This is a genomic window from Nonomuraea sp. H19, from assembly GCF_052068215.1.
Lineage (GTDB): Bacteria > Actinomycetota > Actinomycetes > Streptosporangiales > Streptosporangiaceae > Nonomuraea.
Genome location: NZ_JBQHCV010000001.1, coordinates 739243 through 781909, shown reverse-complemented (window position 1 = coordinate 781909; position 42667 = coordinate 739243). Strand labels below are relative to the sequence as shown.

The 42667-nt window shown below is 71.5% G+C and carries 33 protein-coding genes and 1 pseudogene (1 of these 34 cut by a window edge); 19 read left to right on the top strand and 15 right to left on the bottom strand.

What is annotated here, in order from left to right; translation table 11 throughout:
* Positions 1 to 33: 33 nt before the first annotated feature.
* Entirely contained in the window at positions 34 to 501 is a 468-nt protein-coding gene (locus ACTMTI_RS03550) for an enediyne antibiotic chromoprotein (protein ID WP_441118129.1), read from the bottom strand.
* A 149-nt stretch (positions 502 to 650) separates the two neighbouring features.
* On the opposite strand from ACTMTI_RS03550, the gene ACTMTI_RS03545 reads away from it, so the two are divergent.
* Positions 651 to 1946, top strand: a complete 1296-nt coding sequence (locus ACTMTI_RS03545) for a glycosyltransferase (RefSeq protein WP_441118128.1) — start codon at positions 651 to 653, stop codon at positions 1944 to 1946.
* Positions 1947 to 2030: 84 nt separating this feature from the next.
* Here the strand turns inward: ACTMTI_RS03545 and ACTMTI_RS03540 are convergent, their stop codons facing one another.
* Positions 2031 to 3455, bottom strand: coding sequence for an extracellular solute-binding protein (locus ACTMTI_RS03540; protein WP_441118127.1), 1425 nt, complete (start codon positions 3453 to 3455; stop codon positions 2031 to 2033).
* Between the two features lie 133 nt (positions 3456 to 3588).
* Here ACTMTI_RS03540 and ACTMTI_RS03535 point away from each other — a divergent pair, with 133 nt between their 5' ends.
* Together ACTMTI_RS03535 and ACTMTI_RS03530 are read left to right on the top strand one after the other, a co-directional pair.
* A complete protein-coding gene (locus tag ACTMTI_RS03535) occupies positions 3589 to 5133 on the top strand; it encodes a methyltransferase domain-containing protein (RefSeq protein ID WP_441118126.1) in 1545 nt (514 codons plus the stop codon).
* A complete protein-coding gene (locus ACTMTI_RS03530; RefSeq protein WP_441118125.1) occupies positions 5134 to 6615 on the top strand; it encodes an FAD-binding oxidoreductase in 1482 nt (493 codons plus the stop codon). It abuts the gene before it with no gap.
* Between the two features lie 69 nt (positions 6616 to 6684).
* Here ACTMTI_RS03530 and ACTMTI_RS03525 read toward each other — a convergent pair whose 3' ends face one another.
* The 8 genes from ACTMTI_RS03525 to ACTMTI_RS03490 form a co-directional block, all read right to left on the bottom strand.
* Complete coding sequence (locus tag ACTMTI_RS03525; RefSeq protein WP_441118124.1) at positions 6685 to 7896, bottom strand: methyltransferase domain-containing protein; 1212 nt, start codon at positions 7894 to 7896, stop codon at positions 6685 to 6687.
* 330 nt (positions 7897 to 8226) lie between these two features.
* Positions 8227 to 8670, bottom strand: a complete 444-nt coding sequence (locus ACTMTI_RS03520; protein ID WP_441118123.1) for an SRPBCC family protein — start codon at positions 8668 to 8670, stop codon at positions 8227 to 8229.
* An 83-nt stretch (positions 8671 to 8753) separates the two neighbouring features.
* A complete protein-coding gene (locus tag ACTMTI_RS03515) occupies positions 8754 to 9623 on the bottom strand; it encodes a phytanoyl-CoA dioxygenase family protein (RefSeq protein WP_441118122.1) in 870 nt (289 codons plus the stop codon).
* Positions 9624 to 9683: 60 nt separating this feature from the next.
* Positions 9684 to 10928 carry an acyltransferase family protein gene (locus ACTMTI_RS03510; protein WP_441118121.1) on the bottom strand — a complete coding sequence of 415 codons (1245 nt, stop codon included), beginning with the start codon at positions 10926 to 10928 and terminating at the stop codon, positions 9684 to 9686.
* Positions 10925 to 11728 carry a thioesterase II family protein gene (locus ACTMTI_RS03505; RefSeq protein WP_441118120.1) on the bottom strand — a complete coding sequence of 268 codons (804 nt, stop codon included), beginning with the start codon at positions 11726 to 11728 and terminating at the stop codon, positions 10925 to 10927. The genes ACTMTI_RS03510 and ACTMTI_RS03505 overlap by 4 nt, the downstream gene beginning before the upstream one ends.
* Positions 11725 to 12861: an acyl-CoA dehydrogenase family protein gene (locus tag ACTMTI_RS03500; protein WP_441118119.1), complete on the bottom strand. Its 1137-nt coding sequence runs from the start codon at positions 12859 to 12861 to the stop codon at positions 11725 to 11727. The genes ACTMTI_RS03505 and ACTMTI_RS03500 overlap by 4 nt, the downstream gene beginning before the upstream one ends.
* The gene (locus tag ACTMTI_RS03495; protein WP_441118118.1) at positions 12851 to 14755 is read right to left on the bottom strand and encodes a cobalamin-dependent protein; all 1905 of its coding nucleotides are present in this window, start codon (positions 14753 to 14755) and stop codon (positions 12851 to 12853) included. Before ACTMTI_RS03495 ends, ACTMTI_RS03500 begins: the two co-directional genes overlap by 11 nt.
* Before the next feature lie 5 nt (positions 14756 to 14760).
* Complete coding sequence (locus ACTMTI_RS03490; protein WP_441118117.1) at positions 14761 to 16539, bottom strand: non-ribosomal peptide synthetase; 1779 nt, start codon at positions 16537 to 16539, stop codon at positions 14761 to 14763.
* Positions 16540 to 16726: 187 nt separating this feature from the next.
* On the opposite strand from ACTMTI_RS03490, the gene ACTMTI_RS03485 reads away from it, so the two are divergent.
* Entirely contained in the window at positions 16727 to 17533 is an 807-nt protein-coding gene (locus tag ACTMTI_RS03485; protein ID WP_441118116.1) for an arylamine N-acetyltransferase family protein, read from the top strand.
* 94 nt (positions 17534 to 17627) lie between these two features.
* Here ACTMTI_RS03485 and ACTMTI_RS03480 read toward each other — a convergent pair whose 3' ends face one another.
* Positions 17628 to 19154: a benzoate-CoA ligase family protein gene (locus ACTMTI_RS03480; RefSeq protein ID WP_441118115.1), complete on the bottom strand. Its 1527-nt coding sequence runs from the start codon at positions 19152 to 19154 to the stop codon at positions 17628 to 17630.
* 61 nt (positions 19155 to 19215) lie between these two features.
* Between ACTMTI_RS03480 and paaA the strand changes: the two are divergent.
* The 7 genes and pseudogenes from paaA to ACTMTI_RS03445 all read left to right on the top strand — a co-directional run.
* Positions 19216 to 20199: pseudogene (gene paaA, locus ACTMTI_RS03475) on the top strand (1,2-phenylacetyl-CoA epoxidase subunit PaaA); the annotation flags it as partial.
* Between the two features lie 69 nt (positions 20200 to 20268).
* Entirely contained in the window at positions 20269 to 20574 is a 306-nt protein-coding gene (gene paaB, locus ACTMTI_RS03470; protein WP_441118148.1) for a 1,2-phenylacetyl-CoA epoxidase subunit PaaB, read from the top strand.
* Complete coding sequence (paaC, locus tag ACTMTI_RS03465; RefSeq protein ID WP_441118114.1) at positions 20571 to 21302, top strand: 1,2-phenylacetyl-CoA epoxidase subunit PaaC; 732 nt, start codon at positions 20571 to 20573, stop codon at positions 21300 to 21302. Before paaB ends, paaC begins: the two co-directional genes overlap by 4 nt.
* On the top strand, positions 21296 to 21760 hold the full coding sequence (gene paaD, locus ACTMTI_RS03460) for a 1,2-phenylacetyl-CoA epoxidase subunit PaaD (protein WP_441118113.1): 465 nt from the start codon (positions 21296 to 21298) through the stop codon (positions 21758 to 21760). Before paaC ends, paaD begins: the two co-directional genes overlap by 7 nt.
* Positions 21760 to 22854 (top strand): 2Fe-2S iron-sulfur cluster-binding protein, encoded by a 1095-nt coding sequence (locus ACTMTI_RS03455; protein WP_441118112.1) that lies wholly within the window; start codon positions 21760 to 21762, stop codon positions 22852 to 22854. Before paaD ends, ACTMTI_RS03455 begins: the two co-directional genes overlap by 1 nt.
* 22 nt (positions 22855 to 22876) lie before the next feature.
* Positions 22877 to 25012, top strand: a complete 2136-nt coding sequence (locus tag ACTMTI_RS03450) for a molybdopterin-dependent oxidoreductase (protein WP_441118111.1) — start codon at positions 22877 to 22879, stop codon at positions 25010 to 25012.
* 179 nt (positions 25013 to 25191) lie between these two features.
* Positions 25192 to 25326: a hypothetical protein gene (locus ACTMTI_RS03445; protein WP_441118110.1), complete on the top strand. Its 135-nt coding sequence runs from the start codon at positions 25192 to 25194 to the stop codon at positions 25324 to 25326.
* 60 nt (positions 25327 to 25386) lie between these two features.
* Here ACTMTI_RS03445 and ACTMTI_RS03440 read toward each other — a convergent pair whose 3' ends face one another.
* Positions 25387 to 26610: a methyltransferase domain-containing protein gene (locus tag ACTMTI_RS03440; protein WP_441118109.1), complete on the bottom strand. Its 1224-nt coding sequence runs from the start codon at positions 26608 to 26610 to the stop codon at positions 25387 to 25389.
* 126 nt (positions 26611 to 26736) lie between these two features.
* Here ACTMTI_RS03440 and ACTMTI_RS03435 point away from each other — a divergent pair, with 126 nt between their 5' ends.
* From ACTMTI_RS03435 to ACTMTI_RS03420, 4 genes are all read left to right on the top strand, one after another.
* Complete coding sequence (locus ACTMTI_RS03435; protein ID WP_441118108.1) at positions 26737 to 27543, top strand: class I SAM-dependent methyltransferase; 807 nt, start codon at positions 26737 to 26739, stop codon at positions 27541 to 27543.
* A 25-nt stretch (positions 27544 to 27568) separates the two neighbouring features.
* A complete protein-coding gene (locus tag ACTMTI_RS03430; protein WP_441118107.1) occupies positions 27569 to 28717 on the top strand; it encodes a DegT/DnrJ/EryC1/StrS family aminotransferase in 1149 nt (382 codons plus the stop codon).
* A 246-nt stretch (positions 28718 to 28963) separates the two neighbouring features.
* Positions 28964 to 30199, top strand: coding sequence for an acyl-CoA dehydrogenase family protein (locus tag ACTMTI_RS03425; protein WP_441118106.1), 1236 nt, complete (start codon positions 28964 to 28966; stop codon positions 30197 to 30199).
* 34 nt (positions 30200 to 30233) lie between these two features.
* Entirely contained in the window at positions 30234 to 31814 is a 1581-nt protein-coding gene (locus tag ACTMTI_RS03420; protein WP_441118105.1) for a 4-hydroxyphenylacetate 3-hydroxylase family protein, read from the top strand.
* Positions 31815 to 31976: 162 nt separating this feature from the next.
* Here the strand turns inward: ACTMTI_RS03420 and cmdF are convergent, their stop codons facing one another.
* Entirely contained in the window at positions 31977 to 33647 is a 1671-nt protein-coding gene (gene cmdF / locus ACTMTI_RS03415) for a tyrosine 2,3-aminomutase (protein WP_441118104.1), read from the bottom strand.
* A gap of 1 nt (position 33648) precedes the next feature.
* Positions 33649 to 36891, bottom strand: coding sequence for a non-ribosomal peptide synthetase (locus tag ACTMTI_RS03410; RefSeq protein ID WP_441118103.1), 3243 nt, complete (start codon positions 36889 to 36891; stop codon positions 33649 to 33651).
* Between the two features lie 373 nt (positions 36892 to 37264).
* Between ACTMTI_RS03410 and ACTMTI_RS03405 the strand changes: the two genes are divergently transcribed.
* Genes ACTMTI_RS03405 through ACTMTI_RS03390 form a run of 4 tightly spaced genes read left to right on the top strand, consistent with a single transcriptional unit; the run spans position 37265 to position 41256 of the window.
* Positions 37265 to 37933: a thermostable hemolysin gene (locus tag ACTMTI_RS03405; RefSeq protein WP_441118102.1), complete on the top strand. Its 669-nt coding sequence runs from the start codon at positions 37265 to 37267 to the stop codon at positions 37931 to 37933.
* Between the two features lie 57 nt (positions 37934 to 37990).
* A complete protein-coding gene (locus ACTMTI_RS03400) occupies positions 37991 to 39577 on the top strand; it encodes an AMP-binding protein (protein WP_441118101.1) in 1587 nt (528 codons plus the stop codon).
* A 3-nt stretch (positions 39578 to 39580) separates the two neighbouring features.
* Positions 39581 to 40534: a TauD/TfdA family dioxygenase gene (locus ACTMTI_RS03395; protein ID WP_441118100.1), complete on the top strand. Its 954-nt coding sequence runs from the start codon at positions 39581 to 39583 to the stop codon at positions 40532 to 40534.
* A complete protein-coding gene (locus tag ACTMTI_RS03390; protein ID WP_441118099.1) occupies positions 40534 to 41256 on the top strand; it encodes a class I SAM-dependent methyltransferase in 723 nt (240 codons plus the stop codon). Before ACTMTI_RS03395 ends, ACTMTI_RS03390 begins: the two co-directional genes overlap by 1 nt.
* Positions 41257 to 41368: 112 nt before the next feature.
* On the opposite strand, the gene ACTMTI_RS03385 is transcribed toward ACTMTI_RS03390, so the two are convergent.
* Positions 41369 to 42667, bottom strand: partial view of an FAD-binding oxidoreductase gene (locus tag ACTMTI_RS03385; protein ID WP_441118098.1) — the 3' portion only. Its footprint extends 60 nt past the window's final position; 1299 of the gene's 1359 nt are visible here — the last part of the coding sequence; the start codon falls outside the window, past its right edge; it ends in the stop codon at positions 41369 to 41371.

Below are 42667 nucleotides of genomic sequence, written 5' to 3'. Positions count from 1 at the left end.
GCAACCGTCCGGGCTTCCACGCGGAAATCCCCCTCACCGATCGCTCAGCCGTTGACGTACGGGGCGAGCGCCACGGCCAGGAGGCCACCCATGAGCCCGACCAAGAACCCCCTGATCAGCACCGCGCGGACACGGCAGATGACTCCTGGCCCGGCTCCGGGCGCATAACGTGAAAGGCCACTTCCCGGTGGCACAGTTCACCGCGCCCACTGCGGTCCCCTCAGGGCTCACACCTTGGAAGCTCTTCCGGACGGTGAACGGTGAGTTGACCGAACCACTGGCATCCGTGGTGACCATCTTGGCCGACTCCTGGTTGCACGCGAGCGTGTTGTTGACGGTCGCGCACTGGACGACGCCGAACTGCTCGCCCGCTCCCGCGCCGGTGATCGCCACCGTTACGGCGCTACCGTCCGACAGGCCCGTGGACGGCGTTACGGAGAAGCCAGGAGCCGCGGCGGCCAAAGCCGAAGGCTGAGCCGCGAGGGTTAAGCCACCAACCACGACCGCGGCGGCAACACCGAACTTGGCGAGAAGGCCGCATCTCCTGCATTGCCGGAAACCGGCACGTCAAGAGATGCATTGCCAATTCCAGTGATTGATGCTGGTTAAGGGAATTTCACTCCATCGAGGAATTCGCGAGGGAGCGCTAGATGCGAATCATGCTCACTGTGTGGCCACAGACGTGCCACCTCTACCCCGCCGTGCCGTACGCGCAGGCGCTGCAGCTCGCCGGGCACGAGGTCGTCGTGGCCTGCCCGCCCGGCGCGGCCGACGACATCGTGGCGGCGGGCCTGACGGCCGTCACGTGCGGCGAGCCCGACACCGGCGGGTGGGTCCGCGACGACCTGCCGCCCGACCCGGAGGAGATGGAGCGCCTGGCCACGGCCCTGCAGGTGACGCAGGACGAGCGCGACACCTGGGACGTGTTCTTCCAGTACTACCTCATGGGGGTCAGGTTCCAGCTCCCGCCCGTGCCGAGCGCGCAGAACAAGGCGCTGGTCGAGTTCGCCCGCACGTGGCGGCCGGACCTGGTGCTGTGGGACCCGTGGTTCCCCGCCGGCGCCGTGGCGGCCAGGGTGGCGGGCGCCGCGCACGGCCGGGTCCTGATGGCGCCCGACTACAGCGGCTGGGCCGTCGAGCTGTACGCCAGGCAGGCCACGCCGCCCGTGGACCCGCTGGCGAGGGCGGTACGCCCGCTGGCCGAGCACTACGGCGTCGAGGTGGACAGCGAGCTGCTGGTCGGCCAGTTCACCATCGACCCGCTGCCGCGCGAGATGCGCCTGTCGCGCGACCTGACCGCGGTGCCCGTGCGCTGGAGCCCGTACAACGGCGGCGGCGTCAAGCCCTCCTGGCTGTACGACAAGCCGCGCCGCCCGCGCCTGGCCCTGTCGGTCGGGCTGTCCACCAGGTCGTACCACAAGGGCGAGTGGCGCACGCCGAAGGTCTTCGAGGCGGTCGCCGACCTGGACGTCGAGCTGGTCGCCACGCTCAACGCCGACCAGCTCGAAGGCATCTCCTCCATCCCCTCCAACGTCCGCACCGTGGACTACATCCCGCTGCTGCAGCTGCTGCCGACCTGCTCGGCCAGCATCAACCACGGCTCCAGCGGCACGTTCTGGGCCTCGGTCGCCGCCGGGGTGCCGCAGCTCGTCGGCGACACGGACGAGCCGCAGCGCGTCATCGTGGTCGACGGAGAGAACAGCAGGATGGCCGAGCGGAACATCCTGTCCAAGCTCGCGCTCGCCTACCTGGAGGCGCGCAACGCCGGGCTCCGCCTCGACCACCAGAAGCAGTCGGTCGAGGAGATCAGGGCCGCGATCGTCGCGGCGTTGGAGGACCCCCGCTACCGCGACGGCGCCGCCGCCGTGCACCAGGAGTGGCTGGACCGGCCGGGCCCCGCCGAGATCGTGCCCGCCCTGGAGAAGCTCACCGCGATGCACCGCTGACCAGGCCGCGCCGGCAGCCGCATCGACAAAGGGGCCGCGGACCTTCATCAGGTCCGCGGCCCCTTCGCGCTGCTCCGGCGGGTGTCAGCGGTGGAGCTTGACCACGGCCTCCATGTCGGCGGCCGAGTAGTCGCGCCCGGCCCGCATCTCCTTGAAGGCCTCCACGCTGAGGCTGGTCGGCGGGCTGTTCCGCGGGTCGCGGAACCCGGACGACAGGGCGTAGGCGTTGTAGGCGTCGAGGAGCTCCTGCGCCTCCACGGTGGCGAACGCCATGCGCTCGGCCGGGTCTGCGCCGTTGAGCACGTCGCCGATCGCCCTGGTCATCACGTCCTGGTTGCCGGCGAAGTCGCCGAACAGCGCGCCCTCGGAGGCCGGGACGCCGCTCTGGCCCGTCGGGAAGCGCATGACGTGGTCGTAGGCCAGCCGGTGGTGCGGGTTGGCGGCGTACCAGCCCTCCTCCTCCAGCAGGTCGTGCGCGGAGTGGGTGAGCGGCAGGAAGCTGTTGGCCTTGTGGCGCTCGGCCGCGTTGCGCGGGCTGTGCAGGTACATGAGGAACGCCAGCGCGCCCTCCTGCGTCGCCTCGTCCAGCCCCTCGGCCATCCAGAGCGCGGTGCCGGCGATGGCGTTGCCGACGTACGGCACGCTCGCGTCGTACGGGAAGATGCCCGTCTCGATGTCGAAGCCGTTGTCCTCCGCGGCCCTGAACATGTAGTTGACGTCGTTGGAGGAGGAGATCCTGATCGCCACGTCCTGGTCGGCGAAGGCCTTCAGCGTGCCCGCCCAGTCGGGGATCTTGCCGGTGTAGTAGTAGTGGCCGTTCCTGTGCAGCCCGCGCCACCACTCCACCCAGCGCAGCATCTCCGGCGAGGCCAGGTCGGCGACCGTGGCCCGCCCCAGCCGGCCGTTGTGCTCGTTCACGAGCAGGCCGCCCTGCGTGGCCAGCGCCTGCTGGATGAACGTGCCGTGGTTGGACCACGTGATGGCGTGGGAGGGGCCGTCACGCAGCGCCGCCACCCTGGCGCACACCTCCTCCACCTCCTGCCAGGTGCGCGGCAGGCTCTCCACGCCCGCGCGCCGCAGCAGGTCGGTGTTGCCGTACAGCAGGCTCGTGGTGCCCACGGTCGGCATGCACGTCAGGTCGCCGGCGAGGGTGTAGTAGTCGCGCAGCGGAGGGATGATGTCGTCGAGCACGACCGGCTCGCCCAGCACCTCGGTGCGCCCGCCGACGGCCTTCTCCACCGAGGTGAACAGCGGGCGGCCGTCCTGCCGGCGCGAGTCGCGCGCCACCTGCGTCATGTAGAAGTAGTACTCCGACAGAGCCGGGACGTGCCCTTCCGCGGCGGCCTCCGCGACCTGCCTGGGCAGCTGCCAGAAATCCTTGCCGTGCACCACCACCTGGTACTCGGGGTGCAGTCTCTCGAAATCGGCGGCCTGCTGATACCACCGATCCATCCAGCCGGGAAACGTCAGGTCGGGGACCCATACTTCGATCGGAATCCTGTTCTTCATGAACCCATGGTTTATCCGTCTTTTCCCCGCCGCATCTCCGCTATTGCGCTGGGTCCTTTCCCGCACGCACGGAGATGACCGGGTGGCCGGGCCGGTGTGATGCTGAAAGGCGTTTCGCGCGAAGGGAATTAATATGAGCGTTGACACCACGTACGCGCCAGCAATGCTTCTCGAGGAGTTCACGGGCGCGTCGCCCGGCGGGCTCGACGCGGCCTACGCGCGGCTCGTCGGCGCGCTCTGGTCGCCCGGCACCGCGCAGGACCAGACGCTGTGGGACGGCGGCACGCTCACCGAGCGCGCGCCGTCGGCGATCCCCGAGCTCATCGGCGCGCTGGACGGGCTCGACGACGCGCGCGCCGGCCGGCTGCTGATCCTGCTGGGCCTGATCGCCGAGGCGGGGCAGACCGAGGCCGTGCGCGCCGGCCTCGACCGCTACCTGGCCCTGGCCGACGGCGCCGGCCCCGAGCTCGGCCAGGCCCTGGCCTACCTGCTCGCGCATTTCCCGCACGACCGCGACAGGGTGCTCGGCGTCGCCGGCCGGCTCGGCCTGGACTCCGGCGACCGGTCCCGGCTCGACCGGTGCCTGACCCTCATGGACGAGCGGCGGACCGGCCTCGGCCGGGTCTGGCCCGCCCCCGAGATCTGGCGGCTCACCGACGAGGAGCGCGCCTTCGACCAGGCGTGGATCGGCGCGCTCAGCCAGGAGCAGGCCGAGGTCAACTGGCGCAACGACAGCCGGACCGTGTGGGGCTACATGGGGCTGAAGGCGTACTGGTCGATCCGGCGCGGCCCGGTGGTGGACCTGCCCGGCCCGCAGGCGCCGCCCGAGTCGGACGCGACAGGCGCCGACCCGCGCCTCGGCCTGTTCGCGCGGCACCTGTCCGCGCTGGTCTGCCCGTCCTGCCGGGGCCCGCTCGACATCAGCGGCGCCGCCGTGCGCTGCCCGGCCTGCGCGGTCGCCTACCCGGCCTCCCGCGGCATCCTCGACCTCACCAGGGCCGTGCGGGACGACGCCGACGAGGCCACCGCCGACCTGCTCAAGAGCCTGGCCGAGATGCCCAGTATGGGCCTGTACTACGAGGCGCTGCTGCGTCCCGAGTTCGTGCGCGTGGCGGGCGGCAACTGGGGCGGCGCGGTCACGCTCGCCGACGAGGACGCCTACATCGCGCGCAGCGTGCGCCCCGTGGACGGCCCCGTGCTCGACCTCGGGGCCGGCGCCGGCCGCTGGACCTCCGTCGTCGCCGCGACCGTCGGCACCGACCGGCTGCTGGCCCTCGACCTGGGCCTGCCCATGCTGAACGTGCTGCGCCGCCGCGTGCCCGACGTGCCCGCGGTGCGCGCGAGCGCGCTGGACATCCCGCTGGCCGACGCCAGCATGGGCGCCGTGGTCTGCTGGAACGCGCTGCAGGCCTTCCCCGACGAGGCGGCCACCGCCATCGCCGAGGTGGGGCGCGTGCTGCGGCCGGGCGGCACGTTCACGCTGATGACGTTCGTGTGGGACGAGGACCCCGTCTGCCGCCACTTCCAGGCCGCGCACTACTTCCCGAGCCGGCCGGCCGGGATGCTGCTGTTCGAGCGGGAGGAGCTGGACCGCTGGCTCGCGGACGCGGGCATGGTGGTGCTGGAGAGCTCGGGCCCCGAGTCGTTCGCCTTCATCACCGCGCGGCGGGTGAGCTGAATGGCCGTCACGGAGTCGGGAGAGCCCGGCGTGCTCCTGCCCGAGCCGGGAGGGACCGGCACGCCCGTCGCCGGGCCGGGGCAGTCCAGCCTGCTCATCGCCGGGCCAGGACAGCCCGGCTATGAGGCGGCGACCGCGGTGTTCGCGCTGGGCGCGGTGCCGGAGCCGGCCGCCGCCGCCGTGGTGCGCACGGTCGAGGAGGTGCGGGAGGCCGTCGGCTTCGCGCGCCGCTCGGGCCTGCCCGTCCGGGTGCACACCACCGGCCACTGGGCCGAGGCGGCCCGTCCCGTGCGCGGCGGGCTGCTGCTGCGGACGGAGATGAGCGGCCCCGTCGAGATCGACCCCGAACGGCGGGTGGCCCGCGTGCCCGCGGGGACCCGCTGGGGCGCGGTGGTCAAGGCCGCCGCCGAACACGGCCTGTCGGTCGCGCACGGCTCGTCGCCGACGGTCGGCGTGGTCGGGTACCTCCTCGGGGGCGGGCTCAGCTTCTACGGCCGGCGCACGGGGCTCGCGGCCAACAGCGTGCGCGCGGTGGAACTCGTCACGGCGGACGGCGAGCTCCGCAGGGCGTCGGGCACGAACGCGGTCTTCGGCGCGGACACCGGGGCCGGCGGGGACGGCGAGCTGCTGTGGGCGCTGCGCGGCGGCGGGGGCGGCTTCGGGGTCGTCACCGCCGTGGAGGTCGCCCTGTTCCCGGTGGCGAAGGTGGTCACCGGGGCGGCGTGCTGGCCCGCCGTCCACGCGCCCGAGCTGTTGCGGGCCTGGCGCGAGTGGACGCTGACCGCGCCGCGCGAGGCGACGACCAGCGTGCGCATCCTCAACCTGCCCGACCTGCCGGACGTGCCGCCCATGCTGTCGGCGGGCCCCGTCCTGTGCGTGGACGGCGCCGTGCTGGCCGGGACGGACGACGACGTGGCGGCCGCCCAGGCGCGGGCCGGCGAGCTCCTGGGCCCGCTGCGCGGCATCGCGCCGCCGGTGCTCGACACATGGCAGACGACCGGTCCCGCGGGGCTCCTGGACACGCACATGGACCCGTCCGACCCCGTCGAGGTCATCGGCGACCACCTGCTGCTCAACGAACTCGGGGAGGCGGGCATCGACGCGCTGCTGGAGGTCATCGGCGCGGGCGCGCGCTCCCCGCTGATCGCCGCCGGCCTGCGCCAGCTCGGGGGCGCCTACGCCGACCCCGACCCCACCGGCGGCGCCCTGAACCATCTGACGGCCCGCTACGGCTACTCGGGCGGCGGCGTCCCCGGGCTGTCGGGCACGCGGGAGGACATCCTCGCCCGGCTCCCCGTGGTCAGGTCCGCCCTCACCCCCTGGGACGCCGGCACGACCGCGCCCACGTTCGTGGAGCGCTTCGACCAGCCCCAGGGACACCTGGACGCGGCCACGGTGGCCGCCGTGGACGCGGTGCGCGCCCGCGTGGACCCGGACGGCCTGTTCCGCGACGACATCATGCCGGGCGCCACCCGGAGGTAGCCCGGACGCCGCAGCGGCCCGCCACGACGTCGTGGCGGGCCGCTCGCGTGATGGGACGGCCGTGACGGGTCAGAGGATGTGGACCTCGGGGATGTAGAGGATCCAGCGGCCGGCGAAGTCGCTCTCCTTCGCCATGATCTCCTTGGCGTGGTTCCACGCGAACAGCACCGCGTAGTCCGGCCGGTCCTCGCGGAACACCGACGGCGCCACCACCGGGATGTGGGATCCGGCGACCACCCGGTCCTGCTTGGACGGCGTCGAGTCGCACACGTACGGGATCAGCTCGGTCCCGATCCCGCAGTAGTTGGTGACCGTGGTGATCTTGGCGGGCGCCCCGTAGCCGGCCACCCGCTTGCCGTCCGCCCGCAGCGAGGTGAGCAGCGCGGTCAGGTCGTGGCGGACGCGCTCGGCCCTGCGGTTGAGCTCCTCGAGCGTGGCGTGCCGGTCGAGGCGCCGCGCCCGCTCGGAGGCCAGCAGCTCGCCCACGGCCGCGGTGGGGCGGCGGGCGCCGCGCTTGGCGAGCGTGTAGCGCATGGAGCCGCCGTGGATGGCCAGCGGCTCGGCGTCCACCAGGTCGAGCCCGAAGAGGCGGGCGGCGGCGCGGATGGAGCTGACGGAGAAGACGAAGGAGTGCTCGTCGTAGAACAGGTCGAAGGCGGTCTGCTCGACGACGGCGCCGAGGTAGGGCTCCTCGAAGACGAACACCCCGTCGGGGCCGAGCAGCGTCACGGCGCCCTTGAGCACGGAGTCGAGGTGGGAGATGTGCGCGATGACGTTGGCGCCGAAGATGACGTCGGCAGGGCCGTGCCCGGCGCGGATCTCCCTCGCGGTCTCCTCGTCGAAGAAGCGCGGCAGCACCCGCACGCCTCTCGATCGGGCCAGGGCGGCCACCTCCTGGGAGGGCTCGACGCCCAGGTGCCGGACGCCGGCGTCGGCGACCGTGGCGAGCATGACACCGTCGTTGCAGCCGATCTCGACGATGAACGGGTCGTAGCCGGTCAGCTCGGTGCGCAGCAGCCGGCGCGCGACGCCGGCGAAGTGCTCGCTGTGCACGGTGGAGTTGGAGGCCCGGTACGGGTACTGGTCGTGATATCTGACTTCCTGCGGGATCTCGGCCATCAATTGCACCATCGCGCACGAGTCACACATCCCGACGAGCAGCGGGTAAAAGAATTCCCCAGCCAATTGGTCAGGCTTGGGGAAGGCATTTCCGCGGGGCTGGACACCGAGGTCTATCGAGCCTTTCACCGGTCCAGAGCAGATGCGGCAGGAAGTCTCCATGAATTGACGCTAACATCGCGGGGCGTTAATTCGCTTATCGCTGTTTGCGGGATTCCCGCACGCGCGGACGAGTCCGGACATGCGACGGGGGCGCGGCATCGGCCACGCCCCGCCCCGCCCCGATCGCGCGGTGTGCTCCCCCGCCACCGGCGGCCGTCGGATGTCCGGCCACTCGGGGCAGGTCGCGCTCGGCCCCTCGCCATCGTCGCCGGTTACGGCTCCGCCCTTCGGCGCGGCCGGACATCCCGCAGGTGGAGGAGATCGGATCGGGCCGGCGGTCCCCACGTCGTCCGTCGCCGGCGGTCACCGGGGATCTCCCCCGTCGTCACATTACTTGATCTTCGTGACGTACTCGCCTAGGGCGTCGAAGAAGAAGCCCCACCCCTCCTCGGCGCGGGGGAGCTCGTCCTCGGGGAGGTTGCCCTCCTGCACGAAGACCATCTTGGTGCCGTTGCCGGCGTCGGAGAACGTGACGGTCACGGTCTCGGGGCCGGCGGCCTGCTGCTCGGCGGGCTCCCTGCCGCTGAGGTCGACCAGCGTGTAGACCAGGCGCTCGTTCGGGACGATCTCCTGGTAGGTGCCGGCGAAGGGGACCTGGGTCTCCTCGTCGACCACGATCGTGGCCTTCCACTCGCCGCCGGGGCGGACGTCCATGGAGATGGTGTCCAGGGGCGCGCCCCACCAGTGGGTGAAGTGCTCCGGCTGGGTCCAGGCCGCATAAACCACATCGCGCGGGGCCTCGAGCACGCGGGTGATCTCGATCTTGCCACTCATCGCGTCATCCTTTCGTGTGAGCCGGATCATCATTGTGTCCGGCCGGGCTGTCCCGTTCTTATTCAGGAATGCTCACTTGGGAGTCAGGAGACCAGGTGACCGAGAGCGGCGCGCCTGGCCTCCTCCGACTCCAGCCAGATGTAGGGGTCCTGCATCTCCAGCCAGCCCACGCCGGGCGGGCACCGGTCGTAGCCGAGGAGCCTGCGCACCTCCTCGGGATACTCCAGCACCCGCTCGCGCGGCACCGCGAGGTACTGGTTCTCCTCCTGGCGGAGGTTGCCCAAATCGTAGGCGATGGTCATGCCGGTGCGGGGCGAGTCGGTGATGTTGCGCCCGCCGCCGTGGTAGACGCCGCCGAGCCAGATCAGCCCGCCGCCCGGCGGCATCTCGGTGGGGATGGCCTCCTCGGTGACCGGCGCCCGCTCGTCGTCCCAGTGGTGGCTCCCGGGGATCACCAGGGTGCCGCCGTTGTCGGCGGTGAACTCGCTCATCGCCAGCATGACCATGACCCTGGTGGTTGGGCCCGGGTGCGGGCGCAGGTGCAGGGCGTCGTCGCGGTGCAGCGGCTGCTTGCCCTGCCCCTTGTGGATCTGCACGAGCTGGGTGGCGCTGATCTGGATGCTCGGCACCATGTCCTGGCGCGCCTTGCCGATCCACATGGGGATGGGCTTCTGCATGATGGCCCGGGCCGCGCCCAGGAACAGGCGGTGCGTGACCACGGGGGTCAGCCTCGTGGTGCGGGCGAACAGCGACGACACCCGCCGCGTGCGCAGCCCGTCGTACCAGTTGTCGCTGTAGGACTGATCCTGCAGCGACGGCTCCAGGTCCGCCCACAGCCCCGCGAGCGTCCCGCTGTCCAGGAAGTCTTCGACGATCACGGCCCCGTCCCTCTCCAGGACGGCCACCACGTCGTCGAGATCGGCGTCAGACCTGACTCGGGTCAGACTCGCCACGATCATCACCTTTCTTCGGATCGGCTTTCGGCGGAGCGTGCGCGGAGGTCTGTCGGGCGGTCAGCGCGCGAGTACCGGCGTGCTGGGCTCGGCGGAGCCCTTGCCGAGCTTGTTGCGCAGCCGCAGTGCCGGCCTCTCGACCGCGTAGTAGCTGATCAGGGCCGCGACGAACGCGGTGCCGTGCACGAGCAGGAGCGCGAGCGGGAAGTTCGTGGAGCCCCACAGGTTCCAGATGTAGATGGCGGGGATGTGCCACAGGAACATCGCGTACGACACCCGCCCGACGTACTGCAGCGGCCTGACGGTCAGCACGCCGGTGAGGAAGCGCGAGCGCAGGTCGGGCACGGTCAGCGGCGCCAGCAGCAGGAACACGATCAGCAGGTCGATCGGTTGGTTGAACAGCACGATCTGGGTGGGCGGGAAGTTGGAGGTGCCCTGGTCGCCCATGGGCGAGAAGCAGTACAGGATGATGACGCCGAGCGCGACCAGCCAGGTGCGGCCGGGGTGCCGGGCGATCAGCCGGTACGGCGCCAGCCAGCCGCCGCTCTGGGCCGCGGCCGAGAGCGTGGCCAGGGCCATGCCGATGGCCAGGTAGCCGAACCAGCCGATGGGCCAGTTGCCCTGCACCGGGTACTGGCCGAGCGAGGGGTGGTGGCTCCAGGCGCTGAAGGCGTAGCCGATGAGCACGATGGCGAAGATCGGCACCATGACGCGGCGCGCCTTGGCCCGCGGCGTCGCCGCGCCGGCGGCGAGCCGGTGGAACAGCCAGGCGAACACGGGCAGCAGGATGTAGAACGCGATCTCCGTCGCCATGCTCCACGTCGACTCCATGCCGAGCGGGATGCCGCCGGCCTCGTAGACGTGCTGCATGGTCAGCACCCGCACGATGTACCAGAAGCCGTGGCCGGCCTGCTCCTGGCCCATCAGGAACAGCGGCGTGAACAGCGCCACCAGGGCCAGCAGCCAGTACGCGGGAAAGATGCGCAGCGCGCGCCGCCACGCGTAGGAGCCCACGTTGTACCTCTGCGGGGCGCCCTCGATGGTCCTGCGCGCGAAGGGCAGATAGAGCAGGAAACCGGACAGGGCGAAGAGGATCGGCAGTGACTCGCGGGTGAACCGCTCGATCACGACGCCGAGCCAGCCGTTGCCGGGCTGGTCGCCGAAGCCGATCTGCCCGGAGGCGAAGGCGGAGTGAACGGTGATGACGGCCAGCACCGCGAGTGCGCGTATTCCCTGCAGCTCGGGAAAATACTGCCCTCTGGTTTCACGTGATGGCCGGGAATCGCCGACAATGGTGGCTGTCATAGGGACGCTCCTCGGAGTTGAACGGCCCTCTCAGCTTCGTGCCGCGCGGCGGGGCCGCGCATCTCCAGAATTGCCGTAATCGCGCTGACCAGCTCGGCGGCGCGGTCGCGCACGAAGAAATGGTCGCCGTCGAAAATTCGCAGCCCGCGGAAATCGGTGGTGTGCGCGCGCCACTCGGCCATGCCGCGCTCCGGCGCGACCGGGTCGCGGGTGCCGCAGAAGGCGGCGACGGGCACGGGCAGCGGCGGCTCGGCCCGGTAGGCGTACGACGCGCACAGCGTGAAGTCGGCCCTGGCCACGGGCAGCGTCCGCGCCAGCACGGCGGGGTCGCCGGCCAGCTCGTCGGGCAGCCCGCCGAGGGCGCGCAGCGAGGCGATGAACCGCTCGTCCCCGTCGCGCGGGTCGGGTTGCGCGAGCGCGCCGCGCACCGGCCAGGCCGCGACCGCCAGCAGCTCGGGCCGGCGCCCGCCGGCCGACTGCAGCTCACGCACCATGCGGTAGCCGAGCATGGCGCCCATGCTGTGGCCGAACAGCGCGTACGGCACGCTCTGGCCCTCCAGCTCGGCGGCCAGCTCGGCGGCCAGGGCGCGGGCGGCGGTGTCGCAGTCGGTGTACGCGGGCTCGCGGTGCCGCCCGGGGCGGCCCGGCAGGGTGACGGCGCGCAGCTCGATCCAGGACGGCAGGTGCCGCGTCCAGGGGCGGAAGGCCGAGGGGCCGCCGCCCGCGCAGGGCAGGGCATAGAGGTGCAGCCTGGCCGACGGCCTCGGCTCGAAGGCCAGGTACCACGGAGGTGTTCTCATATCAGCGCGTGCCCGATCAGCTCTTTCATGATCTCGGTGGTGCCGCCGTAGATGGTCTGCGCCCTGGTGTCGACGTACGCCCGCGCCACCGGGAAGTCGCGCACCACGCCGTAGCCGCCGTGCAGTTGCAGGCAGCGGTCCACGACCTTCTGGCACAGCTCGGTGTTCCACCACTTGGCCATCGCCGCCTCCTCCGACTCCAGCCGGCCCGCCGCCTCCTCGGCCACGCACCGGTCGGTGAAGGAGCGGGCCACGGCCACGGCGGTGGCCAGCTCGGCCAGGACGAAGCGGTTGTGCTGGTGCGCGCCGACGGGCAGGCCGAACACCTGGCGGGTGCGGCAGTGCTCGATCGTGTACTCCAGCACCCGTTCGGCGGTGGCCAGCGCGGAGACCGCGATCATCATGCGTTCCCTGCGCAGCGTGCGCATGAGGTAGGCCACGCCCTTGCCCTCGCGGCCAAGCAGGTTGGCGGCGGGCACCTCGACGTCGTCGAAGAAGAGCTCGACGGTGTCCATGGCGCGCATGCCGATCTTGTCGAGCGCCTGCCCGCGCGACAGCCCTGGCCGGTCGGACTCGACGGCGATCACGCTGAGCCCGCCGCCCGCGCCTTCACCCGTGCGGACGGCCACGAGCAGCAGGTCGGCCACGGCCCCGTTGGTGATGAACGTCTTCTGCCCGGTGATCACGTAGCCGTCACCGCGCCGGACGGCACGGCACCGCAGCCGCGCCACGTCGCTGCCGGCGTCGGGCTCGGTGATGGCCACGGCGGTGACCAGCTCCCCGCTGCAGAAGCCGGGCAGCCAGCGCGCGCGCTGCTCGGGCGTGGTGAGCGTGCGCAGGTACAGCCCGGCGATCTCGTTGTGCAGGGACAGTGCGGGCGCGTGCACGCCGGCCCGGCCCAGCTCCTCGGAGACGATCACGTGGTGCAGGTAGTCGGAATCGCCGCCCCCGCCGTACTCGGCGGGCACGTCCATGCCGAGCAGGCCGAGCTCGCCCGCCTTGCGCCAGACGTCCCTGCCGGCCGCGCCCCGCTCCTCCCACGCGCGGTAGTTCGGCTCGATCTCCTTGGCGACGAACGTGCGCACCAGCTCGCGGAAGGCGTCGTGGTCGGCGGTGAACAGCTCACGCCGCATGGTGCACCGCCGGCAGCACCGTCCACGAGGGGACGATGTCCCGCATCCGGTTCATCATGACCTGGCAGTAGCCCGCGTTGTAGTCGAGGCTGCGGTGCTTGGGATAGGGCATCTTGCGCCGGCCGACGTGGTCGGCGCGCACCCGCACCGCGCCCAGGTCCGCGCCCTCGGGCAGGTCGGGCAGCTCCAGCAGCGCGGCGGCCTCCGGGGGCAGCTCGGCGACGAAGGTGTAGCGGTCCTGCTCGGCCAGCCGGATGTGCGTGAGCGGCACGCTCGGCGCGACCACCGACTCCCGGTAGACGTACGGCCTGGCCAGCAGGTCCAGCTCGAAGGCCGGCCGCACGCCGGGCAGGTCCAGCCAGCCGCGCTCGCGCAGGAACCCCTCCAGCAGCACGTCCATCTCGCCCCGGTGGGAGTGCAGGACGTAGTGCAGCACCTTGCCGATGTTGTTGATGTCGTAGTTGCCGAGCGTGGCCACGGAGTCGGCGAAGAACCGGCAGGTCTCGGTGTCGGTCCTGGTCTTGAAGTAGGAGGCGGCCGCCCGCAGGAAGTCGGTGTAGGAGCACACGCCATGGCGGTCGAGCAGGCGCGCGACGTAGTAGCCGGCCCGCGCGTTGTAGATGCTGATGACCGCGTAGTAGAACCAGGCGCCCTCCTGGAAGTCCTCGCGGGTCACCCACTTCGTGCCGACCACCACGTCGGCCTCGGCGACGGGGTCGTCCACCCGCACGGTGACGATGCCGAGCTCCTCCTGCTGCCGGTACATGGGCGTGTTGCGCAGCAGGAGCTGCGGATAGGAGACGACGGCGTCGGCGCCGGACGCGCAGAGCTTGCCGATGCCCTCCTGGTAGGAGGCCAGGGTCTCGCCCGGCAGCGGCCAGATCAGCTCGGTGTAGGAGCTGATCTTCTTCTCGCGGAGCTTGACCTGCAGCTCGACGTACGTGGACTCCTTGATGTTGGCGCGCTGCACCAGCTCCAGCGCCTGCGGGCTGGTGGTCTGCAGGGAGACGGGCTGGCTCGTGAGCATGCCGCCCTCGACCAGGATCTCGGTGATCTCCGTGACGCGGTCGGGACGGTTCTTGGCCGCCTGGATGGCCACCATCGACGGGTAGCCGTTGCGCTGCTTGCACTCCACCAGGTGGCGGGTCAGCTCGACGTCGCGCGGCAGCGCGCCCCAGTTGGCGTCGGCGACGAAGATGCTCTCCACGCCGTGCTCGCTGATCCACGACAGGTCGGACTTGACGCGGTCCAGCTCCCACCGGTGCACCTTGTCGTTGGTGGCCGCGCCCCAGTAGCAGTACGAGCACCGGTACGGGCAGCCCCGGTTGGTCTCGACGACGGCGAAGGTGTACTCGCCCCCGTCGAAGACGCCGGCCGCGAACGGCGAGGGGATCTCGTCCAGGTCCTTGATGCGGTCGGGCTGCGGGGTGGTGACGAGCTCGCCGTCGTCGTCCCAGAAGCTGACGCCCGGCACCTCGTGGAAGTTGCGCTCGCCCGCCACCTCGCGCAGGAACGCGGTGAACGGCTTCTCCCCCTCGCTGTTGCACACCAGCACGTTGCGGGCCGACGGCGGCACGTACTCCGCGGCGTGGTGCATGACCTGCGGCCCGCCGAGGATGACGTAGGCGTCGGGCCGCAGCCTGACGAGTTCGTCGCACAGCGCCTTCATGCGGCGCATGTTCCACAGGTAGCAGCTCAGCCCGTAGACGTCGGCCTCCTGCGCGAGCAGGTCGGACACGAGCGTCTCCAGCGGCGTGTTCACCTCGACCGCGTGGATGGCGAAGTCGAAGTCGCGGGCCACGTCGGGGTCCTGCTGCGCGTAGGCCTGCAGGTAGCCCGAGGCCAGCGGCAGTGTGTTGGGATAGACCGTCAGCTCGACCAGGCAGGTCTTCATCACCCTCACGTTCCCGGGCTCGCGGCGCTGACGGAGGCCGCCAGCTCGTGCAGCACGTCGTACTCGAACAGGTCGTCGGCGACCATGCGCAGCCCGCGCTGCCTGGCCCGCGAGGCCAGGCGGATGGCGAGCAGCGAGTCGCCGCCGCTCTCGAAGAAGCTGTCCTCCCTGCTGACGGAGCCGATCTGGAGCACCTCGCACCACAGCTCGGCCAGCATGCGCTCGGTGTCGGTCCGGAAGCCGCCGCTCTCCTCCTCCCGCACAGCCGGCTCCTGGGGCTTGGCCAGGGCCTTCCTGTCGACCTTGCCGTGCGAGGTCAGCGGCAGCGCGTCGAACAGCGTGACCACGGCGGGGACCATGTAGTCGGGCAGGTCGCGGGCCAGCTCGCGGCGCAGGCCCACGGGGTCGGGCAGGTCCGCCGGGTCGTCGGGCACCACGGCCGCGACGAGCTGGTCGGCCTGCTCGCTCTTGACCACCACGGCCTCGCGCACCCCGTCGAGCCGCAGCAGCGCCGACTCGACCTCGCCGGGCTCGACGCGGAAGCCGCGCACCTTGACCTGGTCGTCCGCCCGGCCGGCGAAGGCCAGCCCGCCCTCGGGCAGCTCGCGCGCCAGGTCGCCGGTGGCGTACAGGCGGGCGCCGAGATCGACCGGGTCGGGCATGAACCGCTGCGCGGTCAGCTCGGGCCGGTTGAGGTAGCCGTGGGCCACGCCGGTGCCGCCGATGTACAGCTCGCCGACGGAGCCGCGCGGCACCGGGCGGCGCTCCTCGTCCAGCAGGTACGCCCGCATGCCGGGCAGCGGGTGCCCGATGGGCGGCGTCCCGCCCTCGGGCCCCACCTCGGCGTAGGTGGCGACCACGCTGGTCTCGGTCGGCCCGTACAGGTTGTACAGCCGGTACGACAGCCCGGACGGCGGCCTCCTGCGCAGCTTCTCCCCACCGGTCAGCAGCACCCGCAGCGACCCGCCCACCGGCTGGTCGAGCAGGTCGACGGCGAGCACGGTGGTCAGGAAGCAGACCGTGATGCCCTGCGTGGAGATCCAGCGGGCCAGCGCGTCGGACGAGCCGGGCAGCCGGCCCTCCATCAGGTGCAGCGTGGCGCCGGCTGCCAGGCACGGCCAGACCTCCAGCGCCCAGGCGTCGAAGGAGGGCCGGGCGATCTGGCTGACGCGGTCGCCGGGCCGCACGTCGAAGGTGTCCTGGTGCCAGGCGGCCAGGTTGGCGATGCCCTCGTGCGGCACGAGCACGCCCTTCGGCACACCCGTCGAGCCGGAGGTGTACACGACGTAGCACAGGTCGTCCGGCGTGATCTCGGGGCCCTCGCGCAGGGCGGGCGCGTCGCTCTCCCAGGCCTGCTCGATGGGCAGCACGTCGCCGCGCCACGCCCGCTCGGCGGGCAGGGCGTCGCCGTCCCACGTCCCGCCGGCCGCGAAGCGCGGGGCGTCGGCCTCCCGCGCGATCACCAGGCGGGCGCCGGAGTCGGCGATGACGGCCGACAGCCGCGCGTCGGGGTCCTCGACGTCCACGCCCACGTACGCGCCGCCCGCCAGCAGCACGGCCAGCGCCGCCACGACCAGGTCGGGCGAGCGTTCGAGCGCCAGGACCACCAGGTCACCCTTGCCCACACCGCGCGCCCGCAGCACACCCGCCAGCCGGGAGGAACGTTCGTCGAGATCGGAATAGGTCAGCACCTCGCCACCGCTGACCACGGCATGCTGGTCCGGCTGCACCTGCGCCCACCATCGCACTCCCGCGGAAACGACGGCGAACGGGCGAGTCGCCATCGCGGAGCTCGAACCGGTCAATTCTGCCTCCCGAGGCTACGTTTATTCGCCTCATGGTGTCCGGGCGCACGCGCTTCTCGCATCTCATGAATTGCCCAGAGATCTGCGCAACGGAAAAGGTGTCCGGGCGGCCACAGAATGGCATGGTCCTGGTACCGCCATTTCTGTGAGAATGCGGAGCCGCACTATGACGCTGACCCACGGGCCTTTACTCGACGACCGGACGGTGGCCGCCTATTTGCGGCGCATCGGCGCGGAGCGGCCCGGCGAGCCGACCTCGGCCGCGCTGCGCGACCTGCACCACCGTCACGTCATGACGGTGCCGTTCGAGAACGTGGACTTCCACCTGCGCGAGCCGATGGGCATCGGCGCTGCCGCCCTCGACAAGATCATCACCAGGCGGCGCGGTGGCACCTGCTACGAGCTGAACGGCGCGTTCTTCGAGCTGCTGCGCGCGCTCGGGTTCCGGGCGGAGGTGCTGGCGGGCCGGATGGCCGACGACGGCGCGCTCGGCCCGATCATCGGCCACATGGCGCTGCGCGTGCACACGACGGACTCCCCCGACCCGTGGCTCGTGGACGTCGGGTACGGCCGGGGCACGCGCCATCCGCTGCGCTGGGTGCCCGGCCTGCCGCAGCAGGACCCGCACGGGGCCTTCGAGCTGGCCCGCGCGCCACACGGCGACACGGACCTGCTGCGTGACGGCCGGCTGCAGTACCGGCTGGAGGACCGGCCGCGGCTGGTGGCCGACTTCGAGGCCATGTGGTGGTGGTACCAGCACGCGCCCGACTCCCCGCATCTGCGGCGCCTGTACTGCACGATCCCGACACGGGACGGCGGGCGGGTCACCCTCAGCGGGACGACGCTGACCGTCAGGGAGAACGGCGGCAAGAGCACCGTGGTGATCGAGGACGAGGACGAGCTGCGGGAGACCTACCGCTCCCGCTTCGGCGTCGAGCTGTCGGACCTGCCGCCGTCACCCGTCAGCGCGTGACCGCCGGCGCGTGCCGGCCCTCGCCGCGCACGACGGGGAGGGCGACGGAGACGGAGTCGGCGTCACCAGCGTGCAGGCGGCTCAGCGCCCGCCGTCAGCGCGTGCTGGTGAGGGCGCGGCGGTTGATCTTGCCGGACGCGGTCTCGGGCAGCGCGTCCACCAGGCGCACGTCCTTGGGGCACTTGTGCGGCGACAGCAGCGATCGCACGTGGTCGCGCAGCTCCTGCGCGGTCGCCGCGCCGCTCGTCACCACGTACGCGCGCAGCAGCGTGAGCCCGTCGCGCTCGAACCCCACGACCGCGCACGCCGCCACGGCGGGGTGCGTGAGCAGGCAGTTCTCGATCTCGCTGGGCGCGATCCATTTCCCGCCCACCTTGAGCAGGTCGTCCGCCCTGCCCCTGAAGGTGAAGTAGCCGTCCTCGTCACGGGAGAACAGGTCGGCCGAGCGCACCGTGTCCGGGGCCACGAAGGTGGCGGCCGTCTTCGCCGGGTCCTGCCAGTACTCCAGCGCCGCCGTCTCCCCCGTGATCTCCAGCCGGCCCACCTCGCCGTCGGGCAGCGGCACGCCGTGCTCGTCCACCACCCGCACGTCGTAGCCGGGGACGGCCTGGCCGAGCGTGCCCATCCTGGCCCGGCCCAGCCGGTTGCACACGTACCCGTGGAACATCTCGGACGAGCCGATGCCGTCCATCACCTCCACCCCGAACGTCTCCAGCCACCGGCGGTGCAGTTCGAGCGGGAGCGCCTCGCCGGCCGAGATGCACACGCGCAGGCTGCTGAGGTCCTGGCGGGCGGCGTCGGGGTGGGCGAGCATGGCGGCCATCATGGTCGGCACGTTGACCAGGATCGTCGGGCGGTGCTCGGCGATCAGCTCGAAGATGCGCCCGGGCGTGCTGCGCTCGGGGAAGACGATGCCCTTCGCGCCCACGCGGAAGGGGAACAGCGCGGTGATGTTGTTGGCGTAGCCGAAGAAGAGCTTGGGCACGGGCAGCACGATGTCGTCGGGCCCGAGGTCGAGCACTCCCCTGGCGAACCACTCCATGCTCAGCGCGGCGCTGCGGGCGGCCAGCACGCAGGCCTTCGGCTTGCCCGTGCTGCCCGTGGTGAAGCGCCACATGGCGACGTCGTCGGGCGTGGTCGGCGCGGCCTCCAGCCGCGTGGGCGCGGCGGCGGTGAGCGAGGCGAAGTGGTGCTCGCCCGCGCGCAGCTCCTCCTCGGGCACGCCGACCACCAGCAGGTCCCGGATCCCGGCGGCGCGGAGCCGGTCGAGGGTGAACGCGTCGGCGACGACCACGGCGGGGCGGGCGTACTCGGCGAAGAAGCGGTACTCCTCCGGCTGCAGGTAGGTGTAGACCTCGGCGGTGACCGCGCCGATCTTCTGCACGCCGTACCAGGTGGCGACCGACTCCACGCCGTCGCCGAGCGCCAGCAGCACCCGGTCGCCGCGGCGCACGCCCAGTCCGCGCAGCACGTGCCCCACCTGACCGGCCAGCGCCTGGATCCGGCCGTAGGTCACGGGGCCCGCCGAGGTGAGCAGCGCGGTCCTGCCGGGGTCGTTGCCGTCGAGGAAGTGGGTGGCGATGTTGAACGTCGTCGGCAGGTCCTTCGCGCGTATGGTCATGCCGCCCATGGTCGGGGGGCCCGCCCCGGCGTACATCTCGCAGATTGCCGCAAGCACGAAGATGCGCGGCGCGGGGCCCGCGAACGACGCTGAAGACGATCTGCGGAGGAGGTGGGTCGTGAGCATCAGCGCGTTCGATGCCCTGATCGCGGGGGATCAGAAGATCGAGCACAAGGACTGGATGCCTGACGGCTACCGCGAGAGCCTGATCAGGCAGATCGCGCAGCACGCGCACTCGGAGATCATGGGCATGCAGCCCGAGGCCGCCTGGATCAGCCGCGCGCCGAGCCTGGCGCGCAAGGCCGTCCTCATCGCCAAGGTGCAGGACGAGGCCGGGCACGGGCTGTACTTGTACGCGGTCGCCGAGACGCTGGGCGCGCGCAGGGAGGACCTGCTCGACGCGCTCCACGAGGGCCGGCAGAAGTACCTGTCGTTCATCAACTACCCGACGCTCACCTGGGCCGACGTCGGCGCGCTGGCGTGGCTGACCGACGGGGCCGCGGTGGTCAACCAGGTCTCGCTCTGCCGTACCTCGTACGGGCCGTACGCCAGGGCGCTGGTGCGCATCTGCCGGGAGGAATCCTTCCACCACCGGCAGGGCTTCGACCTGCTGTACACGCTGTCGCGCGGCACGCCCGCGCAGCGGCGGTCGCTGCAGGAGGCGGTGGAGCGCTGGTGGCAGCCGGCGCTGGCGATGTTCGGGCCGCCGGACTCGCTCTCGACCCGCTCCGCCTCCTCCATGGCGTGGCGGATCAAGCGGGCGAGCAACGACGAGCTGCGGCAGCGGTTCGTGGACCTGTGCGTGCCCCAGGCCAAGGCCCTGGGCGTCCGGCTGCCCGACCCGGCGCTGCGCTGGAACCCCGAGCGGGGGCACCACGACTTCACCCCGCCCGACTACGACGAGCTGATGCGGGTGGTGGCCGGGCACGGGCCGCGCAACAAGCAGCGGCTGGCACACCGCAGGCGCGCCCACGAGGAGGGCGCCTGGGTGCGCGAGGCCGCCGCCGCCCACGCCGCGAAGGAGGCGGCGAAGCAGGCCGCCGCGCGGGAGATCGACGCGCCGGCGATCGACGCGCAGGAGATCGGCGCGCCGGCGATCGACGCGCAGGAGGCCATCGCTCAGGAGGTCGACGCGGTCGAGGAGGAGTGGCCGCTGTGGGAGGTGTTCGTGCGCCCGCGCCGCGGCTTCGGCCACACCCACGCGGGCAGCCTGCACGCCCCCGACGCCGCCCTCGCGCTGCACAGCGCCCGCGACCTCTACACGCGCAGGGAGGAGGGCGTGTCCCTGTGGGTGGTGCCGTCGCGGTCGATGACCTCCTCGGACCCCGAGCACAAGGACGCCTACTTCGCCCCCGCCGCGGACAAGCAGTACCGCCACGCCTCCTCCTTCCCGCCGCCCGAAGGGGTTGAGGGCCTGTGACCGCCCTGTTCGACTACCTGCTCGGCCTCGGCGACGACGCGCTCGTGGCCGCGCAGCGCACCGCCGAGTGGTGCGCGCGGGCGCCGCAGCTGGAGGAGGAGGTCGCGCTGGCCAACGTCGCGCTGGACCAGCTCGGACAGGCCCGCGCGTTCCTGACCTACGCCGGCGACCTCGAAGGGGCCGGCAGGGACGAGGACGCGCTGGCGTTCCTGCGCGACGGGCACGAGTTCCGCAACGTCCAGCTCGTCGAGCTGCCCAACGGGGACTTCGCGACGACCGTGGCCAAGACGCTGCTCCTGGCCACGTACCAGAACCTGCTCTACACCCGGCTGTCGCGCGCGGCCGAGCCCCGGCTGGCCGGCATCGCCGCCAAGGCGGCCAAGGAGAGCGCGTTCCACGTGAGCTACGCCTCCGTCTGGACGGTTCGGCTGGGCGACGGGACGCCGCTGTCGCACCGGCGGATGCGCGACGCGGTCGAGGAGGTGTGGCCGTACACGCACGAGCTGTTCGAGCCGTGGGCGGCGCCCGAGGCGGGCCTCGACCCGGCGGCGTTGCGCGGGCCGTGGCTTGAGGTCGTCGACCGCGTCCTCGGCGAGGCGACGCTGGCCAGGCCGCGGGACGGCTGGGCGGCGACGGGCGGCCGGGAGGGCCGGCACACGGAGTGGTTCGGCCCGCTGCTGGCGGAGATGCAGTACGTCCACCGAGCGCATGTGGGGGCACGATGGTGAAGGCCGAAGTGGAGGCGGCGGTGGCGGCGGTGCTCGACCCCGAGCTGCAGGTGCTGTCCATCGGGGAGCTGGGCATGCTGCGCGAGGTGAGCGTGGACGACGACGGCAACGCCGTCGTCACGGTCACCCCCACCTACCTGGGCTGCCCCGCTCTGGAGCTGATCAAGGCGGACGTCGCCGCGGCGGCGCGGGCGGCGGGCGCGGCCGACGTGGAGGTGGTGGTCTCCATGTCGCCGCCGTGGACGACCGACTGGCTGAGCGAGACCGCGCGCGCCAAGCTCGCCGACGCGGGCATCGCGCCGCCGAGACGGCTGTCGCTGCCCCTGCTGCAGCCCGGCTGCCCCCGCTGCGCGTTCCCCGACACCACGGAGCTGGCCAGCTCCGGCGCCGCCGCCTGCATGGCGCTGCGGCTCTGCCCGGGCTGCGGCGAGCCCTTCGAGCATCTGAAGGCGCACTGATGGCCAGACCGCGCTTCCACCGCGTCCGCGTCGAGTCGGTCACGCCGGTCGCCGCGGACGGCAGCGCGGTCGAGGTGACCTGCCTGGTCCCGGACGAGCTGACCGGCGCCTTCGCCTTCACCGCCGGCCAGCACGTCACGGTGCGGCTGCCGGTGGACGGGCGCCAGGTCCGCCGGTCGTACTCGCTCTGCTCCACCCCGCGCGAGCTCGCCAGCCGGGGCAGGCTGCGCCTGGGCGTGCGGGTGGTGCCCGGCGGGACCTTCTCCACGTACGCGGCCAGGGAGCTCGCGCCGGGCGACCAGCTCGAACTGCTGTCGCCCGTCGGGACGTTCGGCGTGCGGTTCGACCCCGCCCGCCGCCGCCGCTACGCCGCCGTGGCCGCCGGCTCGGGCATCACGCCCGTGCTGTCGCTCGTCGCCACGGCGCTGGACACCGAGCCGGGCAGCCGCTTCACGGTCCTGTACGGCAACCGCGCGGCCGGCTCGACGATGTTCGCCGACGAGCTCGGCGACCTGAAGGACCGCCACCCCGGCCGGCTGCACCTGGTGCACCTGTTCTCCCGCGAGCAGCCGCGCGTGGGCCTGCCCCGTGGGCGGCTGGACCGGGCCACGCTCGACGCGCTCTTCGCCCGGCTGCTGCGGCCCGCCGAGGTGGACGAGTGGTTCGTGTGCGGGCCCGCCGGCATGGTGGACGAGACGCTCGCGGCCCTGGCCGGGCACGAGGTGGACCCCGCCGCGATCCACACCGAGCTGTTCCACCCGGGCGTGCCCGCCGGCGAGAGCCGTCCGGCGTCCCCCACGGGCACGGTCCCCGGGGCGGCCGAGGTGAGCGTCGTCATGGACGGCCGGGTCACGAGCGTGCCCCTGGAGCCGGGGCGCACGGTGCTCGACGCGGTCATGGCCGCCCGCCCCGACGTGCCGTACTCCTGCCAGACAGGCGTCTGTGGCACCTGCCGCGCCCGCGTCGTCGAGGGCGAGGTGCGCCTGGCGCGCACCTGGGCGCTCAGCGAGGAGGACCGGGCGGCGGGCAACATCCTGACGTGCCAGGCGGTGCCGCTGACCGCCCGGGTGCGTATCGACTTCGACGTCCTGTGATTCCTCGGCATCGGGAGTGTCCATGACCATCGCGCACAGAACCTGTCCCATTTGCGACGCCGTCTGCGGCCTGCGCCTCCAGCTGGACGACACGGGTCACGTCCTCTCGGTCAAGGGGGACGCCGACGACCCGTTCTCGCGGGGCTACGTCTGCCCCAAGGGCGCCAGCCTCGGCGCGCTCGACGAGGACCCCTCCCGCCTGCGTCACCCTCTCGTCCGCGTGGACGGCGAGCTGCGCGAGTCGTCGTGGGAGGAGGCCTTCGAGGCGGTCGAGCGCGGCCTGGAACGGGTGATCTCCGAGCACGGACGGGACGCGGTCGCCGTCTACTTCGGCAACCCGACCTTCCACACCATGGCCGGGTTCATGTACCGGATGCCGCTCACGCAGTCGCTCGGCACCCGCAACGTCTACTCCGCCAGCACCATCGACCAGGCCCCCAAGCAGGTGGCGTGCGGGCTCATGCTCGGCGACCCCTTCGCGATCGCCGTGCCCGACCTCGACCGCACCGATTTCCTGCTGGTCATCGGGGCCAACCCGGCCGAGTCGCACGGCTCGCTGTGCGCGGCCCCCGACTTCCCCGGCAGGCTCAAGGCGCTGCGCCGGCGCGGCGGCAGGCTCGTCGTGGCCGACCCGCGGCGCACCCGTACCGCCGCCCTGGCCGACGAGCACCTGTTCGTCCGCCCGGGCACCGACTCCCACCTGCTGCTGGCCATCGTGCACACGCTGCTGGCCGAGGAGCTGACCTCGATCGACATCGAGATCGACGGGCTGGACGAGCTGCGCGAGGCGGTCGCCCCGCACACGCCGGAGGCCGCCGCGCAGATCTGCCGCGTGCCGGCCGGCCGCATCACCGCGCTGGCCCGCGAGCTGGCGGCGGCGCCCTCGGCGGCCGTCTACACCAGGATCGGCACCTGCACCTCGGAGTTCGGCACGCTCACGCAGTGGCTCGTGGACGTGGTGAACGTGCTGACCGGCAACTTCGACCGGCCCGGCGGCGTCATGTTCACCCGGCCCGCCATCGCGGAGATCTTCCGGCCGCGCGAGCCGTTCACCACGGGCAGCTGGCGCAGCCGGGTGCGGGACCTGCCGGAGGTGATGGGCGAGCTGCCAGTCGCCACGCTCGCCGACGAGCTGGAGACGCCGGGCAAGGGCCAGGTCAGGGCCATGGTGACGGTGGCGGGCAACCTCGTGCTGTCGGCGCCGAACGGGCCGCGCCTGGACCGGGCGCTGGCCGGCGTGGACTTCATGGTGTGCGTGGACCCGTACCTCAACGAGACGACCAGGCACGCCGACGTGATCCTGCCGCCGCCGCGGATGCTGCAGATGCCGCACTACGACTTCCTGCTGTCCACCGTGACCGTGCGGAACTACGCCAGGTTCTCGCCCGCCATCCTCCCGCTCGGCCCCGACCAGCGGTCAGAGGCGGAGATCCTGGCCAGGCTCACGCTCATCGCCGCGGGCCAGGGCGCGCAGGCCGACCCGGCGGCGCTCGACGAGATGATCGTCGGGCAGGTGCTCGGCGAGGCGAGCGGCCTGCGGGCCGAGCTGTCCGGCGACAGCGGGCCGGAGCTGATGCTCGACGCCCTGCTGCGGCTCGGCGCGTACGAGCTGTCGCTGAAGGAGCTGATCGCCCAGCCGCACGGCGTCGACCTGGGCCCGCTGGAGCCGCGGCTCGGCGAGCTGGTGCGCACGCCCTCGGGGCGGGTGGCGCTGGCGCCCGAGGCGATGGTCGAGGAGGTGCGCCGGCTGCGCGCGCGGCCCGCCGCGCCCGACTCGCAGCTCCTGCTGATCGGGCGGCGTCAGCTGCGCTCCAACAACAGCTGGCTGCACAACGTGCCCGTGCTGGTCGGCGGCGCCAACCGGTGCACGCTGCACATGCACCCCGACGACGTGGCCGGGCTCGGGCTGGGTGAGACCGCGCTCGTCCGCTCGGCGGCCGGGGAGGTCGTCGTGCCCGTCGAGCCCACCGAGTCGATCATGCCGGGCGTGGTCAGCCTGCCGCACGGGTGGGGTCACGCGGGCGGGAACCAGCCGGTGGCGGTGCGGCACGCCGGGGTCAACGCCAACGCCCTGACGGACGAGACGGTCATCGACCCGGTGTCGGGCAACGCCGTCTTCAACGCGGTCCCCGTGACGGTCTCGAAGGTCACCGCCTGACCTGGTACGCACGCGGCTCCGGCCCGATCCCGCGCGGCGGGTGACGGCCGGGGCGGTCCCCAGCAGGAGGCGGCTCTACCAGCCGGGTCTGATGGTCCGCGCGATGTGCGCGCGCTCGCCGTCCGGCAGCCACCAGCCCACCGGGATGTTGTAGCCCACTCGGGCACGTCGTAGCCGGCGTGCACCCGGTCGGCGTCCCGTTCGATGCCGAAGAAGCGCAGCCTGCGGGCGCGCAGCAGGGACGGCTCGTCGGGCAGCACGAGCAGGCCGCCGGTGTCGCAGCTCAGGTGCTTGGCCGCGTGGAAGCCGGCTGAGAAGCTGACGAGCGTGCTGGGCCCGACACCCGCTCGACGGCGGCGGCGGGCCGGGACGTCTCACACGATGCGCACGTCGGGCACGTAGAGGATCCAGCGTCCGCCTCGTTCGCGGAACGCCTGCTCCTTCGCCATGATCTCCTCGGCGTGGTTCCACGCGAACAGCACCGCGTAGTCGGGGTGGTCCGCGGCGAACGCCCCGGGCTCCAGCACCGGGATGTGCGAGCCCGCGACCAGCCGTCCCTGCTTGGACGGGGTCGAGTCGACCACGAACGGGATCAGTTCGGTCCCGATGCCGCAGTAGTTCGTCACCGTCGTGACCTTGGCGGGCGCGCCGTAACCGACCACCCGCTTGCCCTGCGCGTGGAGGTCGCCCAGCAGCCCGGTGAGGTCCTCCCGGATCTTCCGGACCGCGGCGGCGAACTTCTCGATCGTGCCGTGCTCCGCCAGCCGCTGCTCGCGTTCCCGGGCCAGGAACTCCGCCACCGCGGGAGCCGGGGCGCGCCGGGACGGCCGCGCGATCGTGTAGCGCATCGTGCCGCCGTGCAGCGGCACGGGCTCGGCGTTGACGAGCTCGAACCCGGCGAGTTCCGCCATGGCCTTGACCGACCGCACCGAGAAGATGTGGACGTGCTCGTCGTAGATCATGTCGAAGGCGTTCTGTGCGATGACCGATCCGAGGTAGGGCTCCTCGAAGACGAACACCCCATCGGGCGTCAGGAGCGTGTCGATGCCCTGGAGCAGCCGCCGGAGATAGACGATGTGGGCGATGCAGTTGGCCCCGAACACCATGTCCGCGGGGCCGTGCTCCGCGCGGATGGCGGCCGCGGTGTTCTCGTCGAAGAACTCGCCGAGCACCCGGATCCCCCGCCCCCGCGCGACGTCGGCGACCTCCCGGCACGGCTCGACGCCCAGGTGCCGGACGCCGGCCTGCGCGATCGTGGCGAGCATGACGCCGTCATTGCTGCCGATCTCGACGATGAACGCGTCCGGTCGGGTCAGCTCGGTCTCCAGGAAACGGCGGGCGTTCCCCTCGAAATGCGCGCGGTGCACCGCAGAACCCGACGCGTGATACGGATATTCGTCGCGGTATTTCGCCTCTGCGGGAACATCATCGAGCAGCTGGAACATCGTGCAGGAGTCGCAGGTCCCCGCGCTGAGCGGGAAAGACTTCTCGTGCTCGATCTCATGAGGCAACGGAAATCCGTTACCCGACGGCTGCCGACCCAGGTTGACGGTTTCTTTCACCGTGCCGCCGCAAATCCTACAGTTACTATTCGACATGAGCCGAGGCTAGCCGCGGGCCCTCGCAGGGAACATCTCGAAGATTGCGCAGTTCCGCGGCGCCGGCGACACCGCTGCGCAATCGGGAAGATGCCCGGCGAACGCGGTGAATGTGAGACTTTCCGGGTGATCGAATCAACTGCGGAGGCGCTGATGACCACGGACATTTCGGCCATGGCCACCCGGGACGCCGAGGGCGCCCGGAAGGCCAACGTCTACAGCGCCGACGTGAGCGAGGTCTACGACCTCGTCTACAAGGGGCGGGGCAAGAACTACGCGCACGAGTCCGCCGTCGTCACCGAGCTGGTGCGCGCCCGCCGCCCCGGGGCGGCCTCGCTGCTGGACGTGGCCTGCGGGACGGGGGAGCACCTGCGGACGTTCCGGCTCATGTTCGACGAGGTCGAGGGCGTCGAGCTCTCCCCGACGATGCGCGCGGCGGCCAGGCGGAAGGTGCCCGGCGTGGCGATCCACGACGGGGACATCCGGCGGTTCGACACCGGCCGGACCTATGACGCGGTGTGCAGCCTATTCGGCACGGTCGGCTACATGACCGACACGGCGGAGCTGGAGGCGGCGGTGGGCCACATGGCCGCTCATCTGCCGACCGGCGGGGTGCTGATCGTCGAGCCGTGGTACTTCCCCGCCAGGTTCATCGACGGCCACATCGCCGGCGACTTCGTACGCGGCGCGGACCGTACGGTGGCGCGGGTGGGGCGGATGGCGCGGACCACGGGCTCCACCGTCCGGCAGGAGTCGCACTGGTCCGTGGCGGACGCGACGGGCGTACGCCACTTCGACCAGGTCCAGATCTTCACCCTGTTCGAGCCCGCCGACTACACGGCCGCGTTCCGGCGCGCGGGCTGCGACGCCGAGTACATCGAGAGCGGGGAGATCGGGGACGGCCGTGGACTCTTCGTCGGCGTCCGGCACTGAACGGACCGGACGGAGCGCGCCGCCGATGATCCCGCTGCTCAAGGCCGCGATCGGGCCGGGCACCCTGGACCGGATCGCCGACGTGCTGCGCACCGGCATGATCGGGCACGGGCCGGTGGTCGAGGAGTTCGAGGCGGCGCTGGGCGCGCGCCTCGGGAACCCGTACGTGGCCACGGTCAACAACGGCACCTCGGGCCTGCATCTCGCGCTCCGGCTGGCGGGCGCGTCCGGCACCGGCGACGGACGGGAGGCCGGACTGGACTCCGACCGGGACGAGGTGCTGAGCACGCCGCTGACCTTCGAGGCCACCAACTGGGCCGTGCTGGCCAACGGGCTGCGCCTGCGCTGGGTCGACGTGGACCCGGCCACGCTCAACCTCGACCTCGACGATCTCGCGAAGAAGATCTCACCGGCCACCCGCGCCATCGTCATCGTCCACTGGGCCGGGTATCCGGTGGACGTGGACCGGCTGCGGGAGATCCTCGACGCGGCCGAGGCCGCGCACGGCTACCGGCCGGTGGTCGTCGAGGACTGCGCGCACGCCTGGGGGAGCACCCTTCGCGGCCGTCCGGTGGGCGGTGACGGCGAGAACATCTGCGTGTTCAGCTTCCACGCGACCAAGCACCTCGGCACCGGCTGCGGGGGCATGCTCACCCTGCCCGACGAGCGGTCGTACGAGCGCGCCCGCAGGCTCCGCTTCTTCGGCATCGACCGGCGGGCCGACCGGGTCAACGGCGACTACGACGTGCCCGAGTGGGGCTACAACTTCTACCTGGACCAGATCAGCGCCTCCATCGGGCTGGCGAACCTGGAGACGGTCGACGAGCGGGTGGAACAGCACCGCCGGAACGCCGCGTTCTACGACGCGGAGCTGGCCGGCGTACCGGGACTGGAACTGACCGCGCGGGAGCCGGACCGGGAGTCGTCCTGCTGGCTGTACCCGGTCAAGGCCGAGGACCGGCCCTCGTTCATGCGGAAGATGAACGACGCGGGGATCATGGTGAGCATGCTGGTCCGGCGCAACGACACGCACGGCGCCGTGCGGGACGTCGCGGATCGGGCGCTGCCCGGCCTGGACGCCGTGCACGACCGCATAGTCCACATCCCCGTCGGCTGGTGGCTTTCCGCGGCCGATCGCGCGCATATAGCGGACACGATCAAATCCGGCTGGTAATTCCCTGCTCTTTGCGTGCGCACTCCGCGAGTGTTATCACAAAGCATTCATCGGGCCTTGAATTCGACGTACCATTTGGCTGAGAGCGGCGCGCGACCATTTGCCCGCGCGATTCTCGGGTCGCCCGCGCCCCAATTGATCTCCCGGCGGTCAAAACAGCACGCCGGGAGATGCGGCGGAAAATCCTGGATGTGACGCTGACCACATGCCCCATTGGTCCACGAAACCGTGAGGACTCGCATAGCGATGGGTGTCGACACCACTATTTTCGAGCACCGCCTCGCCGACCCGCCGGAGCCTGGCCTCACCCCCGAGGACGTGGTCGCCAGGGCCGAGGCGATGATCCCCGAACTGGTCGAGCGCCAGGGCGAGACCGAGCAGCGCACGTACTACGGCGAGGACGTCCACGAACGCTTCTCCGAGGCCGGCTTCTACCGGATCCTGGTGCCCCGCCGGTACGGCGGCTACGAGTTCGGGATCGACACGTTCGTCCGCGTGGCGATCAACCTCACCCGAGGCTGCCCCTCGACGGGCTGGATGTACTGCCTGGGCGCGGCGCACGCGCTGGCGGCGGCCACGATCTTCGACGAGGCCACGCAGGCGGAGATCTTCGCCTCTGGCGAGTTCATCTGCCCGGCGACCGTGATGCCCGGCGGCACGGCCGAGCGCACCTCCGACGGCGACTGGCTGATCAACGGCACCTGGGGCTACTGCTCGGGCTCGCCGTACGCCTCGCACTTCATCGGCCACGCGATGGTCACCCCCGACGGCGGCGGCCCGCCCGAGCCGATGATGTTCATCGCCCCGCGCAGCGCGTGGATCCGCCTCGACGACTGGGGCCGGGCGCTCGGGCTGAAGGGCAGCGGGTCGCACAGCATCCGCATCGTCGACGGCCGCGTCCCCGACCGCTACACGCTCAAGCAGCACATGAGCCAGATCGATGTCACCGCGGGCACCCCGGGGCGCGAGCTGCACGGGCCCCAGTACGGGGGCGGGCAGCTCACGTTCATGGTGCTGGAGGACGCGGTGCTCGCGGTCGGCATGGCCAAGGGCGCGCTGGACGCGTACGAGGAGCTCATGCGGACGCGGACGACGCCGTTCCCGCCCATCGTCACGCGCTGCGAGGACCCGGACTTCCAGCTCAGGTACGGCAAGGCCGCCGGCCTGATCGCCACCGCGGAGGCCGCCACCCTGGACGTGGCCCGCCAGTGGCACGAGATCACCGCCGCCGGCGCGGCCGCCGTCACCCGCGAGAGCGAGCTCGCCCTCGCCGGGATCTGCAGCGAGGCGGTCGCCCTGTGCTGGAAGGCGGTCGAGTCGTACCTGTTCCCCACGGCGGGGTCGAGCGCCGTCCGCAGCGGCGAGCGCATCGAGCGCGTGTGGCGGGACATGTCGATGTTCGTCACCCACGCGGGCGTCTCGACGTTCCTCGCCACCATCGCCAAACGTGATCTGGCCAAGGCCCGGTTCGGGCTCGGGTAGAGGCCCGAGCGGAGGAAGGAAGCGGAGTAGCCCGATGACAGACCTTCAGGACGCACCTCCCGTCGAGGACGCCCGGCCGGCGACCCGGCCCATGACCGGGGCGGAGTACATAGAGAGCCTGCGCGACGACCGGGCGATCTACCTCTACGGCGACCGGGTCAAGGACGTGACCGCACACCCTGCGTTCCACAACCCGATCAGGATGACCGCCAGGCTCTACGACGCGCTGCACGACCCCGACCGGCGCGACGCGCTCATCGCGCCCACCGACACCGGCGGCGACGGCTACACCCACAGCTTCTTCACCACCCCCCGCAGCGCCGAGGACCTGGTAGCCAACCAGCGCGCCATCGCCGCGTGGGCGCGGATGAGCTACGGCTGGATGGGCCGCAGCCCCGACTACAAGGCCTCCTTCCTCGGCACACTTGGCGCCAACGCCGAGTTCTACGAACCGTTCGCCGACAACGCGCGACGCTGGTACCGGGAGTCGCAGGAGAAGGTCCTGTTCTGGAACCACGCGATCGTCCACCCGCCCGTGGACCGCAACCGGCCGCCCGACGAGGTCGCCGACGTCTTCGTCCACGTGGAGAAGGAGACCGACGCGGGCCTGGTGGTGAGCGGCGCGAAGGTGGTGGCGACGGGTTCGGCGCTGACCCACTACAACTTCATCGCCCACTACGGCCTGCCCATCAAGGACAGGAAGTTCGCCCTGGTGGCGACCGTGCCGATGCACTCCCCCGGGCTGAAGCTGATCTGCCGTCCCTCCTACTCCGCCGCAGCGACCGTCATGGGCAGCCCGTTCGACTACCCGCTGTCTTCGCGGCTGGACGAGAACGACACGATCCTCGTCCTGGACAAGGTGCTCATCCCCTGGGAGAACGTCTTCATCTACGGCCACCTGGGCAAGGTCCAGCTCTTCACCGGCCGTTCCGGCTTCCCTGAGCGGTTCACCTTCCACGGGTGCACCCGCCTGGCCGTGAAACTGGAGTTCATCGCGGGCCTGCTGGCCAAGGCGGTGGAGATCACCGGCACCAAGGACTTCCGCGGCGTGCAGAGCCGGATCGGCGAGGTGCTCGCCTGGCGCAACCTGTTCTGGGGGCTGTCGGACGCGGCCGCGCGCAACCCGGTGCCGTGGACCAACGGCGCGGTGCTGCCCAACCCGGAGTACGGCCTGGCCTACCGCTGGTTCATGCAGATCGGCTACCCACGGGTCAAGGAGATCATCCAGCAGGACATCGCCAGCGGCCTGATCTACATCAACTCCAGCGCCGAGGACTTCAAGAACCCCGAGGTGCGGCCGTACCTGGACAAGTACCTGCGCGGCTCCGGCGGCGTCGACTCGGTCGAGCGGATCAAGGTGATGAAGCTGCTGTGGGACGCCGTGGGCACCGAGTTCGGCGGGCGGCACGAGCTGTACGAGCGCAACTACGCGGGCAACCACGAGAACACGCGCGTGGAGCTGCTGTTCGCGCAGACGGCCAGTGGCCAGGTGGACGGGTACAAGGCCTTCGTCGACGAATGCCTGAACGAGTATGACCTCGACGGCTGGACGGTGCCCGACCTGTCCTCGTTCGAGGAGCTGCGGCAGGCCAGTGGAGGACTGCGCGACTTCTGAACCCCGCCACTGCGGGAAGGGCGCTGGGAGGCGAGCCTCCCAGCGCCCTTCCGTCGTAGAAGGGCCTTCCCCTGCCGTACGAGGCCCTCCCGGTCATACGAGGCCCGGTCGCACGAAGGCGCCCCCGGGACACGACCCGGGGGCGCCTTCGTGAGCCGAGAATCAGCGGAGGGCGACGTCGGCCTGCTCGACGGCGGCCAGGAACTCCCCGCGGGAGATCGCGGCGGCCACCAGCTCGATGTCGTCCGACATGAAGCGGTCCTCCTCCAGGACCGGCACGAGCGAGCGGACCCGCTCGTACGTGGCCAGACCGGCCGGGCTGAGCCGGTCGTGCCGGCCCGACAGGTCCACGGCCTGGGCCGCGGCCAGGAACTCCACCGCGAGGATCCTGGTGTTGTTCTGCAGCACCCTGCGCGCGTTGCGGGCGGCGATCAGCCCCATGCTGACGACGTCCTGGTTGTCGCCGTTGGACGGCACGCTCTGCGTGCTGGCGGGCCCGATCGTCCTGTTCTCCGCGACCAAGGCGGTGGCCGGGTACTGCGCCCCGGCGAAACCGCTGTTCAGTCCCGGATCGCCGGCGACGAGGAACTCGGGCAGGCCGTTGCTGAGATGCCGGTTCAGCAGCCGGTTGGTCCGCCGCTCGGAGAAGACGCCGAGCTGGGTGAGCGCGATGGTGAGGTAGTCCATGACGAAGGCGACCGGCTGGCCGTGGAAGTTCGCCCCGTGGAAGACCTCCTTGCCCTCGAAGACCAGCGGGTTGTCGTTGGACGAGTTGAGCTCGATGTGCAGCGTGGCCGCGGCGTGGTAGACGGTGTCCCTGACGGCGCCGACGACCTGCGGGATGGCCCGCAGCGTGTACGCCTTCTGCAGGTAGACCTCGGTCCGGTGGACGCCGTGCTCCGCGGATTCGGCTCCGTCCTTGCGCCGGGGGCGCTGCGGCTCCCTGTCCCGCAGGACCGCCAGGCGCAACGGGTCGACGCTGAGCGCCTGGCGCAGCTCACTGTGATCCACGGCCAGGCCGCTGCCGCTCAGCAGGGCCCGCATGTTGGCGGCGACGTCGATCTGCCCCTGGTGCGGGCGGGCGATGTCGTGCCCGTCGGCCACGAACGGGCTGGTCGAGCCCTGCAGGACCTCGCAGATCAGCGCGGTCACGATCTCGGCCTGCCGCACCTGGTCAAGGGCCCGGGTGACCAGCAGGCAGCCGAGCCCGGTCATCGCCGAGGTGCCGTTGATCAGCGCCAGCCCTTCCTTGAACCGCAGTTGCAGCGGCTCGATGCCGAACTCGCGCAGTACGCGCCCGGTTTCGACCCGCCGGCCGTCACGCAGCACGTACCCCTCGCCGATCAGCGTCGAGGCGACGTGCGCCAGCGGCGCCAGATCACCGCTCGCGCCCAGTGACCCGATCTCGGGGATGGCGGGCGTGATGCCCAGGTTGAGGTAGAGCGCCAGGCGTTCGAGCAGTTCCGGCCGCACCGCCGAGTAGCCCTTGGACAGGGCGTTGAGCCGGGCGGCGAGGACGGCCCGAGCCTCGTCCTCGGCGAAGATCGGGCCGACTCCGGCGCTGTGGCTGCGGACCAGGTTGGTCTGGAGCTGCACCTCGTTGGAGGTGTCGACGAGCATGTAGATCATCTCGCCGTAGCCGGTGGTCACTCCGTAGACGGGGATGCCGCTCGCGATGATGTCCTCGAACACCCGCCTGTTGGCCGCGACCTTGGCCAGGGCGGAGGGGGCGACGCCACAGGTGACCTCGTTCTCGGCGATCAGCCGTACTGTCGGGACATCCAGGCTCTCCCCATCGAAGTCGACTGACGTTGAGGTCTCAACCAGTGTCACATCACTCACCCGCCATAAATTGGTTGACTGCATCGGTGGAAAGCGCGTGCGCGTGGACCTGAGCGGCCAGGCCGCCCAGGGTGGGGTTGGCGAAGAACTCCCAGAGCGGCACCTCGACGCCGAACCTCTCGCGAACGCGGTCGAGCAGACGAGGCACCATCAGCGAGTGCCCGCCCACTGCGAAGAAGGGGTCGCCGTCGCTGTCCGGCTCGGCCCCCAGAATGTCTGACCAGATGGCGGCCACTTCGAGCTCCACCGGTGTGCGCGCGGCGCCGCGCGGCCCGTCGCTCACTTGTGCCGACAACTCACGCCGGTCGATCTTGCCGCCGACGTTGCGCGGCAAGGCGCCCACCGTCCTGACCGACAGCGGCAACGTGCTCTTCCCGAACTGGGTCCGCAGGGTGGCCCGCAGGTCCGCGGCCCGCACCTCCGCCTCGCCCGCCTGCGTGCGCCGCGGCACGACGTAGGCCACCAGGCGGGTGACCCAGCCATCGGGGCCGCTCACCGGGACGAGCGCGCACTCGGCGACCGCCTCGTGCCGGCTCAGCGCGGCCTCGATCTCGGCCAGCTCGACCCGAGTGCCGTGGAACTTGATCTGGGAGTCGCCGCGGCCGCGGAACTCCAGCAAGCCGTCCCACCGCATGCGGCCGAGGTCGCCCGTGCGGTAGAAGCGGCCGTAGCCGGACCCGCACGCCTGGAGGTGGTACACCGGTTCGAAGACCCGCGTGTCCTCGCCGTCGCCGACATACCCCAGCGCGACGTACGGGCTCCTGACCACGATGTGCCCGGTGACGCCCGGCGGGCAGGGCCGGTCCCAGTCGTCCAGCACCACGACCTGCCGGCCGGGGATGGACCGGCCGATCGGCGTCATGCCGTGCACCGGGCCGGTGACCTCGTACCAGGTCGCCAGGATCGTCTCCGTGGCGCCGTACAGGTTCGCCAGCCGCACGGCCGGCAGGCTCGCGCGCAGGTCGTTGGCCAGTTCCCCGGGCAGCGGCTCCCCCGCGAGCAGCAGGCAGTTGAGCGCGAGCCGCCTGGTGGCGCCCTCGACCTTGATCACGTCGAGGAGCTTGGACGCGAAGCTCGGGACGGTCTGCAGCAGGGTGATCCGCTCGTCCGCGAGCCAGCGGACCATCTTCTCCGGGTTGGCCCTGATCCGCTCGGGCACGGGGCACAGCGTCGCGCCGCCGACCAGCGCGGCGAACGTCTCGCACAGCGCGGCGTCGTAGCCGGGTGCGGCCCACTGGGCCACCCTGGCGCCCGGCCGCATCCGGGACTCGTCGGCCAGCCAGGTGGCGAACTGCGCCAGGCTGCCGTGCGACTGGATGATCCCCTTGGGCTTTCCTGTCGAGCCCGAGGTGTAGGCGATGTAGGCGGGCGCGGTGGTCGTGGGGCTGACGGGCCCCGCGATGGAGGCGGCCGCCGGGCCCGGCACGTCCAGGGTGCCGACGTCGATGACCGTGCCGCCCAGTTCCTCCTCGAACCACTGGCTCAGGTCGTCCCCCGGGCCCTCCACCAGCAAGGAGACGGGCCGCAGCTCGGCCAGCACGACCTTGCCCCGCTCACCCACGTCGCCGGCGCCGAGGCAGGTCAGGTGCGCCCCCGCGCCGAGCACACCGAGCGCGGCGGTGACCTGGGCCGGTCCCGGTGGCATCCTGACGACCACGGAGGCGCCCTCGACCTGGCCGAGCGCGCGCAGGGCGGCGGTGACCGCGGCGGCGCGCCCGTCCAGCTCGCGGTAGGTCAGGCTGCCGCCCTGCCAGTCGAGCGCCACCATGCCCGGCGCCCGCCCGGCCCAGGCGCGGACGAGCTCGGGCGCCGAGGGCAGGAGGGGGTCCAGCACCGCCGTCTGGTCGGCCTCACGCACCCTCGTGTGCGTCCGCGTGTAGTCCTCCAGCGGGACCTGGTCGGCGGGCAGGTCCGGGGCGCGCAGGGCGATGGCCAGGAACGTGCGGAGCTGGTCGAGGAGGAGCGCGGCCGACTCCTCGTCGTACAGGCTGTCGCGGTAGCACAGCGACCCGGCCAGTGTGGACCCCGCGTGCTCCACCGTGAGGGAGAGATCGGTCCTGGCGGCGCCGGCGCGCGGCCGCTCGGGCCGGACCTCGGCCGCACCCAGCAGGGGCACGGGCTCGGCCTCGCCGCGATAGTCGAACATCACGTCGCACAGCGGGATCCGGCGCGGATCCCGGTCCAGCCGCAGCGCCTGCACCAGCCGGTCGAAGGGCAGGCCCCGGTGCCGGTACGCCTCCTTCAGCACCCGCGACACCCGGCGGACGGCCTGCCTGAAGGTGATCCCGCCCGAGAGGTCGGCGCAGAGCACCATGTGGTTGAGGTACGGGCCGACGAGGGCGCCGGACCTGACACCGGGCCGCATGTTCACCGGAGTGCCGACCGCCACCCGGTCCTCCCCGGAGTGCCTGCGCAGCAGGCAGAGGAACGCGGCCAGCATGACCGCCGAGCGGGTGACCCACTCCTCGCGCGCCAACTCGGCGAGCGCCTGTCCGAGCGCGGGCGCCCACTCGAACCGCACGACCCCACCGTGGAACGACGGCTCTCGCGGCCGGGGCCGGTCGGCCGGCGGTGCCGGGGACGAGGGCGGCGGGCTCAGCGTCCTGGTCCACCAGTCGAGCAGGCGGTGCAGCTCCGGGGTGTGCGCCTGGTCGCGCTGCCAGCGGGCGTAGGAGGCGTACTGGAGCCCATCAGACGGCGGCGCCTCCTGGGCACCCTGCGGCGCCTGATGGGCGGCGTAGCAGTCGGAGAGCTCGTCCAGCAAGGTCGTGAAGGACCACTCGTCCGCGACGGCCTCGTGCAGCCGCAGCACGATGAGGTGGTCGTCAGCGCCCAGCCGCGCCACGGCGAGGCGGGCGAGCGGTCCCTCTTCCAGGTCGAGCGGGGTACGCGCGAGGTCGGCGCAGAGCTCCTCGGCCGAGCCGGTGGCGCTGACCTCCGTGAAGGCGTGCGGATGGCAGTCGGCGGCGATCTCCTGCACGGGCAGCCCGCCGACCTCCACGAGGGTGGTCCGCAGGATCTCGTGGCGGAGCACGACACTGCGCCACGCGGCCCGCAGCGCGGCCACGTCGAGTTCGCCGGTCGTTCGGTAGGCGCGAAGCATTGTGTACGCGGGCGAATCCGGGACCAGTTTCTGCAGAAACCACGCTTGGTCCTGCAGCCACGAGGTCGCCGCTCTCTTAACACCGGACTTCCTCACCACGACATCGTCAGGCGAGGCCGCCGCGGGTGGCATCTCTTGACGTGCTGCGTTGCCTCCGGCTGGCAGGAAACAGCGAATCGGGGGCAACTTGCTGCCACCGTCCCGCCTTGTTCCGAGCAATCCGCGATCGCGCTCCTGGCAACAAGAGAAAACCTGCGGAATTGACAGTCCCGCACCCCGCGGCGGGGCGCGGGAGAAAGGCAGCTGAATTCATGACGCTAATCACCGCGACGCGTCAGCACTTTCCGGTACGCCGTACGGCATGTCAAGCGCCGGTCATTGGCAGAAAACTGCAGGGCCGGACAGTTTGCTGCACCGGAAACTCCTGGTTCGGCGGCTCGGAGTCACGCAGAGTTGTGCTTACGCAAGCAGATCGGCGCTTCGAGATGAGGATGAGGAAAAGGAAATGGCAACATCTGGCACCACGTCCGACTCCTTGGCCGCCCTGCCGCCACTGGAGGTGGTCGGGCCCGGCCCCGAGACCTCCCCGCTTCTTCAGACGGGGTTCGCCAGTCCCGGCACGCCGAACTACCGCTTCTGCGTCGACAGCGTGAAGCGCAAGTACCTCAGCAGGTACGGCGCTGTCGTCGCCCCTTGCCCCGACCTGTTCGTCACCGCGTGGGACGGCACCTCCGGCCTGCCCGCCTTCGGCCGCATACTGGGCGTCGCGGGGCTCACCACCGCCGCCGGGCGCAAGTTGCTGTCGGAGAGCTATCTCGACGTCCCGGTTGAGCGGGCCTGCTCCGACCTGACCCCCGGCACCCGAGTCGACCGCCGCCGTGTCGCGGAGATGGGCCCGCTTGCGTCGTTCCATCCCGGTGCCGGCCTGTTCCTCATGCGCGCTCTGCCGGAGATCGCCCTCCATTTGGGATACGACTTCCTGCTGTCCACGTTGACCGAGAAGCTCCACGACGTGGCCCGGACCGCGGGCTGGGAGTTCCACACCCTCACCAATGCCCGCCGCGCCGACCTCGCGGGGACAGGCAGCGCCGACTGGGGCACCTACTACTCCACGAAACCCCGCACGGGCATCCTCCGCTGCGGGCGGGACGTCGCCCTGCGGGCCGCCGGCTGACGGCGTTCTTTCAACGGCACCGAGCTTTTCACCAGCACCCATAGAAGGAGTCCACTGATGCGTTGGCTTGACCATGCCCTCAACCGCCTCGGCTCGCTGGAGACGGTGGCCGTCGAGGAGATGAGGTCGTCCGGGCCGCCCCGCCCGTACACCTACGGGACCGTGCTCGGCGCGGCGATCCGTACCGGTGACGCGATCGTCGCCGCGGCCGAAGGGAGGGAGAGCGGGACCAGCACGATCGGCATCCTCACCGGCAACGGTGTGGAGGGGATCGTCGGCGACCTGGCCTGCCTGCTGACCGGCGTGCGGTCGGTGCCCATCCCGATCGCCTTCGGCCGGGACCAGGCCCGCCATCTGCTGTCGCACTCGATCGTCTGCCTGGTCGACGAGCAGGGGCGCAAGCGTCTGGCGGAGTGGGGCGGTGAGGACAGGATCCTCCCCAAGGGCTGCGAGATCATCACGATCAGGGTCGAGGGGGGATACTCCCCCGAGGAGATCACCGCCAGGGTCCGGGCCGCGACGGCGCTGGACGAGTCCGCCATCTGCAAGATCGTCCACACGTCCGGCACGACCTCCACCCCGAAAGGAGTGATGCTCCGCCGCGGCGCGGTGGACGACCTGATCGACTCTGTCACCAGCCGGGTCGGCGTCGAGGCGTGGCAGCGCTACGTCTCCGTCGTGCCGCTGAGCCTGCTGGTGGAGCAGGTCTTCGCCGTCTATCTGACCTTCCTCGCCGGTGGCACGGTCGTGTTCCTGCCCGAGGAGGCCAAGCCGCTGGGCACCGCCGGCGGTGACGTCGAGCAGGTCCGCGGACTGCTCGCCGCGGCCCGGCCCACGGTGTCGCTGGTGCCGCCGTCCCTCGTGGAGTCCATCGCGGCCCGCGCCAGAACCACCCCGGACGCGACTACTCGCGAGCTGTCCCTGGCGGTGTACGGCCGGGAGGACCCGATGCTGCTGTTCAGCGGCGGCGCCCCGGTGTCCGACGAGGTCCTGCGCGTCATGTGGGACCGCGGCCTGCCGGTGTACGTGGCGTATGGCCTCAGCGAGAACGGCTCCGTCGCCACGCTCAACGGCCCCGGCCTCGTCCGGCTCGGCACGGTGGGCAAGCCCCTGCGACACTGCGAGGTCAGCCGATCCGACACCGGCGAACTCCTCATCCGCAGTTCGTCCCTGCTCACTGGCTACCTCGGATCGGACGACCCGACCGCGCTCCCGCTGGACGCCGAGGGCTGGCTGCACACCGGCGACATCGCCGACATCGACGCCGACGGCTACGTCACCATCACCGGCAGGCTCAAGAACATCATCATCACGTCCAACGGACGCAACGTCAGCCCGGAATGGGTCGAGGCGCAGTACAAAAGCCGGCCCAGCATCGAGGCCGCCGCCGTGTTCGGCGACAACATGGAGCGGCTGATCGCGGTCTTCGTCGTCAGGCGCGGCGCCGACCCCGCCACCGCGCTCACCGAGGTGCGCCACGTCAACGCCGAGGTGCTCTCGGAGATCGAACAGGTCGGCAGCGCCGCGTTCGTCGAGGCCGACGAGACGTTCTACGCCGAGTTCTTCACCGTCACCGGACGCCCTCGCCGTAAAGAGATCAAGGAAGCACTCACCACTGGCCGATTCGACCTGACGGAGGTCTGAGAAATGCTGGACAACTTCACCACGACCGACCACACCGACGGCAAGGGCCTGGTCGTCACCACTGCCGACCGCGCCGGACTCGACACCGTCGACCGCGTCGAGCTGATGGCCGCGCTCGCCGAGCACGGCTACGTCGTCCTACGCGGCTTCGACGCCGACCCGGCCACCTTCTCCGCGCTCATCCAGAGCGTCTCCTCGCGGATCACCCTGGACCCGGCGCGCAAGTTCGCCGGCGGCAATGTCGCGCAGAAGATCGAGGCAGGGCTGGTGCCGCAGGGCCTGCACGTGGAGAACGGCGCCACTCCGTGGGTGCCGGACCTGGTGTGGTTCTACTGCGAGACCCCGGCCAAGGTCGGCTCGCAGACCACCATCTGCGACGGGCTGTACGTGTGGGACCGGCTACCGGCGCGCACCCAGGAGCTGTTCCTGTCCACCCGGATCACCTTCGCCCGGCCGATGCCCGAGGACAAGTGGAAGAACCTCGTCTTCCGCCTGCTCGACGGCGCCAAGACCGCCGACGAGGTCGTCTTCGACGACCTGCTGGCGGTGACCGACGACGGCGTCGACGTCAAGTACCGGCTGCGCCCCGACGGCTCCGTGCACTACAAGTACTTCACCTACGCCGCGCACACCACGCTGTTCGGCACCGACATCGCTTTCGCCAACAGCATCCTGACCCCGTCGGTCAACTACGAGCCTCCGGTGATCGAGTTCGAGGACGGCCGTCCGCTGGACGCCATGCTGATGCGCCAGATCATCGAGGCCACAGAGCTGGAGACCGACGAGATCAACTGGCACGAGGGCGACGTCGCGCTGGTCGACAACAGCAGGCTCATGCACGGGAGGCGCAAGATCCGCGATCCGCTCCGCTCCCTCTACAACGCCCAGAGCTACGCCAGGGACGACGTCGTCGAGCCCGTTCGCGAACGAGTGGCTACCATCCGCAGGGCCGCCTGATGCGGACCCAGTACGACGACATCGGCCAGTCCTACGAGCGGCTCAAGCGGGGGATGCCACTGGCCTGGGGCCCCGAACGGGCCACGGTCGAGGCGCTGACCGGCGCGGTGGCGGGCAGGTCCGTACTGGACCTGGCGTGCGGCACCGGCTGGTACAGCAGGATCATCGCCCGCGCCGGCGCGGCGTCGGTCCTCGGGGTGGACATCTCCGTGGAGATGGTCGCCGCCGCCGAGCGTGCCGAGGCCCGCGAACCGCTCGGTATCCACTACAAGGTCCATGACGCCCGGACGCTCGGCGTCATCGGCCGGTTCGATCTGGTCAACGCGGTGTGGCTGCTGTGCTACGCCCGCGACCGGTCCGACCTGTCCGCCATGGCCCGCACCATCCACGACAATCTCGCCCCCCAAGGCGTGTACACGGGCTTGGAGATGAACCCGCACTTCGACTGGGACGGCCCCACGGCCACCAAGTACGGCCTGACCCACCGGCCCGACGCGGACTTCCCCGGCGGGAAGGAGTTGACAGTTACCGCGCACGTGGACCCGCCCATCTCGTTCCAGGCCTGCTTCTGGGAGGAGGAACCGGTGGTCACCGCACTGCGCGACGCGGGGTTCCGCTCGGTGGAGATCCTTCCCCCCGTGCTGACCGCCGACCACGGCGACGCGTTCTGGGATGACTTCCGAGCCAACCCCGCCATCGTCGGCATCCGTGCGGTCAAGTAACGCCGAGCCGTGTCACGGGCCGAGTTTGCGGCGTCTCCCGCGGCATGCCACGCCTGGTGCGCCATCGCCTGCCCGGGCCGGGGACCGGCTCGGGCAGCGTGGCGTTCCGGGGTCAGGCAGGGGGGATGTTGTAATTCAACCGGAAGAAATTGTCCGGATCGTAGGCCCGCTTCACCTCGCGCAGCCTCCGGTAGTCGGACGGTGTGTAGGCCGCCACGGCGTTGTCCGGATCCTGCAGGAAGTTGAGGAACGCCCGCCCGCCGGTATGGGGCCGCAGCACCGCCTCCACCTCCGGCAGCCTCGCGTCGAGGATGGCGGAGAAGTGCGCCGTGCGGTGTCCCACGGGACCGGCGTGGGGCCCGGGGCGGCCCATCGCGCCGCCCCAGTGGCGGATCTCCACGCCGGAGACCGGCGAATCCGGCCGCGCGGCCGTCGCCACCAGGATGTCGATCACGGGGTCGGGCAGCGTGTCGAGCAGGTTCACGTGCGCTGGAACGGTGCCGCCCATGTCCATCTCGCCGAACGCGCCCGTCCTGAACGTCTCGAGGAGCGGCCGGCCCGCCGCCTCGAACAGCGGCGCGAGCAGCCGCCCGGCCTCCTCCCCCGGGCCGCCGAACATGACGTGGACGGCGACCACGCGCCTGCCCCTGAGCGGAGCGGGCACCTGCCGGTCGTCCGGTAACCGGGTCAGGCGGACCGCGGTGCTCAGCGCGTCCGGCGCCGAGGCGATCCAGTCGCGGTAGCGGACGAGCACGTCGGCGGCCCGCTCCCCGGGGAAGAACGCGGCGCCCGCGAAGACCCGCGCGACCGGATGGAGCCGGAACTCCAGCGAGGTGACCACGCCGAAGTTGCCGCCACCGCCGCGCATCGCCCAGAACAGGTCAGGGTGGCTGTCGGCGCTCGCCGTCAGCACCCGGCCGTCCGCCGTGACCACCTCGGCACGCAGCAGGCTGTCGGCGGCGAAGCCGTATTCACGTGACAGCCAGCCGATCCCGCCGCCCAGCGTGTAGCCGGCCACGCCGACCGTCTGGTGGGCCCCGGCCAGCGGCGCCAGGCCGAGCGGCGCGGCGGCGGCGATCACCTGCTCCCATACGGCGCCCGCGCCGACGCGGGCCACCTTCCGCACCGGGTCCACCAGGACGCCGGCGAGCTGCGTCGTCTTCACCAGGATGCCGCCGTCGGAGGCCGCTTGGGTGCCGTGGCCGGTGCCCTGGACGGCGAGGGGCAAGCCGTGCTCCCTCGCGGTGGCGAGCGCCGCCCGCACGTCGGCGGAGCCCGTGGCCATCACCACGGCGACGGGTCTGGGGTCTATGTCGGAATACGGGGCCTGCCGCTCTCTGTCGTAGGCGACCTCGAACGGGACGTGGACGGCCCCGTCCACGTCCCGCCGCAAACGCCGCACCGCCGCCCG

What these genes read in the sequence shown, in the direction of transcription:
- ACTMTI_RS03420 (WP_441118105.1), top strand. Translation starts at nt 30,234, where the DNA reads ATGACAGACCTTCAGGACGCACCTCCCGTCGAGGACGCCCGGCCGGCG.
- ACTMTI_RS03400 (WP_441118101.1), top strand. Translation starts at nt 37,991, where the DNA reads ATGCGTTGGCTTGACCATGCCCTCAACCGCCTCGGCTCGCTGGAGACG.
- ACTMTI_RS03545 (WP_441118128.1), top strand. Translation starts at nt 651, where the DNA reads ATGCGAATCATGCTCACTGTGTGGCCACAGACGTGCCACCTCTACCCC.
- ACTMTI_RS03390 (WP_441118099.1), top strand. Translation starts at nt 40,534, where the DNA reads ATGCGGACCCAGTACGACGACATCGGCCAGTCCTACGAGCGGCTCAAG.
- ACTMTI_RS03530 (WP_441118125.1), top strand. Translation starts at nt 5,134, where the DNA reads ATGGCCGTCACGGAGTCGGGAGAGCCCGGCGTGCTCCTGCCCGAGCCG.
- ACTMTI_RS03510 (WP_441118121.1), bottom strand. Translation starts at nt 10,928, where the DNA reads ATGACAGCCACCATTGTCGGCGATTCCCGGCCATCACGTGAAACCAGA.
- ACTMTI_RS03520 (WP_441118123.1), bottom strand. Translation starts at nt 8,670, where the DNA reads ATGAGTGGCAAGATCGAGATCACCCGCGTGCTCGAGGCCCCGCGCGAT.
- ACTMTI_RS03425 (WP_441118106.1), top strand. Translation starts at nt 28,964, where the DNA reads ATGGGTGTCGACACCACTATTTTCGAGCACCGCCTCGCCGACCCGCCG.
- ACTMTI_RS03480 (WP_441118115.1), bottom strand. Translation starts at nt 19,154, where the DNA reads ATGACCATACGCGCGAAGGACCTGCCGACGACGTTCAACATCGCCACC.
- paaD (WP_441118113.1), top strand. Translation starts at nt 21,296, where the DNA reads ATGGTGAAGGCCGAAGTGGAGGCGGCGGTGGCGGCGGTGCTCGACCCC.
- ACTMTI_RS03395 (WP_441118100.1), top strand. Translation starts at nt 39,581, where the DNA reads ATGCTGGACAACTTCACCACGACCGACCACACCGACGGCAAGGGCCTG.
- ACTMTI_RS03410 (WP_441118103.1), bottom strand. Translation starts at nt 36,891, where the DNA reads ATGCCACCCGCGGCGGCCTCGCCTGACGATGTCGTGGTGAGGAAGTCC.
- ACTMTI_RS03490 (WP_441118117.1), bottom strand. Translation starts at nt 16,539, where the DNA reads ATGGCGACTCGCCCGTTCGCCGTCGTTTCCGCGGGAGTGCGATGGTGG.
- ACTMTI_RS03495 (WP_441118118.1), bottom strand. Translation starts at nt 14,755, where the DNA reads ATGAAGACCTGCCTGGTCGAGCTGACGGTCTATCCCAACACACTGCCG.
- ACTMTI_RS03485 (WP_441118116.1), top strand. Translation starts at nt 16,727, where the DNA reads ATGACGCTGACCCACGGGCCTTTACTCGACGACCGGACGGTGGCCGCC.
- ACTMTI_RS03505 (WP_441118120.1), bottom strand. Translation starts at nt 11,728, where the DNA reads ATGAGAACACCTCCGTGGTACCTGGCCTTCGAGCCGAGGCCGTCGGCC.
- ACTMTI_RS03540 (WP_441118127.1), bottom strand. Translation starts at nt 3,455, where the DNA reads ATGAAGAACAGGATTCCGATCGAAGTATGGGTCCCCGACCTGACGTTT.
- ACTMTI_RS03450 (WP_441118111.1), top strand. Translation starts at nt 22,877, where the DNA reads ATGACCATCGCGCACAGAACCTGTCCCATTTGCGACGCCGTCTGCGGC.
- ACTMTI_RS03430 (WP_441118107.1), top strand. Translation starts at nt 27,569, where the DNA reads ATGATCCCGCTGCTCAAGGCCGCGATCGGGCCGGGCACCCTGGACCGG.
- ACTMTI_RS03405 (WP_441118102.1), top strand. Translation starts at nt 37,265, where the DNA reads ATGGCAACATCTGGCACCACGTCCGACTCCTTGGCCGCCCTGCCGCCA.
- ACTMTI_RS03500 (WP_441118119.1), bottom strand. Translation starts at nt 12,861, where the DNA reads ATGCGGCGTGAGCTGTTCACCGCCGACCACGACGCCTTCCGCGAGCTG.
- ACTMTI_RS03440 (WP_441118109.1), bottom strand. Translation starts at nt 26,610, where the DNA reads ATGTCGAATAGTAACTGTAGGATTTGCGGCGGCACGGTGAAAGAAACC.
- ACTMTI_RS03455 (WP_441118112.1), top strand. Translation starts at nt 21,760, where the DNA reads ATGGCCAGACCGCGCTTCCACCGCGTCCGCGTCGAGTCGGTCACGCCG.
- ACTMTI_RS03525 (WP_441118124.1), bottom strand. Translation starts at nt 7,896, where the DNA reads ATGGAGACTTCCTGCCGCATCTGCTCTGGACCGGTGAAAGGCTCGATA.
- ACTMTI_RS03535 (WP_441118126.1), top strand. Translation starts at nt 3,589, where the DNA reads ATGAGCGTTGACACCACGTACGCGCCAGCAATGCTTCTCGAGGAGTTC.